The sequence below is a fragment of the Hyphomicrobium nitrativorans NL23 genome, assembly GCF_000503895.1.
Lineage (GTDB): Bacteria > Pseudomonadota > Alphaproteobacteria > Rhizobiales > Hyphomicrobiaceae > Hyphomicrobium_C > Hyphomicrobium_C nitrativorans.
In genome coordinates this window covers 1,956,176-2,013,846 of record NC_022997.1, presented here as the reverse complement: position 1 = coordinate 2,013,846, position 57,671 = coordinate 1,956,176, and the positions used below count along the sequence as shown (strand labels likewise).

Genomic DNA, 57,671 nt, shown 5'->3' with positions numbered 1-57,671 from the left:
CCGGCCGCGAGCAAGGGTGCGGTCGATGCCGATGACGATGCGGACGATTTCTGGTCGTTTCGCCCGGCGCCCCCCGCAAACCGTGAATCGGCGAGCCGGGAAGAGCTTCCGCCGTTCGTGACCGGCCGGCTCTCGGGCGCGGCAGGCGCGCCAGCGCCGCAACCGACAGCGCCCGCACACGCAGAGCGCCCCCCCGTCCCGCGCGAAGCCGACGTCGAGGTGATCCAGGACGCGATCAAACGCCTGCTCGAAGAGGTCAACGCGGCCGAGCAGATGGAGGCGGGCCATTCCTCTGGATCGGGAGCGCGTCCGGTGCCGGAAGCGAGCGTCGATCATGCCATCGAAGCGTTGCGCATGACGGCGGAGACGATGCGCACGGCCGCGTCCGGGCCGCGCGACGCGCCGCTCGGCGTCCCGGCACACGAGCAACAGGCACAACCGCCACCGCCGCCGTTGCCGCCTTTCGTACGGGGCGCCGCCCCAGGTCCGCGTCCCCAATCGGCTGCGGACGCGCGCGCCCGCCTGATGGCCGACGCCATCTCGGCCGGACGCATCGACGTGACGCTGGAGCCGATCCTCGGCCTCGAAGACCAGCAGACGCGCCATTACGAAGTCTGCGTCCGCCTGCGTGACAGCGACGGCAACGTGCTGGACGTCACGCCCGATGGGCCCGACCTGCGCGGCACGGGTCTGCTCCCGCTATTCGATGGCGTCCGCGTCACGCGCACCGCCGCCGTCGCGCGCCGCCTCGAAGAACGTGGCAAGGTCGGCTCCGTCTTTTCCGCGTTCAGCGGCGAATCCGTCGCCGACGAGCACTTCCTCGGCGAGTTGGCAGAGACGCTGCATCAGCGCGCAAGCCTCGCCACTCAGCTCGTGCTCTCGTTCACGCAGAGCGACGTGCGCGGCTTCTCCACGCCGGAGTGGGATTCGCTCGCCGATATGCGCGCGCTCGGCTTCCGCTTCGCACTCAGCCACATCACCGACCTCGACATGGACTTCGAGGCGCTGGCCGAGCAAGGCTTCGCCTTCGTCAAGCTCGATGCCTCGGTGTTCCTCGAAGGCCTGCCGGCCCCGAGCGGACGCCTGCCGTCGAGCGACGTGTGCCGCCACCTCGCGAGGCATGGCCTGACACTCGTCGTGGAGCACATCGACGACGACGACAAGCTCGCGCGCGTATTCGGGTTCGGCGTTCTCCTGGGCCAGGGCCAACTCTTCGGCGGACCGCGCCCCGTGCGCGCCGACGTCACCCGCAACCGCAACACGACGGCCGCTGCCTGATCTTAAACAGCAGGCTGAACCATTGAAGGAGGGACCCTCGGTCCCTCCTTTTTCATGATATCCAACCTGCCGCACCCACTCAGCGCCGTTCGATGCTACTCATGCGCCATGACAGAACCGACCGCCAAACCGACCCAACACCCCATCCCCATCCTCGCCTCGATCGATGACCTCGGGCCCCCGCGCGACGCGTGGCTGACGGACATCTGGGGTGTCATGCATAACGGCGTTGCGCCCTTTCGAGGCGCGAGCGACGCCTGCGTCCGGTTTCGCGAGGCGGGTGGCACCGTTTTGCTGCTCTCGAACGCGCCCCGCCCGCACACGAGCGTCGCAGAGCAACTCGACCGCATCGGCATCCCGCGCGCGGCCTGGGATGCGATCCTGACGTCGGGAGACGCGGCCCGCGCGCTCATCGGCACGTACGCGGGCCGGCCCGTCTTCCCGCTCGGCCCCGAGCGCGATGCGCCCGTGTACGACGGCCTCCCCGTCACGCTGTCGGACGCAACCGCAGCCGACGTCATCTCCTGCACCGGCCTGTTCGACGACGAGACCGAAACCCCTGACGACTACACGGCACTTCTCGCGGATTTCGCCGCGCGGAACGTACCGATGATCTGCGCCAATCCGGATCTCACCGTGGAGCGCGGCAACAGGATCGTCTACTGCGCAGGCGCCATCGCCGCCGAATACGAGAAGCTGGGCGGGCGCGTCTCGTATGCCGGCAAGCCGCACGGGCCCATCTACGATCTCGCCTTCGAAGCGCTCGCCAAGCTGCGCGCGAAGCCAGTCCCGCGCGACCGCATCCTCGCCATCGGCGACGGCATCCGCACCGACATCACCGGCGCAGCGCGCGCGGGCATCGCAAGCGTCTTCATCGCAAGCGGCATTCACGTCGCATCCGAGCTGACGAGCACAGGGCTCGACGAGCTGTTTCCCGATCCCGCGATCCGCCCGCTCGCGGCCATGAGCGCGCTCGCGTAACGACGCTCCTTCAATCCACCGTCAGCACGATCTTGCCGATGTGCTGGCTCGTTTCCATCCGTGCGTGAGCGGCGGCGGCCTCTCGCAACGGAAACGTGCTGTCGATCACAACGCGCACGTTCCCACTCGCCACGAGCGGCAGGACATGCGTTTCGATGGCGCGCGCAATCGCGCCCTTCACTTCCGTCGGCCGGATGCGCAGCGTCGAGCCCGTAAGCGTCAGCCGCTTCAGCATCACGCGCATCAGGTCGACCGTCACCTTCGAGCCCGACTGGAAACCGATGTAGACGAGCCGCCCGTCGTCGCCGAGCGAGCGGATGTTGCGATCCACGTAATCGCCGCCCACCATATCGAGAATGACATCGACGCCCCGCCCGGCCGTCTCCGCCTTCACGACCTCGACGAAATCTTCGTTCGTGTAGTTGACCGCCCGCAGCGCGCCGAGTTCGAGGCAGGCCTCGCACTTCTCTTGCGAACCCGCCGTCACGATCACTTTCGCGCCGAGCTGGGTCGCAAGCTGGATCGCCGTCACGCCGATGCCGCTCGATCCGCCATGGACCAGAAGCCATTCCCCGGCTTTGAGCGCGCCGCGCTCGAACACGTTGTGCCAGACGGTGAAGAACGTTTCGGGGATCGCCGCCGCTTCGGCATCGGACACACCCTCCGGGATGGGAAGCGTTGCCGCTTCCTCGGCGAGCGCGAACGTCGCGTAGCCGCCGCCATTCAAGAGCGCCATCACCCGGTCGCCGGCCTGAAAACGCGTCACACCCTCGCCTGCGGCCGCAACGGTACCCGCCACTTCCAGTCCCGGCAGCTCCGAATGCCCTTTCGGCGCGGGATAGAGCCCTTTGCGCTGGAGAACGTCCGGCCGGTTGACGCCGGCCGCGGCCACCCGGATCAGCACTTGCCCCGGCCCGGGCTCGGGCAAGGCGCGCTCTTCCGCGACGAGCACCTCGGGACCGCCTTTGCCTTGGATTGCAATGGCAGTCATCGTCTCGGGCAATGTCGGCATGCGTGGCTCCTCCGGCGGCTCGTTCCGTGCATAGGTGCCCGAGCGGACGCCTTGAGACAAGGCGTCGAAAGTGACACCTTACCGCCGGGGCGCAGAAACGCGCTCCCCTGGGAGAGAGCGCGATGGATTGGGACGAGGCGAGGCCGAAGACGACAAAATCCGCCAGCATCGGCGACAACCTGGAAACGTTGTCGGTCGCGGAGTTGGAGGAACGGATCGGCGCGTTTTCCGAAGAGATCGAACGCATCCGCGCGGAACTGACGCGCAAACGCGCACACGAGAGTGCGGCAGCGGCTCTTTTCAAAGCCCCGAAACCCTAGCACCCCGTCAAGTCGCAGCGCCATAACGGAAATTGGGCGGCACTTGCATCCGATTGACCGGAACGAAACCACCCGATAGATTCCGGCCAACGTTAGCAATATGGAGTGGCTTCGACGAATTCAGGTCGGCCACATATCAAGTGACCGAGCTACTGATCGTCCTGGCCCTGATCATCGTCAACGGCCTTTTTGCGCTTTCTGAACTTGCCATCGTATCCGCCCGCCAAACGCGGCTGAAAGCCATGGCAGCCGCCGGAAAAGCCGGCGCGGAAAAAGCCCTCGCGCTCGCCACCGACCCAGGCCGCTTCCTTTCCTCCGTTCAGATCGGCATCACCCTCGTCGGCATCATCAACGGCGTCTATTCGGGTGAAGCCTTCGGCTCGCGCGCTTATGCGGCGCTCCGCGAGGCGGGCTTTCAGGATGCGATTGCCGCCCCCTCGGATACGGCAGCGTCATCGCCATCATCACCTATCTGTCCGTCATTTTCGGCGAACTCGTCCCGAAAAATATGGCGCTCAAGCATTCGGAATCCATCGCATGCCTGGTCGCGCCGATCATGTCGGCGTTCTCCCGCATTGCGCGCCCGTTCGTCTGGCTGCTCGACACGTCCACTCGTCTCGTTTTCCGCCTGTTCCGCGTCTCCACCGTGAAGGAAAGCCAGATCACGGACGAGGAAATCGCCATGCTGATCGCCGAGGCTGAGGCCTCCGGCTTGCTCGAAACGCACGAGCGCGAAATGATTTCGGGCGTGATGCGCCTGGGCGACCGCACGGTCATCGATCTGATGACACCGCGCACCGATGTCGACTGGGTGGATGTCAACGCGAGCCAGGACGAGATCCGCAAGCTGCTCATTGACACGCCTCACTCTCTGGTGCCGGTCGGCGAAGGCTCGGTCGACACGCTGATCGGCGTCGTACAGGCGCGCGAACTCCTCGCCTCCGTGCTCTCTGGCGAAGTCCTCGACATTCGCCCTCTGATCCGCAAGGTGCCGATCATCCCCGAGACGATGCACGCCCTCGACGCGCTCGCGGTGCTGCGTGAAGCCGACGTGCCGATCGCACTGATCCATGACGAGTACGGCAATTTCGAGGGCCTGATTACGCCGACCGACACGCTGGAAGCCATCGTCGGCGCATTCAAGTCGGACGAGGACGATCCGGACGTGGTCACCCGCGAGGATGGCTCGCTGCTGCTCTCCGGCGCGATGCCGGCCGACGCCATGGCAGACCTGCTCGGCCTCACGCTTCCGACGAAGCGCGGCTACACGACGGTGGCGGGCTTCCTATTGGCTCAGCTTCAGCACATCCCCCGCACGGGCGAGTACATCGAAACGTCGGGCTGGCGTCTCGAAGTGATCGACCTCGACGGCCGACGCATCGACAAGGTGCTGGCAACGCACCGGACGTCGGCCGGCGACGAAAATTCTTCGAAGGCCGATTGAGCCGCGGAAAGCGTCGCCTCCCACGAGATGCATTTTATGAAGCTCCGAGACGAAGACGCTGTCTTCGCTCAACCAATCCGTCGTCAAACATCCCATTGCGGGACAACCGGACAACACGGCGCGGCCCTAGCGGTGAACGCGCAATCGATTCGGAATTCGCTAACCGTTAAGCGTTCGTTAGGAATTGAAGCCTAACGTTCTCCGCATCCAGACATGCTGGATCCCGGGTGGTGCCTAGCCACCCTGTTTGACGCCTCCCTGTTTGACTTCTGAGCCGCCGCAAGGCGGCTCATTTTTTTGGCGCGCCTTTTGCTGAGCAATGCACCGGATGTGGAAACCGCGCGCATCGACATCGCATCGTCTCTTTCTAGGCCATCTTGTTAACTCTGGCCTCTTAGGATCTGACGATGCTAAGGTGAGCGAAACGTAGGCGTATGTATCGAAGTGTGTCATGAGTAATGGATCTCACGTAGAAAGCCTGCTCGATAGAGCGGCTGTGACAGTCTCCTTCGGAGAACGGTTTCAGGCCTCCGAGCAGTTCGACCGGGTCTTTTCCCAAGGCATGGGGCTCGTAGAACGAGCCGCCGCTTATCTCGACGGCGAAGGACGCCGCGAGTCGAAGGGGCTCCCCGGTCCCGTCACCGTCCTTTACGCGACCGAAAGCATGCGCCTCACCACGCGCCTGCTCGAACTCGCCTCCTGGCTGCTGATCCGCCGGGCCCTCAAGGAGGGCGAGATCACGGCCGAGGAAGCCGAAACCAAGCGCGCCCGCGTCAAGCTTCAGACCTTGGGACGCCCGAACCACACACGTGGCTTCGATGACCTCCCGCAGGGGCTTCGCGACCTGATCGAAGCGAGCTTCACGCTGCACGACAGGATCGTCCAACTCGATAGGGCCATGCTTCCCGCAGCCGACGATGCAAGGCCGGCCGAGCACGCAAATCCGGTCGCCACCCAGATCAGCGCCCTCGAAAAGGCGTTCGGCTCAGGCATCCGGCGCGCTGCCGCGGGCTGACCCCGCAGCCCGCCGCGACAGAAGCCGGCCACCAGAACACAGAAAAAGGCCCGGCGCTGTCGCCGGGCCTTTTCTGTGTCTGCCGATGGCCAGCTTCCTCGCGCGAGAGACCGGGCCGAACCCAGGCTCGCCCGGAAGCGCGCGGGCTCTTAGAAGATGCCTTCGAACTTCTTCTTGAAGCGCGAGAGACGGCCGCCACGGTCCATCAGGCGCTGATCGCCGCCAGTCCAGGCCGGATGCGACGAAGGATCGATGTCGAGCTGAAGCTCGTCGCCTTCCTTGCCGTAGGTCGAATAGGTGACGAATTCCGTCCCATCGGTCATCTTGACCGTGATCTGGTGGTAGTCGGGATGCAGGTCAACGTCTCTCTTCATCGTCGTCGCTCTCAGTCGAGGGGCCAGCTGTCGGGAGGCAAATTTCGCAAGATGGCGCGTCCTGGCGGAAAGCGCGCCCCACGGCGGCGGATAACCCGGCGCGGTCGTCGGCCCCGAATTCTAGGATGGCCCGTTCTATAGTCGAGATAATCCTGCGGCACAAGCGTCGAAAACCCGCCCCTCAAAGTCGCGTTTTCTTGCCCAAAATCAAGCACCCACGAGGTGTCCCCGTTAACGGTGGAAGGGCCTGCGCCATCTGGCGCAGGTGGTCTCCGGACGTTGACGCGAGGGCCCTCCGTCGAGCATGGTCCCCTTCACGTAGCCGCCCCAAGAGCGGCCCGAGGAAATGCCTGAAGCGAAAGACCGAGATTTGAGCCTGACAGAACCCCTGCGGCCCGCGGCCGTTCCGGACGACGCTCCCGTGGCCAAGGACGCGGAGGCGAAGCGCCGCTCGTTGCGGCCGCTACGCGCGCTCAAACCCTACCTCATGCGCCATCCGGCTCGTCTCGCAGGGGCACTCGCAGCCCTCGTCGTCGCCGCCATGGCCATGCTCACGATCCCGATGGCGGTCCGTCGCATGATCGACCATGGCTTCGGCAGCGCCGACGGCGCCATGATCGATCAGTATTTCATGATGCTCATCATCATCGGCGTCGTGCTGGCAGGAGCAAGTGCGGTCCGCTTTTACCTCGTGACCTGGATCGGCGAGCGCGTCGTGGCCGACCTCCGCTCCGACGTCTTCGCCCACCTCGCCCACCTCGGTCCCGCGTTCTACGAGCGCACCCATTCGGGCGAGGTGATGAGCCGCCTCACGGCAGATACGACCCAGATCAAGGCCGCGGCCGGCACCGCCATCTCCCAGGCCGTGCGCAACACGATCATGCTCATCGGCGCGCTCGCGATGATGATCGTCACGAGCCCCGGCCTGTCGCTGATGGTGCTGATCGTCATTCCGTTGATCGTGCTTCCGCTGATCGGCTACGGGCGCGTGGTCCGCCGCCTGTCGCGGCGCGCCCAGGATACTCTCGCCGAAGCCTCGGCCTATGCCGCCGAAAACCTGTCTGCCGTGCGCACCATGCAGGCGTTCGGACATGAAAACGCCGTCGCCCGCCGTTTCGCCGACGCATCCGAACGCGCTTTCGAAGCCGCACGCGAGCGCATCTTCGCGCGCGCAGCCCTGACCGGCCTCATCATCATGCTGGCCGTTGCCGGCATCGTCGGCGTGCTGTGGTACGGCGCAGCCGGCGTCGTCGGGGGCGATATTTCGGTGGGCCGTCTCAGCCAGTTCGTGATCTACGCGCTGTTCGCCGCAGCGTCTCTCGGCAGTCTCTCGGAAGTGTGGGGCGAGACGACGCAAGCGGCGGGCGCAGCCGAGCGCATCGCCGAGTTCATGGACACGGAACCCGAGATCGTCTCGCCGCCGAACCCGGCAGCCCTCCCCTCGCCGCTCAAGGGCGAGATCGAGTTCCGCAACGTGCGGTTCGCCTATCCGAGCCGGCCGGATGTCTTTGCACTCGACGACGTGTCCTTCCGCGTCACCTCCGGCGAGCGTGTGGCCATCGTCGGCCCGTCGGGCTCCGGCAAGTCCACGATCCTGAGCCTCCTCCTGCGCTTCTACGACACCACGAGCGGCGAGATCCTTCTCGACCGCACGAACATCGCAACCCTCGCCCTCAAGGATCTGCGCAGCGCGACCGCGCTCGTCCCGCAGGATGTCGCTCTCTTTGCCGACACGATTGCCGAGAACATTCGCTACGGCACGCCCAACGCGACGCACGACGATGTCGTGCGGGCAGCCACCGCAGCGCAAGCGGACGCCTTCATCTGCGCGCTGCCCGACGGATATGAAACCCGCCTCGGAGAACGCGGCATCCAGCTCTCCGGCGGCCAGCGTCAACGCATCGCCATCGCCCGCGCGATTCTGAAAGACGCCCCCGTACTCCTGCTCGACGAAGCGACCAGCGCCCTCGATACGGAAAGCGAACAGGCCGTGCAGCGCGCACTCGAAAGCCTCGCGAAGGGCCGCACGACCATCGTCGTCGCGCACCGCCTCTCGACGGTGCAGAGCGCGGATCGCATTCTCGTGCTCGACGGCGGCCGCATCGTGGAAAGCGGCACCCACCGCGAGCTCACGCAAAAGAGCGGCCTCTACGCCCGCCTCTCCGAACTCCAGTTCGGCAACGAAGCCGCCGAATAGACCATGATCGCTTCAGGCCCTACCAGCCTGAAGCGTGAATCATCGGTCTAGCTCAAGAGACCATGATCGCTTCGGACCCTATCAGTCCGAAGCGTGATAGTCGGTCTGACTCAAGAGACCATAATCGCTTCGGACCCTAGCCGCTCCGATCGGCGCGCCGCCTACCCGGCACGGCGTGAATCGGCAGCGCGGAGAAAGTTCGAAGCGTGACGCATCGGTCTCGTCAAAAAGCTAGAGCGTGATTTCGATTCAATCAAAACCAATCACCCTCTAGCATCGCCCGAAAGCGTTACCATCCGCCTCCGGCAGCCGGCAGCGCGTCGTTGCCGAACGGAGCGCGTATAGCCTGCGGCGCACTGCCGTCAGCCCCCGCCGCCACGGATTGCTGCCCATAGCGCGCCAGCACCTCGCGCGCGCGCGGCATCACCGCATCCGCAATCGCGGCATGCCCCTCGGCCGTCGGATGGAAGGCGCCCGAATAGGTCGAGGCCAGCAGCACCTGGAACCACGAGAAGCTTTGCAGCTTCAGCACACGCTGCATCACCGATCCGGCCACGTGGAAGTTTCCGGTCATGAAGGCGTCGTTCGGCGTGCGGAACCAGCGTTGCCGCGCGGCGTAAGGCTCGAAGTGCGCCGGGTTGTAAGGAACCCACATGCCCCCTTGTCGGCGGGGCAACCTCAGATCGTCCGCAATCGAGCCGAGGCCGGTCGTGTGCCCGGCGCACAGGCCGCGACCGACGAACGCCTTCCGATGGTCGAAAACGAAGCTCCACGAATGATGGCGCGCGCTCTCGGCCATGATCTGATCGAGCTTGTCCGCAAGCCACGCGCTGCTCAACGCCGCCTTCTGCGTAATCGCGAAGTCGCTGAATACCTCCATGCCGGCGGAGCCGTCCGAGCACACGGCACCCGCATCATCCAGCATCGAGAACGGCGGATAGGCCGTAAGGATGACGCGGTCCGCTTCGTTCCACGGAATGTGCAGGATGCCGTGCAACGCGCGGTTCATCGCCTTATAGCGCGTGTCGAGACGCTCAAGCAGCGCCGCGCTTTCCTGATTGCCGTGCACCTGCCCGAACCAGCCGCCGAGCCTGCGCACGAGCGAGCTGTCGGAAAGCACCGCATTGGCCACGAGACGCGCGAAGCCCACATCGTTTCCGCCGAGCGACACCAGCAGCAGATCGATCTTGCGCGCTTTCTCGATCGGGCACTTGTGAAGAACCACGCCGCCCTGAAGCTCGGGGATCGAACCCTGGATGTGATAGGCCTCGGGCATATCGACGAGCGGCGCGTCGCGCTTCCCGCATTGCGCATCCGCCGCAGCCGCAACTTGCGAAAGATCGGGCGGATTGGGCACCCACTCGTTGCCCTTGTAGCGCAGGAAGAAGCCCCACACGATCTCTGCGCCCGAGCAGGCAAAGCCCGCGAACGTCACGGCCCGATGCGGGTCTTCGACCGCGAGCGCGAGCGCGGTGCGCAATTGATACGAATAGAGCGAACGATGGCACGCCTGATCGAGCCAACGCGCATTGTTCTCGACGAACACATCGTCGCCGACCTGCTTCCACGCACCGACGCGTGCCGGATACCCGCCAAGATCTCCCGCCTTGTCTCCGCCATAGGCAATGGTGCGTTCCGGCGAAAAGCGCACCGGCACGTCGGGGTTGCCCTCACCCGAGCCGAAGCTGTCGCCTAGCCCGACGACAAAGATGTCGGTGACGCGAACCTCGGTGGACGCGACCTCGACCCCGCCGACCGCCACGCTCACGTTGAGGCCCGCCGGGTAAGGTGCGGTGAACACGACCGGCTCGCCGCACGCCTTGGTGACGGTCACCTCGGCGGTATCGGCGCCTCCGAGCGGCGAGGCGATCCAGCGGCAATCGATGGCGGGCTCGGGCATGTTCTGAAGCCGCACTTCCACGTTGTGGCTTTTGGGATCGATGTAATCGCTCCCGTCGGGACAGATGTGCCGGTTCTTGCGGCTGGTCCAGCACACCTTCCGGACCATGCTCTCCGCCCATCCGGATTCGTGCCGGCGCGAAAGTGCACGCTCCGACGCAAGCACCGGCCCCGCACGCCGCTGCTCCGGCGTGAGCGCGAGATAGGTCGCGCGATGCACTTCCGTATCCTTGGGATCGACGAAGAAGCGGAACGGATTCTCGACCCGCCACGTGATGCCGACGCCGCTCATCGCCAAAAGTCCGTCGATGCCCATCGCATCGGGTTCGACCGGCGGCGGCACGAATTGCGGTGTCGCGGGCAACGGCATGTGCTGCGGCTCGACCGTCGACGGCGCACCCCACGGACGCTCGTCCTGCGGCGAACCCCATTGCGCCAGCGCCGGCGCGCACAGAGCGGCGCACCAGAAACAGATGGAAGCGAGCAGGCGAAAAATCATGCAGTGACCGATCCCTGTATCGCGCCCGAGCGCGGATATCAGATCCGCCCGCGCCATCGGGCGAACCACAGCCTGACGACACGCGACAGAGGCGAAATGTCCGCAAGTTCCAGAAGCGCGTCACGCCCGGGCCTGAGCGCGGCCTGCAAATAGGGCTCGACGAGGCAAAGCGGCAGAAACGCAGCCAACTCTCGGCCTTCGAGACGCACCTGGTCCCCGCGGAAGCGCGCGAGGTAGGCCCTTGCCTCTACGGCCAGAAGCGCCGAAAGCTCCCGGGCCGCCCCGCGCGCCACTCCCTCGTCCGCTCCGCGCGGATCGCGGGCCCTGCCCACGAACGCAGCCGGGAGCGGCAAACGACCAAGAGCAAGATGCTGTGGCAAGCTGAGGGCAAGCCGTGTAAAGGCCAGTGCCCGGCCCGCATTTCGGGAAAATTCCGATGTTTCGGAAGGAGCGGTGCCCACGATCAGCCCGTGCGCGATCCGAAATGCACCCCCCTCGGCCTCGTCGGCATAGGCGAGCAGGTCGTCCTCGTCGCGGATACCGTCTTCGTAGAGCTCCCGCGAACGCCCCTCGATGGGAAGCAGCAAGGTCTCCGTTGAAAGACCGCGCCGCGCCGCAAGCTCCCGCACGGCATCGGCCACGGGATGTCCGCTCGCAACGTCCGGCGCGGCTTGAAGCGCGTCTCGCCACCACTGAAAACGGATCTCGCCGATCGTCGCATCATGTGCGAGGAGCGGAATGCGTTGAAGCTCGCCGAGATAGGCCGCGAGCGTCACGAGATCGTCCTGCGTCTCCTTGGGCGCGAGCAGCGCGGCGAGATAGCGGTCGCGCTCGAAGTCCCGCGCCGTCTCGTAGATGGGGCGGACATCGCCGCCGACGGCGGTAAGCGGATCGGATGCACCCATGACGGGCCTCATTCCACGGCGATCAGCGCGGCCGCAATCGCACGGCCTTCGGCCAGCAGGATGTTGTAGGTGCGGGCCGCCGCGCCCGTATCCATGACATCAAGCCCGAGCCCCACCTCTTCGCACGCGATGCGGACATCGCGCGGCGCGCGCGCCAGCGTCGATCCGGTTCCGAGGATCACGAAGGAAAGATCCGACGCGAGATCGAGCAGCGGCTGCAAGGCCGCGCTGTCGAGCGCGCCGATGCTGGATGGCGCCCAACCCCAGATACCGGACGGAAGACAGAGAATGGAGCCGCGATGGCTCATGCCGCCGAAACGGAAGCCGCCGTTGCCATAGGCCTCGATGGGGACCTGCCGGGGGAGATAGGCGCGGGGGCGCATGACGTATTGCCCCCAGGCCTTCAGGACGTCTGCGCCGGCGCCTTCGCGGGCTCCTCGTCCATCGCGTCGCGCCGGATACCGAGATACTCGATAAGCGGCGACGAAATGAACACCGACGAATATGTGCCGATGAGCACCCCGAACAGCATGCAGAACACGAAGTTCCGGATGACTTCGCCGCCGAATATGATGAGCGAGAGCAGCACGATGACGGTCGTCACGCCCGTGAGCACGGTCCGCGACAGCGTCTCGTTGATCGACAGGTTGAGCAGCTCCGTCAGCGGCATCTTCTTATATTTGCGCATGTTCTCGCGAATGCGGTCGGCCACGACGATGGAATCGTTAATCGAGTAGCCGAGCATGGCGAGAAACGCCGCCACGATGCCGAGATCGAACTGAAGCTGAAACAGAGAGAACACGCCCGCCGTGATCAGCGCATCATGCCCAAGCCCCACAAGCACGCCGACGGAAAACTGCCACTCGAAGCGGAACCACACATAGGCCCAGATCGCGATACACGCGACGAACACGGCGATGAGGCCCGTCATCCGAAGCTCGCCCGAAACAGCCGGGCCGACAATCTCGACGCGACGAAGCTCGTAGCCTTCGCCGAGCGTATCGAGCACCTTTTTGGCCGCGACCTGCTGAGCTTCCTCTTCGCCCTCTTGCTGCTCCACGCGGATCAGCACATCGCCAGCCGTCCCGATATGCTGGATCTGAACGCTACCGAGGCCCAACGCCGTGAGCGACGAGCGCATGTCGCTGATATCCGCCTCCCCCGACTTCGCACGCACCTCGATCAACGAGCCGCCCTTGAAGTCCACACCAAGGTTGAACCCCTTGGTAAAGATGAGACCGAGCGAAATCACCATCAGCAGGATCGAGATGGCGAAGCAAAGCTCCTTGTACCTCATGATCGGAAGATTGAGGTGATGGGGAAAGATATCGTGACCCTTGAAATCCGGGACCAGGAACATTGTTGACCTTCCTTAGATCGGAATAGCGACTTGGCGCCCTTTGGCGGCCTTCGCGTTCTTGAGCCACATGGCGCACAGCAGACGCGTCACCGTCACCGCCGCGAACACCGACGTCAGAATGCCGAGCGACAGCGTAACGGCGAAGCCGCGGATTGGCCCCGAGCCGAGCCAGAACATGATCAGGCCCGCGACGAGTGTGGTGAGCTGGCTGTCGAGAATGGTGGTGAACGCGCGCCTGAAGCCCGTCTCGATGGCCATCACCTGCGTTTTGCCCGCGCGTATTTCTTCTCGAACACGTTCGTAGATGAGGACGTTCGCATCCACCGCCATCGCGATGGTCAGCACGAAGCCCGCGATGCCCGGAAGCGTGAGCGTCGCGCCCACCGCAGACATCAGGGCGGCAATGAGAACGCCGTGCACCAAAAGGCCGATCAGCGCATACACGCCGAATGTGCCGTAGATGTACACGGTGATGATCGCCATCGCGGTGAGCCCGACGACGGACGCACGCAGACCCGCATCGATACTGTCGGCGCCGAGCGACGGCCCGACGGTCCGCTCCTCGACGATCGTCAGCTTCGCAGGCAGCGCGCCCGAGCGCAGCTGAATGGCGAGGTTGTTGGCGCTGTCGACCGAGAAGTTGCCCGAGATCTGGCCCGAACCGCCGAGAATGGCCTCACGGATCACGGGTGCCGAGATCACCTTGTCGTCGAGCACGATGGCGAACGGCTCGCCCACGTGCGTCTTCGTAAAGTTGCCGAACTTACGCGCGCCCGACTGGTTGAAACGGAACGTGATGATCGGCGCATTCGTTTGGCTGTCGAAAGCGGGCTGCGAGTCGACGAGGTCGTCGCCCTGCACCACCGGCACCTCTTGCAGCACGTACGCCGACTGATATCCGGCGTCGTCCTCGCGCTCGCCCGACTGATAGATCTTGTACCCGACGGGCGGACGCGTCGTCTGCGCCTCCTCGGCGGTCACCGTCGGATGCACGGCGTGGAACGAGAGCTTGGCCGTCTGGCCGATCAAATCCTTGAGCTGCTGGGTATCGGAGAGGCCGGGATACTGAACCAGAATACGGTCCCGCCCCTGCTGCACGACTTCCGATTCCGCCGTGCCCATCGCGTTGACGCGCCGATTGATCGTCTCGATGGAAGCCGACGTGGCGTGGATCAGGCGCTCGCGCAATCCGAACGCCGTCGGCTGGAGGAGAATAACGCCAGGCTCGGCCCCGCGCCGCACTTCGATATCGTCGCCCGTCGTACCGAGAATCTGGTTGCCGATCGGCTGCACGAGCTTGCGCAGCGCTTCATAAGCTGCATCCGTATCCTCGGGCTTCACGAGACGAACCTGGAGAGCCTCGCCCGAGATGCCGATGGCGGAAAAGCCGATCTTCGCGTCCCGCAGCGAACGGCGGGCGTCCTCGCGCAGATTGGTCAGCCAGTCGTGACGGATATCCTTCTGGTCGATGGCCAGCAGAAGATGCGCGCCGCCCTGAAGGTCGAGCCCGAGCGGCATCGCCCGCGACGGCAGGAAGCCCGGCCACTTGGCGCGCGTCTCGGCCGAAAAGAAGTTGGGCAGCGCAAAGAGAAGCCCGAGGAAGCAGGTCAGCAAGATCAATACGATCTTCCAGCGCTCGAAATGCAGCATGGCTGAAGAGACCTCTCCCCTAAAACGTTGTCATGTTGAAAGCGGGCGCACAGCGCCCGCTCGCTCCGCTCAGCGGCTCATTTCGTGGTCACGGTATCCTTGACCGGCTCGCTCTTCGAGCGCACGTCGATCAGCGTGCTCTTGAGCACGCGCACCTTGAGCGCCTCGGCGAGATCGACCTCGATCTCATCTGAGTTTTCCGGCACTCGGGCCACTTTGCCGACGAAACCGCCGGACGTGACGACGGTATCGCCGCGGCGGACGCGGTCCACCATTTCACGATGTTGTTTCTGCCGCTGGCTCTGCGGGCGGATCACAAGGAAGTAGAAGATCAACACCATGAGCAGCATGGGGATCAGGAGCCCACTGAAGGGATCCACACCGCCCGCCGCCTGGGCATAGGCCGGAGAAATGAACATGTTTGGACAGGTCCTTGTCGGATCGTCTAAGCGAAACGCGGCCAGCTCTGCCGGAGGCACCCCCGCCAGTCTGTCCGCCCGAGATCGGCCGCGACTATAGTGTCCACCGCCCGCATTGCAAGCATGTCTCCCGTACCCGCTGGCGGCCCGGCAAGACGGGCCTCGCCCCAAACGTACGGCTCGCGCTATAGAGGCCGCGCACGCCGGGAAAGCATCGGAGTTTCTTCCCGGACAACACCGATCTCACGTCCCAGGTGTCCATCGAGGCACGGAAAATCAAGGCCCTCCAGATGACAAGCGACGACAGAGACCTTGCGAGCCGCCTCGACCGCATCGCAGCCGCCCTGGAACGGCTGGCGCCCCCGGCGCTTCGCCCCCAGCGCTTCGATGCGGCTGACGCGTTCGTCTGGCAGGCGGCCGCGCTCGGCTTTCAGCCCATCCCACACGTGAACCGCGTCCCCCTCGCCCTTCTCAAGGGCATCGACCACGCCGCGACCCAGCTCCTCGACAACACGCGCCGCTTCGCGGCTGGCCTGCCCGCGAACAACGCGCTGCTCTGGGGGGCGCGCGGCATGGGCAAGTCCAGCCTGGTCAAGGCCGCCCACGCCGACGTGCTCGCCGGCCTCTCGGAAGGCGCACCCCGCCTCAAGCTGATCGAAATCCATCGCGAGGACATCGCGACCCTTCCGGCCGCCCTCGCCACGATGCGCGACGCACCCCACCGCTTCATTGTGTTCTGCGACGATCTCTCGTTCGACTACGACGACACCAGCTACAAATCGCTCAAGGCGGTGCTGGAAGGCGGTATCGAGGGACGGCCTCAGAACGTGCTCTTCTATGCCACCTCGAACCGCCGCCACCTGATGCCGCGCGATATGGTGGACAACGAAAGCTCGACCGCCATCAATCCGTCGGAAGCCGTCGAAGAAAAAGTGTCTTTGTCGGACCGCTTCGGCCTCTGGCTCGGCTTTCACAACGCCTCGCAGGACGACTATCTCGCCATGGTCCGCGCCTACACAACGCACTTCGGCCTGGACATCGACCCTGCCGCGCTACGGCGCGAGGCGCTCGAATGGAGCATGACGCGCGGCGCGCGCTCCGGCCGCGTCGCCTGGCAGTTCACCCAAGACCTCGCCGGCCGCCTCGGCAAGCCGATGTCGATTTAAGCGAATAAGTAGACGCACGCACCGCTTCGGCTGCGCAGCAGCCCGGGAGCGTCTTGGCGGAGCCAAGCTTCGCATACCCCACCAACGCCCAGCACCGCAGGCGCTCAGGAGCAACGCGACCCGGCGCGAGCGCCGTCCCCGCGGAGGGCGCGAAAAGGCCGTAAGCGAAAACATATCCGGCTGCGCAGCAGCCCGGGAGCAACGCGACCCGGGGGTCATGGCGAAGCCATGCTCCGCATGGACTGCCCCGCCCCCGCGGAGCGCCAGCGCGGCGGAAGCCGCGCGGTACGGCGCGTGAGCGAAATCAGATTCTTTCCATGAACGGCGTCGGATCGACGGGCTTCTGGCCCTGCCTCAGCTCGAAGTGAAGCTGCGGCTGATCCACCTGACCCGTGCGGCCGACCTTCGCGATCACCTGCCCGCGGTTGATGCGGTCGCCGCGCTTGACGAGAATTTCGTCGGCGTGCGCGTAGGCGGTCACCCAGCCATTGTCGTGGCGGATCAGAACGAGGTTGCCGTAACCCTTGAGCTCGTCGCCCGCATACGCCACCACGCCGTTTTCAGCCGCGTGAATGTCCGTGCCCATCGGCGCCGAGAGATTCACGCCGTCGTTGTGCGTGCCGTCGGGACGCGGTCCGAAACCGCCGACCACTTTGCCCACCACAGGCCAGCGGAGCTTGCTCGAACCCGCCACGGACCCGGAGTGCTGCGGGGCCGAGGGCGAAACGGCATCGCTCGCCGAACCCGGCGTTTCCAGACGCGCAACGCGCTGCTGCTCGCCGTTCGCCGGCGGCGTGCTCGCTCCGTTAAGCAGGGTCGGCTGCTGCGCAGTGGAACCCGGCGGCATCGCGCGCTGGTCGCCGAGACGCACAGTCCCGGTTGGATTGCGCGCCTCTTGCGCGGGACGGTGCTCCTGCGTCTGCACCGGGCGCGTTTCGATGGTCGTCCGCGGCATCGGCTGTTGCGCGGCCGGAGCCTGATAGGCCGGAGGCGGCTGATACGCCGGCGGCACTTCGGCAACCTGCGTCGATGCCCCGGCCTCGCCCGGCACGCGCAGAACGGTGCCCGGCATCACGCGCCGCGAGTCCTGAATGCCGTTGTAACGTTCGAGATCGGCAAGGCTGATGCCGTTGCTCCGCGCGATCGCGTAAAGCGAGTCGCCCGGCTGCACGGTGTACGTGTCGCTCCAATCCGACGGCGCCTGAGCCGCAGGCGCGACGGACGCAGCGGCGACGCGCGGCGTCTCGTAGCCCGGCTGATGCTGCGGAGATGCACCGGAGCCGGACGGCAGCACGAGACGCTGGCCGGGCTGAAGGTTCGATGAGGTGAGCCCGTTCGCCCGCATCAGGTCGTTGACCGAGACGCCATGGCGGCGCGAGAGACCGTAGAGCGTATCGCCAGCGCGAACCTCGATGGAATCGCCTCCGCCCCGGCTGTCGTAGGAGGCCACGGGCGCGACATCGCGCGATCCGCCATATCCCGAAGGCGCGGGCGAACCGTAAGACGGCGACTGATAGCGGTTGGAACCGTAGTCCTGCTGGCTCGGATGCTGCGCGGGCCGGTGCCCATATCCCGATCCGTAGGAGTCCGACTGAGGCGAGAGCGCGCTGGTGGTGAACTGGCCATCCGGCGGCGGCAGGTCGGAGCGCGATACCTGCGAGGGGCGCTGCGACGGCCGGTCGTGAGCGGCCGTGCCGAATTCCGACGACGTGGATCGGCCGTTCATGCCCACAGACGGCGCGTAGCCGGACTGGACGCGCGCGCCGTCGGGGTTGCCGAGATCGAAGCGTGAAATATCCGCGCTGCACCCCGCCAACGCGGCCGCAGCGGCAACGGCGAGCACAGAACCTCCGCCGGACACGCCGAAGGATCGATGACATTTACGCAAAGACTTTAACATGCCACACACCCTAAATACCCACTTCAGGTAACCCTTAACTCGTTAACGGGTCCTTAACGCGCGCTGAACATTGCGACGCGATTCGTGTGGGGCGTGGTACGGCTGACAGCCGGCTCTGTCCGGACATTCCGGCCCCGGAGCCTTATCAGTACGCGTGGATTGTGCTGCGATGACGGAGAAATATCGGCGACTTGACGACCTTAAGGTTGCCTAGAGTGCTTCCGGAAAAGTGGGAACCGGGTCATGGCGAAGCCATGCGATGGCGGTGTCCGATAAGAAGCACGATAAAGCAAAAACTTAGAGCCATTCCGCGAGTTCACTAAAACCGGAATGGCTCTAAATTGCAGCGTCAGCCCGCATCCTTGAGACGCCCGGCGCCATCCAGCGCCAGCGTCTGGCCGAGCGCCTCGCGCGTCGCCTCGTGCGTGAGGTTGAGATAGAGCGGCGTCACGGAAATCATGCCGTCCGCAATGGCACGCAGGTCCGTCCCCTCCACGGGATCGGAGCGGCGATGCGAAAAGCCCACCCAGAAGTAGGGTGTGCCCCACGTGTCGCTGCGTTCTTCGATCTTGAGACCGCCCTGGTCGCGGCGGCCCTGGCGCGTCGCGGCAATGCCCCGGACATCGCCCGGCGCGAGATCGGGATAGTTCACGTTCATCAGCGTACCCGCCGGCCAGTCGTTCGCGAGCAATTGCTCGACGAGACGTGCGCCATACGTAAGCGGCGTCTTCCAATGCTGCTTGCCTTCCGGGTCGAACCCGATGGTGAGGCTCATGGCGATGGAGCGGATGCCGAGCAGCGTGCCTTCCATGGCCCCTGCGATGGTGCCGGAATAGGTCACGTCCTCGGCAAGGTTCGCGCCATGATTGACGCCTGAAAGCACGAGATCCGGAGCCCGATCCTTGAGCACGTGCTTCACGCCCATGATCACGCAATCGGCCGGCGTTCCGCGCACGGCGAAGGCCCGCTCGCCAACCTCGCGATAGCGCAGCGGCACTTGAAGCGTGAGCGCGTGCGAGGCCCCGCTCTGGTTCGTCTCGGGCGCCACGATCCACACGTCGTCCGAAAGCTGACGCGCGATCTGATGCAGCACGGAAAGCCCGTGCGCGCCCGCTCCATCGTCGTTGGTCACCAGAATGCGCATGTTCAGCCGTTACCCACTGTCATCCCGGACGCGAGGCGGCCGGAAGGCCTGCCGATCGAACCTGCCACCGTGTCCCGCCTCGCGATCCGGGACCCAGAGCCGTTCAAGTCTAACACACCCGTCAAGGCCGCTGGCGGCACGCCGCTTAGCCCACCGGCCGCTCGATCCGCGTGATGCCGCCCATATAAGGCTGCAACACCTCGGGGATTATGACGGACCCGTCGGCCTGCTGGTAATTTTCCAGCACGGCCACGAGCGTCCGCCCCACCGCAAGACCCGAGCCGTTCAGCGTGTGCACGAAGCGCACCTCTTTGCTCGCCTTGTCGCGATAGCGCGCGCCCATGCGCCGGGCCTGGAAATCGCCGCACACCGAGCACGACGAAATCTCGCGGTAGGCGTCCTGCCCCGGCAGCCACACCTCGATGTCGTAGGTCCGCTGCGACGCGAACCCCATGTCGCCCGTGCAGAGCATCACCGTGCGATAGGCGAGCCCGAGCCGGCGCAGCACCTCTTCCGCGCACGCCGTCATGCGCTCGTGCTCGTCGAGGCTCTGTTCCGGCGTGGTGATGGAGACGAGTTCCACTTTGGAAAACTGATGCTGGCGGATCATGCCGCGCGTATCGCGCCCCGCAGCCCCCGCTTCCGAGCGGAAGCACGGCGTCCATGCCGTGAGCCGCATCGGCAGCGCGTCCTCGTCCAGGATCTGCTCGCGCACCATGTTGGTGAGTGACACTTCGGCCGTGGGGATCAGCCAGTAACCGTTCTCCGTCTTAAAAAGATCCTCCGCGAACTTCGGCAGGTTGCCGGTACCGAACGCCGCATCGTCACGCACCAGCAGCGGCGGGTTCGTTTCCGAATAGCCGAACGTGTCGGTCTGGAGATCGAGCATGAAGCTCCCAAGCGCCCGTTCGAGCCGCGCGAGCGCACCCTTGAGATAGACGAACCGCGCGCCCGAAACCTTGCCCGCCGTCTCGAAGTCCATCAACCCCAGCGCTTCGCCGATCTCGAAATGCTGCTTCGCCGTGAAGTCGAACTTGGGCGGTGCGCCGACACGGCGCACTTCGACGTTCTCCGTTTCGTCCGCGCCGACGGGCACGTCCTCGCGCGGCGTGTTCGGGATCACCGAGAGCGCCTCTTCGAGCGCGTGGATAAGCTGACGCTCCTCCTCCTCGCCCGACTGGATGACCTCCTTCAGCTCGGCCACCTCCGCCATCAGCTTGCTGGCCAGCGCCTCGTCCTTCGCGCCCTTGGCCTTGCCAATCTCCTTGGACGCCGCGTTGCGGCGGCTCTGCGCGTCCTGCAACTTCGTGAGATGCCGGCGGCGCGCCTCGTCGAGTTCCAGGAGCTTCGCGCTCACCGGCTCCAGGCCGCGGTTCTTCAGGCCCTCGTCGAAGGCTCTAGCATTCTCTCGAATCCACTTGATGTCGAACACGTGGCCCGTCCTTGGCGTCGTTGGTTTTGCGAGGTCCCGAGAGCTAGACCATGATCATTTCAGGCCCTATCAGCCTGAAGTGTGAATCATAGGTCTCACCAAAGAGATAGAGCGTGATCTCGATTCAGTGAAGACTGATCACGCTCTATAAGGCGCGAGACGACAGAGGTCCAGGCGGCCGCACGTACTCGTTTCGTAGCCCGGTGCGTCAGGTGGTCTTGGCTGCCGCTTCGGCGGCCTCCTTGGCGGCCTGCTGCTTCTCGACCCAGGCCACCGAAACGATGGCGAGCTCGTAAAGCAGCGTCGTAGGCAGCGCCATGATGATCATGCTGATCGCGTCCGGCGGCGTCATCACGGCCGCAACCGCAAAGATGCCGACGATAGCAAAGCGCCGCCCGTTGCGCAGCATGTCGGACGTCACCACGCCGATGCGCGCAAGCAGCGTCAGCACGACCGGGAGCTGGAAGCAGATGCCGAACCCGAAGATCAGCGTCATGATCAGCGACAGGTATTCCGACACCTTCGGCATCAGCTCGATCGCCGCCGATCCCTCGCTCGCCGACTGCGCAAGCCCCATCGAGAAGCGGATCAGGATCGGCATCGCGATGAAGTAGACGACCATCGCGCCGAGGATGAAGAAGATCGGCGTCGCGATCAGATAGGGCCGGAACGCCGCGCGCTCGGTCTTGTAGAGACCGGGCGCAACGAATTTGTAGACCTGCGTCGCCACCACCGGAAACGACAGGAACGCCGCGCCGAACAGCGCGAGTTTCAGGTGCGTGAAGATCTGCTCCAGGAAGTGCGTCGCGATCAGCCGCACCTGGTGCTCCCCCGAAACCCAAACGTAGGGCCACACGAGCACGTCGTAGATCGTGCGCGCGATTGTGAAGCACAGCAGGAACATCACGAAAAACGCGGCAACCGAATAGATCAACCGTTGGCGCAGCTCGATCAGGTGATCGAGCAGCGGCGCCTTCGACGCTTCGATGTCGTCCTGGCCGGAGCTGGGAGTGCTATCCTGCATCAGCCGGACCCCTTCGGAGCGTCCGCCGGACGTTCGGCGTGAACGGGTTCGTCGGCAACGGGCGACGACGGCACTCCGAACTCGCGCTCGGGAATGACGGCGTCCGGCTGGCCCTCCGTCGGCTCCTCAGCAGCCGAAGCATCTGCGATGGCCTTGGCCTCGGCGGCCTTCGCTTCGGCTTTAGCAAGGCTCTCGGGCTTGGGCTGAACGCCGGTGTTGGCATTGAGATCCACGCGCATGGCCGCCTTCGCGCTATCGACGGAGCGCGTCGCATCGTCGAACGACTTCTTCACGCCGTCGCCGATGTCCCGTATTTCCTGCTTGATGCTGTCCATCTCGGCCTCACGCATGGCCTGCTCGAACACGGCCTTGAACTCGTTGGCGTGTTTGCGGATCACGCCGAGGTGGCGGCCAAGCGAGGAAAGAAAGCGCGGCAGTTCCTTCGGCCCCACGAGCAAAAGCGTGACGACGCCGAGGATAAGAATCTCGCTCCAACTGACTTCGAACATCTGATCGTCCAACCCGGAAAAAGCGAGCGCGGACCAGGCCCACAGCACGGCCACTGAGAGCACGCGTTCGCGGCCTTGGGCCGCGCAAGCACGCTCCAGCGAGCGGAACCGGCCTTAGCCCGCCTTCGACCTGTCGCGTTCGGCGGCTTCCTGCGCGGCGTTGTCGATCACCTTGGGATCGGCCGGAGACGGCGGCGATGCCTCCTCCTCGGCCAAACCCTTCTTGAAGCTCTTGATGCCACGCGCCACGTCGCCCATCAGGTCCGAAATCTTGTTACGGCCGAACAGGAGAACGACGACGAGCAGAAGGATCAAGAGATGGGTCGCACTCAACCCCATGGGAATACCTCCTCCAGTATCATTTCAGCATTCATCCGAGATGCCGAAAGACACTAGTCCTTTGTTTTGTCGTGCCTCTTATCCGAAAACAATTCCCGGGGCCGGAGGCACGCGCGCGGCGTAAGAGACCGCATGTTTCGCCGACGCACTATTGCAGAATTACCCCCCCGTCGCAAGCGCGCCTCGGCGGCGGAACCCTTGCTCCAATCCTTTGAGATTTAAGTGTCTTTACCGTTCGACGACGGAAAAACGATCACGTCGCTTGGGTCGATGCAAAGCCTCACCTCGCTCCCCCTTGCGACATCGTGGCCGACGCGTGTGCGGACATTCAGCGGCGCTTCGAACCCTTCGACGACGACTTCGAGCCGCATCGCGTCTCCGAGAAACCTCGCGTCGCGCACGCGCCCGGCAAGCCCCTGCGCCTCTCCCCCCCCGTTCGCCCGCACCGCCGTTAGCCCGACGGACCGCTCGCGGATGCAAAGCGTCGCCCGCTCGCCGTCCCCGAGCCCCGGCGCCGCCACCGGACCGAACGGCGTCGCGGCCCGTCCTGCCGCAACCTTCACGTCGATCTCGTTGATCTCGGAGAAAAGCCGCGCAACGAACAACTCCGCCGGGCGATGATAGAGGTCTTCAGCCCGTCCCACCTGAACCAGCCGCCCGGCGCGCATGACCGCGATCCGATCGCCGAGGCGCATCGCCTCTTCGGGGTCGTGCGTGACGATCATGGTCGTCGCGCGCGTCTCGCGAAGGAGCGCCAGCGTCTCCTGCTGCATGGACTCGCGGAGTTGGACGTCGAGCCCCGAGAACGGCTCGTCCATCAGCATCACCGCCGGGCGCGGAACGATGGCGCGGGCCAGCGCCACACGCTGCTGCTGCCCGCCCGACAGGATATGCGGATATTGCTCCGCATACCGCTCAAGCCCCACACGCGCGAGCACGGTCAGCGCCTCGCGCCGGGCTTCCGCCCGCGGCAGCGCCTTGAGGCCGAACGCCACGTTTTCGAGAATGGTGAGATGAGGAAAGAGCGCGAAATCCTGGAACATCAGGCCAACGCCGCGCGCCTCGGGTTGCACAAACCGCTCAGGCCCCGCGACCTCCCGCCCGTTGATCAGAACGCGGCCCCCATCCGGACGCTCGATCCCCGCCGCCACGCGCAGAAGCGTGGTCTTCCCGCAGCCGGAAGGGCCCAGCAGACACAACACCTCACCCGGCGCAATGTCGAGCGACAGCCCCGCGAGCGCAGCCCGCTCCCCATAGTTCTTCGAGACCTCTTCGAAGCGCAGTTCGGCGGCGAACGTCGCCCCGGCACGGACAGGGCCACCCTCCGAAAGCACGTTCGAAACCGCATCGTTCGAGGATTTATTGAAAAGCCAGTTCGCCACGTGCGTCTCGGTCGCCCAGCGTTGATCGTGCGGCGCCCCCTCACCCGCCTTTCTCGCTCCTTATGCCTCTCCCCGATGGGGAGAGGTCGCGAGCGCAGCGAGCGGGTGAGGGAGCGCCGCAATGTCGACAGTGCTAGTCCGGTTTAGCGTCGGGATCGTCGCCGGGCAAGTCGGGATCCTCCCCGGCCTCGACGTCGCTGGCCTCGTCGCCGTCACCGGGCACGGCGTCGTCATCCCCGTAGCCGTCGGCCTCGGCATCGGACGCCTCGTCCTCGGCCGAGCCTTCATCCTCCCCCGCTTCTTCGAGCGGCAATTCGTCCGGCATCAGCGCCGCAACGGAGGTCGGATCGGGAATGGCGAAGCCCGGCGGCAGATGCCCATCGAGCAGCCCCTGCGCCTTAAGGTCGGAGAGCCCCGGCAGATCCTTGACGCTGTCGAGACCGAAGTGGGCGAGGAAGCTGTCCGTCGTGCCATACGTCAGCGGCTTGCCCGGCGCGCGCCTGCGCCCGCGCGGCCGGATCCAGCCAGCCTCCATCAGAATATCGAGCGTACCGGCAGACGTCGTGACACCCCGGATCTCCTCGATCTCCGCGCGCGTCACCGGCTGATGGTAGGCGACGATGGACAGCGTTTCGAGTGCCGCCCGCGAAAGACGCCGCTCCTCGACCGCATAGCGTTCGAGCAGGTAGCCGAGATCCTCCGCCGTGCGCAGCACCCATTTTCCCGCCACCCGCACGAGGTTCACGCCGCGCGGCGCATAGGCGGCCTTGATCTCTGCCAGCACGTTCGCAATGCCGCTGCCATGGCGCAGATGTCCGGCGAGCCAAGTGTCGTCGAGCGGCACCGGAGACGCAAACAGCAGCGCCTCGACGATCCGCACATCTTCGATGTGAACCTCGCCCTCGACGGATGCCGAAGACGACCCGCTCTCATCCCCCTCCAGCTCTTCGCCCAGCGCACGCGCAAGCTCGATCGCTTCCTGCGCCTCGGGCGCATTCAGGGTCCCTTCGCTCGTCACCAGTCTCAGCCTCGGCGGAGCCATGCAGCCTTACCTTTCCCGTTGCGCCATCGAAACGGCTACGGCGCCACACCGCCATGCCGTCGGTCCAGCCGCTCCCACGCAGCGCCTGCTTCGCATTTGCGCATGTAAATCGCCTCGAACGGAGCATCCTGGCGAAGTTCGATCAAGCCTTCGCGCGCCATTTCGAGCGTGGCACCGAACGAACTTGCAAGCGCCGTCTTGTCCTCGTCTTCGGCCACCGTCTGCGGCGTAAGATAGGTCCTGAGGCACATTTCGAGCTGGACCCAGTCTCCGGCGCTGACCGTTTCGCCGACGAGCGTTTCGAGCTGTCGCCGCGCCTTCTCGATCGACCACACGCGGCGCGCTTTCACCACATGCACGACCTTGGCGGTGCGCCGCCGAAGCTCCGAATAGGCTTTGAGAAGATCGTAGATCTCGGCCGTCCACCGGACATCCGTGACCTTCGAGCGTTCTTCCGGCATCCCGCGCTGGAACACGTCCTGCCCGAGCCGCTTCTTCGTCATGAGGTCCGCGATGGCGCGGCGCATGGCTTCGAGCCGCATGAGCCGGAATGCTAGGCGTTGCGCCATCTCCTCGGCGGACGGCGTTTCGTCGTCGGTCGGCTCGCGCGGCAGGATCATCCGCGACTTCAAGAACGTCAGCCATGCCGCCATCACGAGATAGTCGGCCGCGATCTCTAGCTTGAGCCGTTGGGCTTCCGCGATATAGACGAGATATTGATCGACGAGCGCCATGATCGAGATCTGCGAGATGTCGATCTTGTGTGTGCGGGCGAGCGCAAGCAGCAGGTCGAGCGGACCCTCGAAACCCGCGACATCCACGATAAGCGCCTCCGACGCGGCGGGCTGAAGCTCGCCGTCGGGGCTTTCCCATCCCGGCGCCTCGTCCATCTCTCCAGCGTCTTCGATCATCGTGCTCTCGATAATCATGGGGTCCTGACATCATGGTTCAGCAGAGGCCCCGCAAGGCCCGTCCGCGCAGCCGAAAACGCGCGCCGCTAAAAACCTGGCCGGACCTTACACTGATTCAGGAGCCCGTCCTGTAGTTCCCAAGGCTCGCGCAAGCCCCGTTTGTGCTCGCCCCGAATCGTAAGGTTCTGAACGGGCAAAAATTTCGAGCGCGGCCCGGAACCGCCGCAGCGCATCGCCCGAAAGCGCGGGAACCGCCGCAGCCACGGCCTCCATCTCGGCAAAATCCCCGCTGCAATGGAGCGCCAGATCCGACCCCGCAGCCAGCACGGCTTCCGCCCGCGCGCCGAGAGGGCCCGTCAGCGCCTTCATACTCAGATCGTCGCTCATCAAGAGCCCGTCGAAACCGATGGCACCGCGGATCACCTCTTCGGTCACCCGGCGCGAGGTGCTGGCCGGCGCACCCCCGTCGACGGCCGTGAACACGACATGCGCCGTCATCGCCGCCGGCATGTCGGCCAAGGCCTTGAACGGCGCGAAGTCGGTCGCGTCGAGCACCTCGCGCGGCGCGTCCACGACGGGAAGCGCGAGATGGCTGTCGGCCGTCGCGCGGCCGTGACCGGGAATGTGCTTGATGACCGGCAGCACGCCGCCCGCCATGAACCCTTCCGCAACCGCGCGCCCGAGACGGGCGACCTGATCGGGCATCTGCCCGTACGCACGGTCGCCGATAATGTCGTGTGCGCCCGGCACCGGAACGTCGAGTACGGGCGCGCAATTGGTGTTGATGCCGAGCGCCTTGAGGTCGTCCGCGAGAAGACGCGCGGAGAGAAATGCAGCGTCCAGCGCTCCGTCCTCGTCGTTGCAATAGAGGCAGGCATAGGCATACGCGGGCGGAAGCGCACGCCCGAGCGGGGGACGCAGGCGCTGCACGCGCCCGCCCTCCTGATCGATCAGCACAAGAAAATCGTCGCCATGACCGGAGGCTTCCCGCGCGTCGCCCACAAGCCTGCGGATCTGCTCGGGCTCGACGCAGTTTCGCGCAAACAGAATAATCCCGGCCGGAGCCGCCGCCTTAATGAAACTTGCCTCGTCGGGCGTCAGCGTCGCGCCCGCAAGTCCGGTGATGAAGGCTGACGTCATAGCTAGGTTCCGGATTACGATCTTCGCATGGAGAGCCTACGCGTCGCCCGCGTGCCCGAACACCTACATTTACTGATCTGATGGTAGGAACGATAGCTCCTCACGATCGGGCGCGAAGCGCCCGGAGCGTCTTGGCGAAGCCAAGCTCCGCACGGACTGCCGCGGCCATCCACAAAGCACGACGCGCCGTGTTCGAAGCTTCCCTCAGCTTGTGTCAGAAAAACTCAATAAGCCGTGATCCAGCAGCCATTGTAGCCTTGGGCCTTGAGCTGATTGCAGACCGAGTTCGCCGAATCCCGCGATCCGGGCGGCCCCACCAGCAGACGATGATAGGTGCCCTTGGCGCCCAGATTGGCTTCCTGGATATCCGGCGTCTTGCTGCTGAGGATAGACCCGTACTTCTGCTGCATGTCCGCAAACTGCGTCAGCGCGTCGATGCGGCTGCTCGCAGACGCCGGCACCGAAGCCAGCACCGCGACATAGCCAGCTCCCGTCGAGCGCGGCGCGCTCGGAGCGGGCGACGGATCGGCCGCAGCCACCTTCTTCGGCGTGTCGGCCTTGGGAGCGGCTGGAGCCTTCGCGGGCGCCGCGTTCTGCTGCGCGGCCGGACGCTGCTCGCCAACCCCCGCCTTGCTGTTCGAACCCGTCACCATTTCCACCTGCGGCGGCGCTGCCGCAGCCGCGCGCCGATCCGGCGACGGCGGCCCGCCCGGCTGCGTCTGCCCTGCGGACGGCGACGCGCCGCCCGGTCCGGGAGGCCCGACCGAGACCGTCAATTCACCGTAAGCCCGGAACCGCGACGATGGCCTGCGTCTCCCTCTCGCTGGACGGCGGCTGGATTTGTCCGTCGCGCCCCACGGAAACGACGGGCACCTTGCGCACGCCGGAAGGATCGGCAGTCGCGGCCCCCTCGCCCAGACGGCCCATGATCTTGCTGTCCGCATGGTCGAACCGCTTGCCGCCCGGCTCCGACGGCTTGACCTTCGAGGGGCCTTCGGCACCCCGCACCAGCGGCGTCGGTTCGCCACCACCCGGCCCGAAGAGCCCCGAAACGCCGTAAACCAGCCCGCCGCCGAGCAAGACCGTGCATGCGACCAGCGTCGCGGCTTTCTTCCAGCCGGCACCCCGGCCACGGGGCTCGTCCTCGTACATAGCGTCGTCGTCGGCATAGCTCTGATCGAACGTGCCGTGCTGGCCCTGATAGTGCCCCTGAGCCAACTCGCCCTGCGGGTCGGCGTAAGCCTCCGTCCCCCAATGCGCGTGTTCGCCGTGGGCCCCCGCATCCCCGTAGGCGCCAGGGCCCTGATAATCGTTGGCATCGAGCGCAAGGCTGTGCCCGCCGTGCGCGTGGCCGTCGTCGTGCTCCGCAGCACCCCATTGATCCGCGTAAGCCTGCGGCTGATGGTGAGCCTCGGCGCGGCCGAACGGACCGCCCGGCTGCGCCGGGGCGGCATAGCCGGCATACGCCGGAGACGACGATGGCGGGGCGGACGAGGGCTGCGCATACCCCTGTCCTTGCAGGCCGCCGTATCCGCCGTTCGTCTGCGGCGGTGTCGCGTTTGCGAACGGCGGCGAATATCCGCCCGGCTGGCCCTGCGGCGCGTAACTTTCGCCCGGAGGCGCGAAGGGATCGTAGGCCGCGAGATGCGAGGGCGCCTGATGGGCACTCGGCGCTTGCGAAGCCGGCGCCTGCCGCGGGGGCGCGTATCCCTGCGTCGCGGGCTGCGGCGCAGAATAGCCCTGAAGCCCGTAGGGATCGGCCGCGTGAGCCTGCGACGGCTGAGGAGACATGCCGTAGCCGTCTGGCCGGAGAGCCGCGAACGGATCCTGCGCAGCACCCGCATCCTGCTCGGCATAACCGAGATCGGGATAGCCCTGCTGAGCGGGCCGATGCTGATGCGGAGCGGGTTGCACGGGCGGCTGCCGGAAGCCGGCAGCAGGCTGCGGCCAGCCCGAAAGTTCTGGCTCGGCATGGGCCTGAGGCTGCCCATGCCCCGGATGAGGCTGGCCCAGGTGAGGCTGGTGCGGATGCGCGGCCCCGGCCGGCCGGCCCTGAGCGGGCGGCGCCTGGGCGTGGGGCAAAGGATTGTTGTACCGTGTCATCGCTCGGAACCCCCGTCGCACATCCCCGACATCCGATCCAGTGGCGCGCTCGATCCAGCGACGCGATGTCAGCGTCCTGGGCGTCCCGCCTCGATCCACCGGGCAACCGATCCGCGATTTTCGCGGCGGTGGCACTGCGATGGTCGCGCGCTCCGGTCAGATCGCGATCTTCGCAGGAACCGAAAGCCTCGGGGTCGGGCCTTCGAATCAAGACTCTAGCGCATCGCCTCTGGTGCTCCGACACCGAGCACCGCAAGGCCTGAGGATAACACGAGCTGCAAAGACGCAACGAGCGCACACCGGGCCGCGGTCAAAGCGCGATCATCCTGCTGGATAACGCGCAATTGTGGCAAATCATTGCCACGTGTCCAATGCGAATGAAAAGCGGAAGCCAAATCATAGAGATAGAACGCCACCCGATGAGGCTCGTGGGCGCGCGCGGCGCCTGCGATCAGGCTCGGATAGTGCGCGCACCGACGGATGAGATCGAGTTCTCCGGGATCTGTCAGCAGCGCGAGATCCGCACCCGCGACACTCCCGGGCGTCGTATCGAGCCCTGAGAACGCCTCGCGCGCATTCCGCAACACCGAGGCGGCCCGCGCGTGCGCGTACTGAACATAGAACACCGGATTGTCTTTCGACTGCTCGGTGACTTTCGCGAAGTCGAAGTCGAGCTGTTCGAGTTCCTTCCGGTAGAGCATCATGAAGCGCACGGCGTCCGAACCCACCTCGTCCACCACGTCGCGTAGCGTAACGAACGTGCCCGCCCGCTTCGACATCTTGTACGGCTCGCCGTTCTTGTAGAGCTTGACGAGGTTGACGACCTTGATGTCGAGATCGGCAGATCCCCCCGTCGTGTGCCAATGCTTGAGCTTGCCCTTGGCATCGCGCTCGACAGTGCCGCCCGTCAACGCCGCAACGGTCGCCAGCATCCGCGGGATGTAGCCGATGTGGTCCGCACCGAACACGTTGATCATGTGACGGTAACCGCGGTTCAGCTTGTCGTAGTGATATGCGACATCGCCCGCGAAATACGTGTAGCTGCCGTCCGCCTTCATCAGCGCCCGGTCGGCTTCGTCCCCGTACTCCGTGGAGCGGAACAGCGTCTGCTCGCGATCCTCCCACTCCTCGTCGTCATGGCCTTTCGGCTTTTCGAGGCGCCCTTCGTAGATCAGCCCGCGCGCACGCAGATCGGCAATGGCCGCCGAAACCTTGTCCGCCTCGCCCTTCGTGAGCGAGGCTTCGGAGAAGAACACATCGTGCTTGATATTCAGCGCCGCGAGGTCGTTCTTGATCATCGGCATGATCCGATCGATCGCGAACGTCCGCACGAGCGGAAGCCACCGCTCCTCGGGAACGTTGATCAGCGACGGGCCATGTTCTTTCGCGAGCGCCTCACCCACAGGCTTCAGGTAGTCGCCGGGATAGAGCCCTTCGGGGATTTCGCCAATCGCCTCGCCCAGCGCCTCGCGATACCGGAGGAACACGGAGCGCGCGAGCACGTCCACCTGCCCGCCGGCGTCGTTGATATAATATTCGCGCGTCACGTCGTAGCCCGCGAACGCCAGCAGGTTGGCCAGTGCATCGCCGAATACGGCGCCGCGGCAATGGCCGACGTGCATCGGTCCCGTGGGATTGGCCGAGACGTACTCCACGTTCGTCCGCGCACGCTTGCCCACATCGGATGCGCCATAGCGCGTGCCCCGCGAAAGAATGGCACGCACGACGCCGTGCCAGAAATCCGCGCGAAGCCGGAGATTGAGGAAGCCCGGTCCCGCCACCTCGGCCGAGACGACATCCGCATCCGCCTGAAGCTCCGCCGCAAGCGCGTCAGCGATGTCGCGCGGCTTCTTCCCGGCAGCCTTGGCCAGCACCATCGCCGCATTGCAGGCGAGGTCGCCGTGCGCCGGATCGCGGGGCTGTTCGACCGCCACGTTGGCGAAATCCAACCCCTGCGGCAGCACGTTCTTCTTTTGAAGCCCGGCGAGCGCGTCGAGAACCTTGGCCTCGACTTCCGCGAACACGTCCATGGAATAGCGTCCTCGAACCTGACGGCAGCCCCGCTACCTAGAGGTGGTAGCAGGCTAAGACAGCCGCCTTTCTGCTGGCAAACGATCGGCCCGGCTAACGCAATTCCGGCGCGGCGTCAAACAGGCGGGCATGTTCGGCGATGGCGTAACGGTCGGTCATCCCGGCCACGAAATCCGCGATCACACGCGCCCGCGCCCGGTCGGCGAGCCCGGCCTGGGCCGCGCGCCAGCCGCCGGGAAGCGCACCTTCGTCGGCCAGATAACGCGCGAACAGCCGCGCCACCACCGCTTCGGCCTCCTCCATGACCCCCATGACGCGCCGGCTCCGGTAGACCCGCTCCATGAGGAACGCCTTAAGCGAGGCGAGATCCCCGGCCACACGCTCCGAAAACGCAACCGTCACCTGGGGCGCCGCCATGACGTCGGTCGGCGTCGCAGGGTCGAGCGCAGCGAGCCGGCGGCGGCTCTCCTGCACCACATCGTGGATCAAACGCGTGATCATGCGCCGCGTCACTTCGTAGGTGAGGCGGCTCCCATCCAAGTGTGCGCCTTGCGGCAAAGAGCGGACGATCTCTCCCACGAACGGAACATCTGCGAGAGCGGCAAGCGAAAGCAGGTTCGCCCTCAGACCGTCGTCGATATCATGGCTGACGTAGGCGATATCGTCCGCGAGCGCCGCCGCCTGCGCTTCGCCCGACGCCCAGCGCTCCGCTTCCAGGCTCTGCCATCCGTCTTCGAGACGGCGCACCACCTTCAGCACCGGATCGCGCTCGTCCGCGAGCGGCCCGTTGTGCTTCGCGAGACCTTCGAGCGTCTCCCACGTGAGATTGAGTCCGTCGAAATCGAGATACTTGCGTTCGAGCGCCGTCACCACGCGCAGGCTCTGCGCATTGTGATCGAACCCGCCGAACGCCGCCATGATCCGGTCGAGCGCGCGCTCCCCCGCATGCCCGAACGGCGGATGCCCGAGATCGTGTGCGAGCGCGAGGGCCTCCGCGAGATCCTCGTCGAGCCGTAGTTGACGCGAGATCGTCCGCGCGATCTGCGCCACTTCGAGGCTGTGTGTCAGCCGCGTGCGGTAATGATCGCCCTCATGAAAGACGAACACCTGCGTCTTGTGAATCAGGCGGCGAAACGCCGTGGAATGCAGGATACGGTCGCGATCCCGCTGGAAGGGGCTGCGGCTCGGGCAATCCGGCTCCGGAAAACGCCGCCCGCGTGACGGCACGGCGCTGGCCGCATAGCGCGCAGGGCGCCGCTGCCCGGGGGCAAGCGACGCGCCGAAGTCAGCCGTGTCCGTCATTTTGACCAGTCCCGTCGAGTCGTCGCTCATGCCCCGAGACGTAGGGCCTTGAAGCCGGCCGCCGCAAGCCATTTGACTTGGATCAAGCGATCCCTATCTTCATGCCGAGACGCGACGCACCCGAGGCACCCTGATTTCGGTTGAAACACCGTCTCCCGCGCCTCCTGAGGACCGCTAGATGACCGAGACTGCCACCTTTCCCGTGACGCTGACAGCAAGCGCCGCCCGCCGCATCGCCGAGATCGTGGCCGGCGAGCCCGCAGGCACCCTGCTGCGCGTTTCCGTGGAGGGCGGCGGCTGCTCGGGCTTTCAATATAATTTCGACCTCGTGGACGGCGCATCGGGAGACGATGCCGTCATCGAGCGCGACGGGGCGAAGGTCTTGATCGATCCCGTCTCGATGGCCTATCTCGCAGGCTCCGAAATCGACTTCGTCGACGACCTGATCGGCGCGGCCTTCAAAATTCAGAACCCGAACGCGACGGCCTCCTGCGGTTGCGGCACCAGCTTCTCCCTCTGACCTCCCGCGCTCCCTCATAGGGCGGGAGCGCTCCGGACGCCCATGCTCATCACCACCTGGAACATCAACGGCATCCGGGCGCGCATCGAGGGCGCGGTCGCCTACGTGCGCGAAGCCAAGCCCGACGTGCTGTGCCTGCAGGAGATCAAGTGCCAGGACGAGGGCTTCCCGCGCGAAGCCTTCACCGACCTCGGCTATACGGTCGAGACGCACGGCCAGAAAGGCTTCAACGGTGTCGCACTGCTCTCGCTTCACCCGCTCGAAGACGTAACGCGCGGCCTCCCCGGAGACGAGGCCGACGTGCAGTCGCGCTTCATCGAGGCGACCGTCACCGCGGGCACGCTGTCCGTCCGCGTCGCCTCGCTCTACCTGCCGAACGGCAACCCGCTCGGCACCGAGAAGTTTGGCTACAAGCTCGGCTGGATGGCGCGGCTCGAAGCCCACGCGCGCGCTCTGCTGGCGACCGAAATGCCCGTTGTCCTCGCCGGCGATTACAACGTCATTCCCGAACCCGAGGACGCAAGCCGCCCGGCGGCGTGGACCAACGATGCGCTGTTTCAGCCAGAAAGCCGCGGCGCATTCCGCGCCATCGAAAACCTCGGCTATCTCGACGCCGTCCGCGCCTGCCATCCGGAGCCGGGCATCTATACGTTCTGGGACTATCAGGCCGGCGCCTGGCAGAAGGACGACGGCATCCGCATCGATCATCACCTTTTGTCGCCCCAGGCCGTGGACCGCCTTTCGGGCGCGGGCATCGACCGCTTCACGCGGGGCTGGGAGAAACCGTCCGATCACGTGCCGGTGTGGGTCGCGCTCACATAAATTCGCGGACAGTTCGCGGACAAACTCCACAAACGAAAACGCGCGCCGCAAGACCGCAGCGCGCGTTTCGAAATTTGTCGTCGGCTGTTGGCTTCAGCGAACCTGACCGGGCGCTGTCACATCGCGCAGCCGCGCAGCATCGCCTCCGACCGAACCGTAGCTGAATGTCGGCTGCTGGGCATCAGGCGGCGGCAGCCGGTCCGTCGTCGTCACCGCATGCCCGGCATTGCCCGCAATGCCCGATCGGTTGGGAGAGAGGAAATCGACCGCCTCGCCGTTTTTACACGTGCGGATGGGCGCAGCGGTGAGCTGGGCCAGCCCGCTGTGGTCGCGCAGCTTCGCGGGCTTGCGGCCGTAACGATTGCCCCACTGCGCGACGATACCCGTCGCCTGACTGCGCGTTCCCTCGGCCGCACCGCAGAAGATGTTCTGATAGATGTCCTCGATCCACATCGCGTCCTGCGACGGCGCATTGCGCACCGCAATCGCGATCAAGGCCAAGGCACGCGCCGGATCGGGTTCGACATGCTTTCCGCGCCAGAGAAGATCGGCGAAGAAGGCCTGCGCGCCCGCGTGTCCGTTCTGGCTCAGAATGGAGAGCCAATGCCGCCCGAGAGGAATGTTGGCCTCGACGCCCTCGCCCGTAAGCTGCAGCTTGGCGAGTTCGAACTGCGCGTCCTCGTCGTTGTACGTCGTCGAGGCATTACTGAAATAGAAGACGGCCCGCGCAGGATCCGGCGCAAGCCCGATCTCCGGAAGACCCTTCAGCCAATACCCGGCCAGCGCCGTCAGCGCCTTGCCGATGTACGGCGCGCGGGGATCGAGATCGGGATCCGCTTCGAGATGATCGTCGACGATCTTCTCGAACAGCGCATACGCCTTGGCGTGGTCGGTATAAGCGCCCGTATTGTCCTGGTAGATCCTTGCCAGGTAGTACGTCGCCATGAACTCGCTCGATGCCGCCGCATATTCGAGCGCCGGAACCGCCATTTCGTAATAGCCGCCCTGGTAGGCGCTGACGCCCTGCCGAAGCGCCTCGCGCGGCGAGCTGAACGACGTCGACTGCGCATGCGCCGCCAACGGCCCGCAAGCCATCACGATCAAACCGAGTAGAAGCCTAGATGTCCGCATAGCAGTGAACTTCCGCCTTCCCGCCTGCGTGGGTGACGGCGCCATACCGGGCCGGCCCCACCTGATCCGCAAATTTTCTTATTGCCCCGCTCTGGTACGCGTTCGGCGGGGCTTTCCAGGTCTTGCGGCGGCGCTCCAGTTCGGCTTCGTCGACTTCGAGGTCGAGCGTGCCGGTTACGGCATCCATCGCAATCATATCGCCATCCTGGATGAGCCCGATGGGCCCGCCCACGGCGGCTTCCGGTCCAACGTGGCCGACGCAGAACCCGCGCGTCGCGCCTGAGAAACGTCCGTCGGTGATGAGCGCGACCTTGTCGCCCGCGCCCTGCCCGTAGAGCGCCGCGGTCGTCGCCAGCATCTCGCGCATGCCGGGGCCGCCCTTGGGGCCCTCGTAGCGGATCACCAGCACCTCGCCGTCCTTGTATTCGCGCGCTTCGACGGCGTGGAACGCATCTTCTTCGCAATCGAAGCAGCGGGCAGGACCGCGGAACTTCAGGTTTTGGAGACCGGCCACCTTGACGATCGCACCGTCCGGCGCGAGCGTGCCCTTGAGGCCCACGACACCGCCCGTCGGCGTGATCGGGTTGGAAACCGGATAGATCACCTTCTGCTCGGTGTTGAACGTCACCGACGCAAGGTTCTCCGCCATCGTTTTGCCGGTGACGGTCAGGCAATCGCCGTGCAGGATGCCCCCTTCGAGCAGCGCTTTCAGGATCTGCGGCACGCCGCCGATCTCGTGCACGTCCGACGCCACGTACTTTCCGCCGGGCTTGAGATCCGCGATGTAGGGCGTCTTCTTGAAAATCTCGGCAACGTCGAACAGGTCGAAATCGATCCCGCACTCGTGCGCCATCGCCGGCAGATGCAGCGCGCCGTTGGTGGAGCCGCCCGTTGCCGCAACGACGATCGCCGCGTTCTCGAACGCTTTACGCGTGCAGATGTCGCGCGGACGGATGCCGAGCGCGATGAGCTTCATCACGGCTTCTCCGCTCGCACGCGCATAGGCGTCGCGGCTTTCGTAGGGCGCAGGCGTTCCCGCCGATCCGGGCAGCGCAAGGCCGATGGCCTCCGAAACGCACGCCATGGTGTTTGCGGTGAACTGCGCGCCGCACGCGCCCGCGCTCGGACACGCCACGCATTCGAGCTCGTGCAGATCGTCATCCGACATATCGCCGACCGAATGCTTGCCGACGCCTTCGAAGACGTCCTGCACGGTCACGTCATGACCCTTGAACTTGCCCGGCAGGATCGAGCCGCCGTACATGAACACCGAAGGCACGTTGAGGCGCAGCATGGCCATCATCGTGCCGGGCAGGCTCTTGTCGCAGCCCGCGACGCCAACCAGCGCATCGTAGCTGTGGCCGCGCATGGTGAGCTCGATGGAATCCGCAATCACCTCGCGCGAAACGAGCGACGACTTCATACCCTGGTGACCCATGGCGATGCCGTCGGTCACGGTGATGGTGCAGAACTCGCGCGGCGTACCGCCCGCTTCCTTGACGCCGGCCTTGACCGACTGCGCCTGGCGCTGAAGCGCGATGTTGCAGGGTGCCGCTTCGTTCCAGCACGACACGACGCCGACGAACGGACGATGGATCTCTTCTTCCGTGAGACCCATGGCATAATAGTAGGACCGATGAGGCGCGCGCGACGGGCCTTCCGTGACATGCCGGCTGGGCAACTTCGATTTGTCGAACGTCTTCGCGTCCATCAGTGCATTCCGTTTCTTCTTAAACGCTCTCGACGCGGCCACGCATCAAAGCGCAGCACCGCTCAAGAGCGGGTCCCCCAAGTGATTTCAATAAAGGTCGCTTCCGAAAGGACCGGCCGTTTGCCCCGCAAAAGAGGGTGATCGCCGGCTCCGAACCTGAAGCCCCCGCAGCTTCCCGTTCATTCCTACTTTTCGTTGCGCTTTCTTTGTGGCTCAAACGAGGCATCAGATGGGAATTTCGTTGCCGCAAGGCAACATCGGTTAAGTGCCGCGTCCGTTTTCCGGACGATTGCGAAGGCGTGGCTTTGAGAACACAGTTAATGCTTGACCCTCCGGAGAGCCTATATGGCTAGCACCCGATCCCGGCCGATGATGGGCCGTGATAAGACTGTTCCGAGGCCCGGAAAAATGCGCAGACCGGAGCGTTTGGTCGCGCCGCCACAATTAGCCCCTCCGCCAAACCGTTGATGCACAATCGCTTTCTTCGCACACGATGGCGCAGATTTCTTCGAGCACGTCATATCTTGGCCCGAACGCGGCCCAAATCATTGGTTTATATGGAGAAAGCGACACGCCGGACCGGGGCCGGGAGAACCGATGAAATCGTCTGGGATAGCGGCCATCGCCGCCTTCTTTCTCGCAGCGGGCTACATCGCCTCCCCGTTCGTCGGGGCGTGGTTCCTTCGTGAGGCCATCCGCAACGGCGACACCGCATACTTGGCCGAAAGGATCGAATGGCAGACGGTCCGTGAGACACTGCGCGGCTCGCTCATGGAGTTCGCGACTGGTCCCGTGCCCGTCGCGAGTGGCGATACCGCGGTCACACAGCGCGGCCTCTGGCAACGCATCAAAGCAGGTCTCGGGCGGCGCGCCATCGACGGCATGGTTGATGCCTACATCACGCCCGAAGGCCTGCCCCAGCTCTTCAACGTGCGCCAGTTCTATCGGGAGAGCGTCTCGGGCCAAGCTGCGGCCGACGCGGCCCTCCCCTGGCCCGAGCGGGCGCGCCTGTTTTGGTCGCGCGTCAAGCGTGCGGAATTCCATTCGCCGACCGAATTCGAGATCGAAATGGCCGACCGAAACGATCCGACGCGCCATTACGTCGGCCTGATGAAGCTGCGCGGCCTGAGCTGGAAGCTCACCGAACTGCGCGTCCGGAAAATCCGCGAGGCGTCACTCACCTCAATGGCTAAATGGACGTGAGCGAATACGGCTGCGCCAGCAGCCCGGGAGCAACGCGACCCGGCGCAAGTGCGCCGGCCGAACAGGCCCGTGAGCGCAAAACCTACTCGATCCGCTTCAGCGCCGCCTTGAGCCGCTTGATCCGTTCGTCGCCCTCGACGACCCGCTCGCGGTTAAGCTCCACCACATGCGCCGGCGACTTCGCGACGTTCGCTTCGTTCGCGAGCCAGTTGGACGCCTTGGTGCGGTCGCCCTCGGCGCGCTCGATTTCCTTCGCAAGACGCTTGCGTTCCGCCTGCATGTCGATGACGCCTTCCAGCGGTAGCGCGGCCGTCGCCCCGTCGATCACGATCAGCGCCGCACCCTTCGGGATCGCATCCCCAAACGAGATGCTTTCGAGACGCGCAAGCCGGCTGATCGTCTCCTCGTGACGGCGCGCACGCGCAACCGTCGCCTCGCTCGCGCCCGAGATGATCAGCGGAATTTTTGCCCCCGCCGGAACGTTCATTTCCGTCCGCACCGAACGCACCTCGGAAACGAGTTCGACGATCCAGCCGATCTCGGCGTCCGCCTCCGCGCTCGCGAGGCCGGAAAGACGCGGCCATTCGGAGAGACACAGCAGCGACTGCCGCCGCTCGCCATGCTCCACCATGTGCGCCCACAGCTCTTCCGTGATGAAGGGCATGAAGGGGTGCAGAAGCTTCAAGCACTGGTCGAGCGCCCATGCCGCGCAGTTGCGCGTCTCGGCCTTCGCTTCCTCGTCGTCGCCCGCGAGGATCGGCTTGATCAGCTCCAGATACCAGTCGCAGTAGACGCCCCACACGAATTCGTAGATCGCGCCCGCGGCTTCGTTGAAACGGTAGCCTTCGAGGCCCTGCGTCACGGCGTTGGCGGCGCGCTCCGTCTCGCCCACGATCCAGCGGTTGAGCGTGTGCGTCACCCCATGCGGATCGAAATCGAACTGGCGCACGCACTCGTTCATCTCGCTGAAACGCGCCGCGTTCCAGAGCTTGGTCGCGAAGTTGCGGTAGCCCTCGACACGCGCCGGCGCGAGCTTGATGTCGCGTCCCTGCGCGGCCATGGCGGCCAGCGTGAAGCGCAGCGCATCCGCGCCGTACTTATCGGCGAGTTGCAGGGGATCGATCACGTTCCCCTTCGACTTCGACATCTTCTGCCCGCGCTCGTCGCGCACGAGGGCATGGATGTAGACGTCGTGGAACGGCACCTCCTTCATGAAGTGCAGCCCCATCATCATCATGCGGGCGACCCAGAAGAAGATGATGTCGAAGCCGGTGACAAGCACGCTCGTCGGATAGTAGCGCGCAACTTCGGCGGTCTCGTCCGGCCAGCCGAGCGTCGAGAACGGCCACAGCGCCGACGAAAACCACGTGTCCAGCACGTCCTCGTCGCGCGTGAGCGTCAACGGAACGTTCGACCCCGCATAATGCGTCTCGGCGAGTGCGCGTGCCTCCGCCTCGTCGGCGGCCACGAACACATGCCCGTCGGGTCCGTACCACGCCGGGATCTGATGCCCCCACCAGAGCTGGCGCGAAATGCACCAAGGCTGGATGTTGCGCATCCATTCGAAGTAGGTCTTCTCCCAGTTCTGCGGAACGAACTTCGTCTTGCCGGACTCGACGGCCGCAATGGCCGGCTTCGCGAGTTCCTCGGCGTTCACGTACCATTGGTCCGTAAGCCACGGCTCGATGACGACGTTCGAACGGTCGCCGTGCGGCACCGTATGCGTCGTCGGCTCGATCATCGCGAGCAAACCGAGAGCCGCGAGATCGGCAACGATCTTCTCGCGCGCCTCGAAACGGTCGAGCCCGCAATAGGCAGCCGGCACGTCCTCGTTGAGCTTCCCGAACGCGTCGAGCACGTTGATCTTCGCGAGATCGTGCCGCTTGCCCACCTCGAAGTCGTTGAAGTCGTGCGCGGGCGTGATCTTCACCGCACCCGTCCCCTTCTCGGGATCGGAATACTCGTCCGCAACGATCGGAATCTCGCGCCCGACAAGCGGCAGCTTGATCTTGGCACCGGCCGCGACGAGCGCCGCATAGCGCGTATCATCGGGATGCACGGCAACGCCGCTGTCGCCCAGCATTGTCTCGGGACGCGTCGTCGCCACGACGATGTAGCCGCGCGTCTCGAACGCGGTGGGCTTCCCCTCCTCGTCGAACGCAATCGGATGCTCGTACGTCTTCCCGTCCGCCAGCGGGTAGCGGAAGTGATACATGTGCCCCGAAGGATCTTTCTTGAGCGCCTTCGCCAGCGCCGCCGCATCGAACGGCGCCTCCAGGTCTCCATCGGCCCACGTGAGCGATCCCTTGACCTCGACCTGCACGACTTCGAGATCCGAAATCGCCGTCTGGAACTTCGGGTCCCAGTTGACGAGGCGCTTGTCCTTGTAGATCAGCCCGTCGCGATAGAGCTGCACGAACACTTTGACGACGGCGCGCGAAAGCCCCTCGTCCATCGTGAAGCGCTCGCGGCTCCAGTCGCACGACGCGCCGAGCCGCCGGAGCTGATTGAGGATGGTGGAGCCGCTCTCGTCCTTCCAGCGCCACACCTCATCGAGAAACGCGGCACGGCCCAGACTGCGACGGTCGCCCTTGCCCTCGGACGCGAGTTGGCGCTCCACCACCATCTGCGTCGCGATGCCCGCGTGATCCGTTCCCGGCTGCCACAGCACGTCGCGGCCCCGCATCCGCTCGAAACGCACCAGCACGTCCTGCAACGTATTGTTGAGCGCGTGCCCCATATGGAGCGAGCCGGTCACGTTGGGCGGCGGGATGACGATCGAATAGGGCTCGGCGCCCTCACGCTCCGGGCGCCCGGCGCGGAAGGCCTCGGCCTTGTCCCATTGATCGGTGATGCGCGGCTCGATCTCGGCGGGCTGATAGGTCTTGTCGAGCATGGGAAGAGCGAGCCTTTACAGGAAAAAGAAAGGGGAGCAGGCGTCCTACGAACCCGCTCGCCGCCTGTCAATCGGCGGGACCGGGCCGCCAGCACGGGATACAAGGTTGCGCGGGACAGGAGAATTGAAGAGCGTCGGTAAAGGGAGAGCGGCGCCTCACGAGCCCGGCGGCTTGGTGCCGCCGCCGGAGCCGAGCGTTCGCTGCATCTCGGAGCGGAGCGCCTTCTCCATGATGCGCGGCATGTTCTCCGCCACCCACTTCTGCAGCATGGGGCGCAGCATATCCGCCACCACATCCTCAAGCGTACGTCCTGGCGCGGCATCCGCTTCGGAAACCAATTGCGTCGCCACAGGCGCCGTTGCCGGTGGAGCAGCCGGAAGCGGCGATGCAGCCGCCTGAGCGCTAGCGCTCGACGCACGCGCGCGATCCTGAAGCGCCGCCGCGCCGACGCCGTCGGGCATATCCGATTTGGCCGTAGATGCCGCAAGCCCCTGCGCAAGCGCACCGAGCGCATCCGCCGCCGCATCCTTGCCCGCCGCATCCGCAGCAACGGGAGCAGCGTCGGGCTTTGCGCCGAATGACGTCTTCGCTGGCTCCGGCGCAGCCGGATTCGGAACGACGGGCGACGCAGCCGTCGAAAGCGAGGGAGACGGAGGCGCGCGGCCGAGAGACGTATGAGGCTCCGACTGATCGAGCTGAGGCAGACGAAGCGAAAATCCGTTCGTGCCCACATGCGCCGCGGCACCGCTGCCGACACGCGGCGGCGCACCGAACGCGCTGTCGGGCGTCGGCTGGCCACGTCCCGCCACATCGCTGGGCACGACGGAGCCGAAATCCGGAAAGCGCGTTGCCGGGTCGGCCGTCGAAACCCGATCGGCAGCGCTGGCGTTCGCGCTGCTGGAGCTGGAGAGGGCCGGTGCTGGCGATGGTTCCTTAGCCGCAAGCAACGGGTTGGGCGCGGCAGTCTTGGCGAGATCGTCGCTCCGGACCGGCGGCAACACCGGCTCCGGCCGCTCCGGCGGAAAAAAACCCTTCCGGTTCGTCAGCGGTGGAAAGCCAAACGTCTGGGGACGTGGCGCAGGGGCGCTCTCCGCAAAACCACGACCGAAAGGTGCAGGCGCGGCGGGCGGCGCCGATGCAGCGGCATCGGGCGAAGGAGACGACGGAGCATTCGCCGCAGCCGCCGGTTCCACGGGACCGTTCGTCACGGATGGCGGCGTCGCACCGTGTCCCCCCGGCTCTGGCGCCAACCGGGTCTCGGGCTTTGGCGTCGCGCTCGCGGCGTTCGCCGCATCCGGCTCGTCGAGAAGATCGGCAAGATCTTGATCGAACGGCAGCAGACGCTTCGTCCCGTTCGGTCCCGCAACTCTCGCCCCCCCGGCAGAGAGGCCGTTGCCGAACGTCCCGTTCAACCGATCCTGAAGCGAGGGAGGTGTTTCCAGCGGCGGCGGGGCAGCGTGACCCGGGACCACGGGCGGCGAAGCCTCCGGCACAGGGTCGAGAGCGGACTGCGCCGGAGCGTCAGGCTCCTCGGAAACGTTCTGGCGGATCGACGCCAGGATTTCGTCGATACTGAGCTCGCCCGGCTTGTCCGGTCTATTCATACCCCACCTGTCCAGCCGATAGGAGCGCGCGCCGCCTCATGCGAGAGCCTCGCACGAGGATGGACACGCGCCATTCCGCGTAACTAGGGAACACGTACCGCCGATCCCCCCCGGCATCAACGCATCCGGCGGATTTATGCGTGCTCTCCACCGGGACATATGCTCGGCCCGGCTTGCGACGTTTTCGAGGCAGCCCCGCATTTTGGGCAACGGGAACGCCTGCGGCACGCGTTCTATAGCTTTTTCAGCGGCTTGACACTTTCCGCGATCTCGATATGGAGCGCCTTTTCCACCATGCGTGGCATATTGTCGGCCAGCCACTGACGAAGCATCGGCCGCAAGAGATCCGCCGTCGTGTCTTCGATGGAGCCGACACCCTCCATCGTCTCAGCAGGCACGGCCGAGGCGGGCAGCGGAGGCGGCGGCATCGCCACCACCTGCGGTGCGGGCATGTCCTCCAGAACCTCCTCGACATAGGCCATCACCGGCGGCATCGCCTCCGGCTCGAACGAAGCGACAGGCGGCGCGAAGGCGACAGGAGTTACCGGAAGCGAAGGCTCGGCCACAGCCGCCGGGGCAGGCGTGGAAACTGGGCTCGGCGCCGCCGACATCTTCATGAAGTGCGTGTCCTTGAACGACGCCATCACCCGCTTGGGCTGCTCGGCGCCGGCACCCGCTCCATGGACCGGAGCGGCTGGTTCCGCCGCAGGGGCCGCGACAACCTCAGCGGCCTGCCCGTTCTTATGCCCATTGACATGAGCGGAACCATTCATCGAGGCCGCGTCCTCGACGCGATAAGCCTCGGTACGGACCGGCTGAAGCGAACTCAAGCCTTGATAGGGCTGATGGACGTCCGGCTGTTTGCCGCCGTTCACGCCAGAACCGTTGCTGTGACCGTGATCCTCGCCGTTGCTCGCCCCCTCGACCGGCGTCGTCGTCGCGTTGCGGATCGCATCCGTCAAGCGGCCAAGCAGCGGAGCCGGACGGTCCGGCGCGGGCAGCGAAGACGAACGGAAAATCGCGGGTAGATCGAAATCGCCGGCGTCGTCGAGGACGCCGTCACCTTTAAGTACGATAGGCTGGCTGCCGCGGAAATCTCCGTAAGCCTGGTTTGCGGGCTCCTCGGCGATGATCCTGCGGATCGACGCGAGGATCTCCTCCATGCTCGGCTGGCCGTTCTTCTCTGTCATGTTCATGACGCCACTCCCTACGCACACCACGACACACGGCACCGACCCGCAAAGGCACCGCCCCCGACTTAGTGGACGCCGCAGACAGCGACGCCAGAGCCTCGTACGCAGCACGCGACGAGGAGCACGTTCAGCTCACGCTTGCGAGGAGCAACTAAGCGCCCCAGCCGACGCAGCATTCCCGCTCATGCAAAGTTGTGTGTGGGACTCCCACCGAAGGTGACGCTAAGCACCATAGTGGGCGACGATGTGGCAAAGCCACATGACAACAAAAATCGACGAGCAGATTTTTCTGAGCTAGCGCAGGCGGGCGGGGAGGCTCAAGCGATTTATTTTACGCCTGCCGCCCAATCGGACTCGCCGGACAACTCTTCCGTGCGTCCGTCGGAGTGGGTAATCGAGGTACCCCAAGGCTTACGGCGCACTTCTTGATAATGCGCTTCAGGATCGTAGGCGACCGAAGTAAAGCCGAGATTTATTGCGTCCAGGCGGCCCAGCGCGGAGAGAACGGCGTAGCTCGACACCACCACGTTGCGGCGCGTAGACACGAGCTGCACCTGCGAGTTCAAAAGTTCGACCTCGGCGTTAAGCACGTCGAGAAGTGTGCGCTGACCGACGCGCTCTTCCTCGCGAACCCCCGTCAGAGCGGTGGTATTGGCCTGCACCTGTGACTGATCGGATTCCACCTGCGCCCGCGCCGCGAGAAGCTGCGACCACGTGGCCACCACTTCCGCTTCGGCCTCGCTCCGCGCCTGCTCGATTTCCTGCAAACGGCTGACGTGAATGTGCTTCTGCTGACGGACGCGCGCATAGACCTCGCCGCCTTCGTAGATCGGCACCGTCAGGCGGCCCGTCACGGCGGCGGTTTCGGATTCGCGCGTGATGGGCGAGGTATCGAACCGATCCTGATAGAACGCTTCGAGCTGCACCGTCGGAAGCAACTCGCCACGAATCCTATCGACGCCGAACCGCGCAGCCTGTTCGAGGTAGAGCGCACCCACCACGACGGGATTTTCATGCGTTCCGATATCGATCGCTTCCTGGAGCGAGCCCGGAATGGCGTGCTGGTATCCGTTGGGCTCCACCAGATTGTTCGGCGCATGACCGATGACGCGCTCGTAGGATCCGCGGCTCGTCTGAAGATTCGCCTTCGCGAGATCGAGCGCGGAGACGGAACCTGCGCGACGAGCCTGTGCTTGCGCCACGTCGGTGCGTGTCACCTCGCCCACCCCGAAGCGATCTTCGGTCGCGCGCAGCTCGCGCGTCAGGACGTTGACGTTGTTCTCGCGCAGCCGGACGATGGCCTGGTCGCGCACGACGTCCATGAAAGCCGTGACCGCCTCAAGCAGGACGAACTGCTCGACGCCACGAAGCGTCTCACGCGCGGCACGCACGTTCGCTTCCGACTCGTTGACCGCGTTGATGACACGGAAACCGCTAAAAATGGGCTGCACGAAATCGACCCCATACCCCTTCGGGCTGAAGTCGTTGTGCGTGCTTCCCGGAACGCCGACCGTACGGGTGCGGTTATGCTGCCAGTTGATGTCGGCGCTGCCGGTGATCCTTGGCCGGAAGCCGGACCGCGCGCGGGTCACCTCTTCGTCCGTGGCTCTCAAGCGGGCCCGCTCGGCATCGAGACGTGGATTATACTGGTAGGCCGAGGCAAGTGCCTCGTTCAGCGTTTCCGCACGCGCGGCATAGACCGGATACAGCCCAACGCCTGTCACGGCCACAAGAGCAGCAAGAGCCCTCAGCCGAAAACTCGGTTTGACTTTCACTAATGTCATTCCAAGACCTGCCTAGACGGCTCCACTCCAACAAGGCCCGTCGCAAATGCCGGCTGCCAAGTGGCGGACGCTCCCCCCAAAAATTTCTCAACAGTTAACGATTCTAGAGGAGGCATCCGATTCGAAGAAGGACAAGACAAGCCGCACCGGGCACATGCCGGCGTGTGCGTGGCAGCATTCCCACACACATCGAGCTGGGAGCAGCGAGACGGGACGGCAGCCGCCGCCCGCGTCGCTTAAGCAAGCTACTGAAATGCAAGAAAAACATCGACAAGCCGCAACGGACGCTCCGCCCGCTGCGCACTGCAAGATTAGGAAGGAGACCAGCCTCTGCAAGGGGCCAGCCTCGAAATATCAGAAGACGAATGCAGGCGCCCGCTCAAAGCCCGGCAAAACCTCGCTATTGGCGTCGAACACGTCTTGCGTGCCGAACACACTTCCATCGCGCCGCCACACCGTCGCCCGCCCGGCGCCGTGACGCGACAGGATCGCCACCAACCGGCCGCCGTCCTTGAGTTGATCGAGCAGCCCTGGCGGAACCGTCTCGACGGCGCCTTCGATCACGATCGCATCGTAGGGCCCGCCCTCGGACCAGCCGGCCACAAGATCGCCGGTCACGACCTCGATCCCTTCCGCACCGATTTTGGCCAGGGTCTCGCGAGCGAGCGCGGCGAGGGCGGCGTCGCTCTCAAGCGCCACGACACGGCCGCCGAGCCGAGCCAGAATGGCCGACGAATAGCCGGTCGCGGCCCCGATATCGAGGACGGCAGCGGTCGGTTCGATCTGCGCCGCCTGAACGAGCTTCGCGAAGGTCCTGGGCTCCAGCATCGTGCGCGGCGCTCCGCCCGAGGACGAACCGAGCGCAACGGGGCCGTCCATGTAGGCCACCGGGCGGGACGCCTCCGGCACGAAAGCCTCGCGCGGGATGTCCGCCATTGCGCGGATGATGCGACGATCGGTGACGTCGCTCGGCCGCACCTGCGATTCGACCATATTCCTGCGCGGTACGGCGTAATCCATGTTGGTCCTCCGAGGCGGGCGCCAGAAATCTCACCGCGCCGATCCTATCGGGCACGATCGAGCCGAACATATGCGAAGTTGCAGCCCGCGGCCACAGCGCGCGACGCCGCGCCTGTTCTATCCCCTGGGCCAAAGCGCCCAACAAACCGCAAACGCCGCCGCGCTCCAGACGACCGCCACGACCACGATCCCGAGCCGGCTGCGGGGCCGGTCGGCCAGTGTCTCCGCCTCGGCTCTGAACTCGGCCATCAGCACGGGATCGATGAGGCGCGCGATCGAGACCACGGCGAGCGGCAGGAGGATCAGTTCGTCGAGCAGCCCCAGCACGGGGATGAAGTCGGGAATGAGATCGATGGGTGAGAGGACATAGGCTGCAACCAGCACCGCGAGCGCCTTGACCACCCAGGACACACGCGGATCGCGGGCCGCCAGATAGAGCGCCACGCCATCGCGTTTGGCGCGCCGGGCCGCAGCCTCCAGCTTGTCCCGCCACGGCCGGGCCGCACGCATCCTCCATTTCCCGTTCCCGATAGCCCGCTCCTCCGCTCCGGATAAACCCTGAGCTTGTCCTAGCCTTTGTCTATATGATAGATGCGTGCGGCGCCGAGACGGGAAGATCTTCGGATCGCGTCCTTCGAACGCGCAACCGGACATGAAAAGGAGCCCACCACCTCCTTTTGCCGACGTCCATCGAGAGGCCACGTGGCGGAGTGGTGACGCAGCGGACTGCAAATCCGTATACGCCGGTTCGATTCCGGCCGTGGCCTCCAAAATTTCCAAGTACGCCCATCATGTTGAGAGCCGAGCCGTGGCCTGTGCGCGCGGCACGCCCGCGCGACAATTCTTGGGACAGCCTCCCAAGGAACAGCTTTCGCTCAGGCTCCAATCCGCTAATCTTTCGGCCAATGACGAGATGAGAGCCACCGGCCTGCCGGCAAGGCTGCCAATCGGGGGAACGGGCCCAAATGCTAACGGATACCGCCGCGATGATCGAGAAGGTCAAGCGCGACCCAGAATTCTACCCTGTCGTAAAGCGGCGCACGCGCCTCGCCTGGGTTCTCTCGGCCGTGACATTGGCCGTCTATTTCGGCTTCATCCTGCTCGTGGCCTTCGCCCCCGGCCTCCTTGCCCGTCCCATCGGAGACGGCACCATGACCGTCGGCATCGCGGCAGGCGTCGGCACCATCGTCCTGGCGGTAGCGCTCACCGGCTTCTACGCCCACCGCGCCAACAGCGACTTCGACGCCAGGATCGACAGCATCGTCGCGAGGGCCGCCTCGTGAACATCCCTGCCGTCGTCATGTTCCTGATTTTCGTGGCCGTCACGCTCGTCATCACCCGCTGGGCCGCGAGCCGTGTCCGCTCCGCATCCGACTTCTACACCGCGGGCGGCGGTATCACCGGCACCCAGAACGGCCTCGCCATCGCCGGCGACTACATGTCGGCCGCATCCTTCCTCGGCATCTCCGGTCTCGTCTTCGCGTCCGGCTTCGACGGTCTCATCTACTCCGTGGGCTGGCTAGTCGGCTGGCCGATCGTGCTGTTCCTGATCGCCGAGCGCTTGCGCAACCTCGGCCGTTACACCTTCGCCGACGTCGTGGCCTATCGCCTCGAAGCGGGACCCATCCGCACGCTCTCCGCCATCGGCACACTGACGGTCGTCGCGTTCTACCTGATCGCCCAGATGGTCGGCGCCGGCAAGCTGATCGAGCTGCTGTTCGGCCTTCCCTATCTTTACGCCGTGATAGCTGTCGGCGCGCTGATGGTGACCTACGTCGCGACGGGCGGCATGGTGGCGACGACGTGGGTGCAGATCATCAAGGCTTGCCTGCTGCTCGGCGGCGCGACGTTCATGGCGGTCATGGTGCTCGCCAACTTCGGCTTTTCGCCCAACGCGATGTTTCGCGCGGCAACCGACATCCACCCCGACGGCCTCGCCATCCTCTCGCCGGGCAAGCTCGTGTCCGATCCGATCTCGGCGATCTCGCTCGGGCTCGCGCTGATGTTCGGCACGGCGGGCCTGCCCCACATCCTCATGCGCTTCTTCACCGTGAAAGACGCCAAGGCAGCCCGCAAATCCGTCTTCTACGCAACTGGACTGATCGGCTATTTCTACATTCTCACCTTCATCATCGGCTTCGGCGCCATCACACTTCTGATGAGCGACCCCGCCTATTTCCGCGCTGGCGCGGACGGCACCTTCGACCCGCTGGCCACCATGATCGGCGGCACGAACATGGCGGCCGTCCATCTTTCGCACGCCATCGGCGGCTCGCTCTTCCTGGGCTTTATCTCCGCTGTCGCCTTCGCGACCATCCTGGCCGTGGTCGCGGGCCTGACGCTCGCCGGCGCGTCCGCCATCAGTCACGATCTCTACGCCAGCATCTTCGCCAAGGGCCGCAGCACGGAAGCGACCGAAGTGCGCATTTCGCGCATCTCTGCGGTCGTCATCGGCATCGTCGCGATTTTCCTCGGCTACGTGTTCGAAAACCAGAACGTGGCGTTCATGGTCGGCCTGGCGTTCGCAATCGCCGCAAGCTGCAATTTTCCGGTGCTCCTGATGAGCATCGTCTGGAGCGGGACGACGACACGCGGCGCGGTCGTCGGCGGCTTCCTGGGCCTCGTATCGGCCGTGACGATGGTGCTCTTGAGCCCGGCCGTATGGGTCAACACCTTCGGCTTCCCGAAAGCGCTCTTCCCCTACGACAGCCCGGCCCTGTTCTCGATGACGATCGCCTTCCTCGGCATTTACATCGTCTCGAAGCTCGACGGGAGCGCCCGCGCCGCAAAGGAGCGCGCCGCCTTCGAGGATCAGTTCATCCGCTCGGAGACCGGCATCGGCATCGGCGCCGCGTCGTCTCACTAGGTTCCAAATCCAATCAGGATGCCGTCACGATTGAGACGAGATGGGCCGAGGGCGAGGAGAAGCGCGAAGAGCGATGCTTGCGCATCGGTCGAGCGCTTCATGCCGGCGGCGTGCTTCCAGCGCGTCGCAAGATCCTGCAAATCATGAGGTGCGCTGCAACCTCGCTCCTGCCAGCCGCACAAAACCCCTCGCGTCGGGAGGCCATCCTGATTGGATTTGGGGCCTAGGCCAAAGATCTCGGCCGCGGCAATATGAGGGGCACGCGCACCAAGCCCGTGAAACGGCACCTTCCCACGGGATGACCCGCTTCGCCGCAGACTTTTTTCGCCTACCCTCTGGCCCCCGGCGCAACCATCTGCTATGAGCCCGGCTCTCTGACGCGTTCAGAGACATTCCGCGGTAGCTCAGTGGTAGAGCATCCGACTGTTAATCGGACGGTCGTAGGTTCGAATCCTACCCGCGGAGCCAAGCTAGATTATTACATAAGAAACAATAATTTATGCCGCCACGTTTGGAGTTGAAGCAGCGGGAGCAAATGTGCTCCGGGTGCTCCGCCCCAGATGCTCCTCCGGCGTCTCAAAACGGCGATGTCCAACACGAAACCGGCCCTCCACCAGCGATCTTAGCTGCTGAGGCGTAGCGCCGAGCGCGCAGGCACACCGCTTGGACATGACAGGCTGCGTGCAGCAAACGACAGCACGACGAAAAAGTGCCGCCGATCCTGTCGCCGGCACCTCCGATCTCATGCGCTTAGACTTGGCTTTGTAAGCCAGGGGTCAACCTCTGCCGCCACGCGCCTCCCGCGCCGCGGCCACCATGTTTCTCAACGCAGGCAGCACCTCTTACCACCGCCGCGTCTTCAAACCGCAATCGGGGTTGACCCAGATCTGATCCGGCGCCAGATGTTCGCGCGCCTTGCCGAGAAGCGCCGACATATCCTGCGTATGCGGGCACCGCGGCGAATGGATGTCGTAGACGCCGGGTCCGATTTCGTTCGGATACTTGAAACCGGAGAAGCTCTCCAGGAGCTCCATATCCGACCGCGACGTCTCGATCGAAATCACGTCGGCATCGAGCGCCGCAATCGACGGCATGATGTCGTTGAACTCGCAATAGCACATATGCGTGTGGATCTGCGTTTCTGTGCCGGCACCGGCGGCAGCCAGCCGGAAACAATCCACCGCCCACGCGAGATAGGCCTCCCAATCGGCGTGCCGGAGCGGAAGCCCCTCGCGCAGCGCCGGCTCGTCGATCTGGATGATCGGGATCCCGGCACGTTCGAGATCGGACACCTCGTCGCGGATGGCGAGCGCGATCTGCTTGCACGTCTCGGAACGCGGCTGGTCGTCACGGACGAACGACCACTGCAGGATCGTCACGGGTCCTGTGAGCATACCCTTCATCGGTTTCTCGGTCAGCGACTGCGCGTAGCTCGACCATGCCACCGTCATCGGATGCGGGCGCGAGACGTCGCCGAAAATGATCGGCGGCTTGACGTAGCGCGAGCCGTAAGACTGCACCCAGCCGTTCTGCGTGAAGGCGAAGCCCGCAAGTTGCTCCCCGAAATACTCGACCATATCGTTGCGCTCGAACTCGCCGTGAACGAGCACGTCGAGCCCGATCTCCTCCTGCCGACGCACCGCGTCCTCGGTCGCGGTCATAAGGAACGCGTCGTAAGACGGCGCATCCATCTCTCCCCGCTTGAAGGCGGCACGCGCCTTGCGCACCGCTTCCGTCTGCGGGAACGAGCCGATCGTCGTCGTAGGAAACGCCGGAAGATCCAGACGCGCACGCTGTTGGGCCTGCCGCGTGTTGAACGGCGCACCGCGGTCGAGATCCTTTTCCGTCACGGCGCCGACGCGCGCCTTCACCGCAGGATTGTTGATCCGCGCCGATGCCGCACGCGAGGCAACGGCCTCGGCACTATCCGCAAAAGCCTGCGCGGCCGCATCTTTGCACTTGGTTGCCGCCGTCTTAAGTGCGGCAACCTCGGTCAACTTCTGGCGCGCATAAGCAAGCCACGACTTGAGCTCCGCGTCGAGCTTCTGCTCGGTATTGAGGTCAACCGGCGTATGGATGAGCGAGCATGAGGGCGCAATCTGCACGCCGCCCTTGCCGCGTGCCGCAACCGCCGTCTCGACCGTCGCAAAAGCCGTCTCAAGATCCGCCCGCCAGATATTGCGCCCATCGATCACGCCAAGAGACAGCAAACGCTCCCACGGCCAATCCTTGAGCACGTCTTCCAGTTGCCCTGGCGCCCGGACGAGATCGACGTGCAGCCCGTCCACCGGAAGCGAACGCACAACGTCGAGATTGCTGCCAAGCTTATCGAAATACGCCGCAATCAGGATCTTGACGCCGCACGAGGACAGCGCCGCATAAGCGGCTTCGAACGCGGCTTTCTGGCTGTCTTTAAGGTCGAGAGCCAGGATCGGCTCGTCGATCTGCACCCAGTCCGCTCCCGCCGCCGCGAGCGACGCCAGCACCTCCGCGTAAACCGGAAGCAATGCATCGAGAAGGGTCAAGGGATCGAGGTTCGCGTCTTTCGCCTTGCCGAGCGACAGGAACGTCACCGGCCCGATCAGAACCGGCCGGGTGTGAATGCCGAGCGCCTTCGCTTCGTTGAACTCGTCGAGCGCCTTGGTGGACACAAGACGGAACGCCTGTCCCTCATGGAACTCCGGCACGATGTAGTGATAGTTCGTGTCGAACCACTTCGTCATTTCCATTGCGGGCGCGGCATCCGAGCCGCGCGCCATGGCAAAGTACGTGTCAAAATCGATGGACGCCGCCTCGTCGGCGGAAAGCTCCGCCACGTCCGCCATCACGGCATATGCGCTTGCCGTCTGATGCGTGGCCACAACCCGAACGCCCTCCTGCGAAGTCCTAAAGCGCGGCGGCACCGCGCCCACCATCGCCACCGCATCGAGCATCTGATCGTAGAACGAGAAATCGTTCGAAGGGATAACGTCGATGCCAGCCTCTTTCTGAAGCCGCCAATGGCGCGCACGCAGCTCCGCGCCCGCTTTACGCAGCGCCGTATAATCGATCTCGCCTTTCCAATAGGCTTCCGTGGCTTTCTTGAGCTCTCGCTTGATGCCGATGCGCGGAAAGCCGAGATTGGCAGCCTGGATCATGTCCGATACCCTTTCTTGAAATCTAGCTCTTGTCCGGCAGCTGGACGATTGGCGTGGGCCGGCCGTCGCCATCCACCGCCACCATCTCGAAGCGCCCCTGCATGGCGAGCTTGCGATCCTGCTTGCCGATCGTTTCGGCAATGACCTCCACCTTCACCGTCATCGAGCTTCGCCCCACGCGCTCGACACGCGCGCAAAGCTCGACGAGTTGGCCGACAGCCACCGGCAAGTGAAAGTCCACCTTGTCCGACGAGGCCATGACGACGCTCGTCCCTGCCCGCCGCGCGGCCGCAATGGCCGCCGCCTTGCTCATCAGGTTCAAGGCGGTGCCCCCGAACAGGGTGCCGTAGTGATTGGCCTGTTCGGGAAACACGATTTCGACGAAGCGCGTCTCTGAGAGATCGCAAGCGGTCATGGCCTACTCCCGCTCATTCTCGCGCGGTGTCTCCGCAATGCGGACGATCGGGATCATCTGATCCCCCCACTGCCCGCGCCCGTTGTGAAAGCGCGAGCCGCGCATCAGCTCGATCGTCACACCCGCTTCGACCGCCGTGGCGATCTGCTGGTTGAGGCGATGCAAGGTATCCGCGACCTTGCGGATCAGCGTGTCCGCATCGACCTTCCTCGGCCCGTTGAACGGCTCCGAAATCGCGATGACATCTGCGGACCGCATGGGAGCATCTCCGGAATCTGAGCTATCGGCTCGGGGCATGTTTTGCCTCCTATTCGGCAGCGGGCTGAAACTGGGCCGTCTCTGTAGACTCCGACATCGCCGTCGTTGACGAAGCCCCGCCGCTGATCGCAAGCGACACGGCGTCGAAGTATCCCGTGCCGACCTCACGCTGGTGGCGCGTTGCGGTATAGCCGTTGCCCTCGGCCGCGAACTCGGCCTGCTGCAGCTCCGAGTACGCCGCCATGCCACGGTCGCGGTAGCCACGCGCCAGCTCGAACATGCCGTAGTTGAGCTGATGGAACCCGGCGAGCGTCACGAACTGGAATTTGTAGCCCATCGCCCCGATCTCTTTCTGGAAGCGCGCGATCGAGGCTTCGTCGAGCTTGGACTTCCAGTTGAACGACGGCGAGCAGTTGTAGGCGAGCATTTTGCCAGGGAACTCGCGATGGATGGCCTCCGCGAAGCGCGCGGCATCCTTGAGGTTCGGCGTCGACGTCTCCCACCAGAGAAGATCGGCGTAGGGCGCGTAGGCAAGACCGCGCGCGATGCACGCATCCACGCCGCTCTTGAGCGCATAGAACCCTTCCGGCGTCCGCTCGCCGGGGACGATGAACTCGCGGTCGCGCACGTCGATGTCCGAGGTGATGAGCTTGGCCGACTCCGCATCCGTCCGCGCCACGATCACCGTCGGCACGCCCATGATGTCGGCCGCGAGCCGCGCGGCCACGAGGTTGCGGATGTGGGCCGCCATCGGAATCAGCACCTTGCCGCCGAGATGCCCGCACTTCTTTTCGGACGCGAGCTGGTCTTCGAAGTGCACGCCTGCAACGCCCGCCTCGATGTAGGCCTTCATGATCTCGAACGAGTTGAGCGGACCGCCGAAGCCGGCTTCCGCGTCGGCAACGATCGGCGCCAACCACGTCTCGACGCTCTTCTTGCCTTCGGCGTGCTCGATCTGGTCGGCGCGCTGCAGTGTGCGGTTGATGCGCCGCGCAAGCTCGGGGCCCGCGTTCGCCGGATAGAGGCTCTGGTCCGGATACATCGCGGATGCCGTGTTGGCGTCGGCCGCCACCTGCCACCCCGAGAGGTAGATCGCCTTGAGGCCCGCGCGCACCATCTGCATGGCCTGGTTGCCGGTCACAGACCCCAGCGCGTGCACATAGGGCTCCGAGCCCAGAAGCTTCCAGAGACGGTTCGCGCCATGCTCGGCAACCGTCTGCCGCACCGGCATCGAGCCGCGCAGCCGCAGCACGTCCGCCGCCGTGTAGGGACGCTGGATGCCGTCGAAGCGGCCCGGCGCCGCGTTTGGGATAAGATCGTCGAAGGTGGTCTTCTTGGTCATTGCGCGTCCCTGCTTGCCAAACTCGAATATTCGCATTATCCGCAAAGAGAGATCCCGATAAACTCCTGAAAACGCGGAGTTTTGCAAACCGGGCACTGCAAATTTGCGAATTTTGCGAATGAGGCCACGAATGCGAAAAGCCTTCATGGGGGTGCGCCTGAGGCGTCTCAGGGAAGAGCGGGGCCTGACCCAGGTCGCCCTCGCGCGCGCGCTCGATCTCTCGGCGAGCTACCTCAACCAGCTCGAAAAAAACCAGCGCCCGCTGACGGTCCCCATCCTGCTCAAGATCAACGCGGTGTTCGGTGTCGACGTGCAGCTCTTCTCCGAGGACGAGGAAGCGCGCCTCATCGCGGATTTGCGCGACGTGATGGCCGATCCCGGCCTCGACGAAGAGATCGCCCTCACCGAACTCCGGGAGATCGCCTCCAACATGCCCGCCGTCGGACGCGCGATCGTGAAGCAGCATCGCCGCCTGCGTCAGGCCTCCGAGCGCGCGGATGCGCTGGCGATGCGCCTCGGCGTAGGCACGGAGGAACACGAACCCGCACAACTCATGCCCTTTGAGCAGGTGCGCGATTATTTCTACGCCCATCACAACTATTTCGCTGAGCTGGACGAAGCAGCCGAGAAACTGTTCGCCGCTGCGCGCCTCACCGTCGGAGATTGCGCCGCAGGCTTGAAGCGTTATTTGAGCGACCGGCTGCGCATCCAGGTCGTGATCGAAGCACCGAACGAACAGACGCATGCGCAGCGCAGCTTCGAAGCACCCGCGCGCGTGCTGCGGCTCTCATCCACCCTCATGCCGGGGCAGCTCGCGTTCGAGATGGCCACGCAGCTTGCGTATCTCGAAATGGGCGACACCATCGACAAGCTGGCGAGAGACGCGGCATCCGGCAGCGAGGAGACCTACCGGCTCGCCCGCATAGGATTGGCCAATCACTTTGCGGGCGCGTTGATCATGCCCTATGGGCGCTTCTTCGAAGCAGCCGAACGGCTGCGCTACGACATCGAGCTACTGCGTCAGCGCTTTGGCGTCGGCTTCGAGACCATCTGCCATCGTCTGAGCACGCTCCAGCGCCCGAATGCGCGCGGCGTGCCGTTCTTCTTCGTGCGCGTCGACCGCGCGGGCAACATCTCGAAGCGCCAGTCCGCCACCGATTTTCACTTCTCGCGCGTCGGCGGCTCGTGCCCGCTTTGGAACGTCTACGAAGCGTTCTCCGTCCCGGGCCGCATCCTCACCCAGCTCGCCACAATGCCGGACGGGCGCACATACCTCTGGATCGCACGCACCGTATCGCGCGGGCACGGCGGCTACGGCGCTCCATCGAAAACGTTCGCCATCGGCCTCGGCTGCGATATGAGCCACGCGAACAGGCTCGTGTATGCGAAGGGCCTCGACCTCAAGGATCAATCCGCGGCGGTTCCGATCGGCGCCGGCTGCAAAATCTGCGAGCGGCCCGCCTGCCCGCAACGCGCCTTCCCCGCCATCGGACGGCGCACCGCCATCGACGAAAACGAGCGGCGCTTCACCCCATATCCGGTCGCATGACACAGCAACGAAAGGGCGAACGATGACAGTCAGCACTTGCGATCTCTCCGACAAGCACGGCGAGCACGCGCGCATCCCCGCGCCGGTGTTCCATAACTTCGGGGCGCGCCGCGCGTTCCACGGACGCGCCGTCACGGTGAAATGCTTCGAGGACAATTCTCGCGTGAAAGAAGTGCTCGCGACACCCGGCAACGGCCGCGTTCTTGTCGTGGACGGAGGCGGCAGCACGCGCTGCGCGCTGCTCGGCGACATGATCGCGAAAGATGCAGTCGCAAACGGCTGGAGCGGCATCGTCGTGTTCGGATGCGTGCGCGATACGGCCGTTCTCGAAGGCCTCGACATCGGCATCAAGGCGCTTGGCACCAACCCGAGACGTTCGACACGCCGCGGCGAAGGAACCCTCCACATTCCCGTCGACTTCGCCGGAATTCAAGTGAAGGAAGACGACATCGTCGCCGCCGACTGCGACGGCATCGTCGTCATCGCCGCGAAACACGCGACGGAAATCGGGTAAGACGCAGGGCTCCCGCCGCATCCCGGTTTGCTGTCAACGGCATTCCGTCGACTGTCACCGATAAACACAACATCTATACACAGCCGCGCCGTAAACACGCGTTTCACGCAACATCTTGCGGCACCCGCCTTGCGGCACCCTCAGAATCAGACGCTATTGAAAGCGTCATAGGTCGCCGGGCGGAACCGCTCGGCGCTAAGAGGGAACCCGGTGCGCTCGGCTTTCTGCGAAGGCGAGCAATCCCGGGGCTGCCCCCGCAACTGTAAGCAGCGAGTTGCCTGTCGAGAGCGGCCACTGGTGCATGGCACCGGGAAGGCCAGACAGGCGACACTGACCTGCGAGCCAGGAGACCTGCCTGTGACGAGATTAATTCGTCCTCGGGCGGGGTGTCCCGGTGGGTGGTATTCTGACGCCTCTGCATGCGCGGAGGCACGGATGCGCGTCCCCATTCGGCCCAAGCCCCCTTTTTCCTTTAAGGGGTTTGCCGATGTCCATCGCAATAGAAGCCAGAAGCTCCAGCGCCGCATCCGTCTCGGGCGGCAGCGCCAAGACGCCGGCCACCGCGCCAGCGCTGCAAGTCATCCGGCGCAACGGCTCCGTCACGCCGTTCGATCCGACAAAAATCACCATCGCATTGACGAAAGCGTTTCTCGCCGTCGAGGGAAACCGCGCCGCCGCCTCGCGCCGCGTGCACGAGATCGTCGAAGATCTCGCCGCCCAAATCGTCTCCGCACTCACGCGTCAGGGCGACCACGGCCGCACATTCCACATCGAAGACATCCAGGATCAGGTCGAACTCGTCCTGATGCGCGGCGAGCATCACAAAGTCGCACGCGCCTACGTCCTTTACCGCGAAGCCCGCGCCCAGGAACGCGCCGCAGCCACCGCTGAGGTCGAACATTCGGAACAGCCCGCCCTCAACGTCAA

The 57,671-nt window shown here is 65.0% G+C and carries 49 protein-coding genes, 2 tRNA genes, 1 pseudogene and 1 riboswitch (2 of these 53 running past the window's edge); of the genes and pseudogenes, 18 read left to right on the top strand and 34 right to left on the bottom strand.

Annotation, left to right across the window (positions count from 1 at the left end):
- Positions 1 to 1,278, top strand: the 3' portion of a protein-coding gene (locus W911_RS09355; protein ID WP_023787297.1) for an EAL domain-containing protein. 435 nt of this gene lie to the left of the window's left edge; the window shows 1,278 of its 1,713 coding nt (coding positions 436–1,713); its start codon lies off the left edge, out of view; its stop codon occupies positions 1,276 to 1,278.
- A gap of 108 nt (positions 1,279 to 1,386) precedes the next feature.
- Complete coding sequence (locus W911_RS09350; protein ID WP_023787296.1) at positions 1,387 to 2,259, top strand: TIGR01459 family HAD-type hydrolase; 873 nt, start codon at positions 1,387 to 1,389, stop codon at positions 2,257 to 2,259.
- A gap of 10 nt (positions 2,260 to 2,269) precedes the next feature.
- On the opposite strand, the gene W911_RS09345 is transcribed toward W911_RS09350, so the two are convergent.
- Complete coding sequence (locus W911_RS09345; protein ID WP_023787295.1) at positions 2,270 to 3,271, bottom strand: NAD(P)H-quinone oxidoreductase; 1,002 nt, start codon at positions 3,269 to 3,271, stop codon at positions 2,270 to 2,272.
- A gap of 122 nt (positions 3,272 to 3,393) precedes the next feature.
- Here W911_RS09345 and W911_RS09340 point away from each other — a divergent pair, with 122 nt between their 5' ends.
- From W911_RS09340 to rcdA, 4 genes and pseudogenes are all read left to right on the top strand, one after another.
- Positions 3,394 to 3,591 (top strand): DUF1192 domain-containing protein, encoded by a 198-nt coding sequence (locus tag W911_RS09340; protein WP_023787294.1) that lies wholly within the window; start codon positions 3,394 to 3,396, stop codon positions 3,589 to 3,591.
- A 140-nt stretch (positions 3,592 to 3,731) separates the two neighbouring features.
- Positions 3,732 to 3,914: pseudogene (locus W911_RS18950) on the top strand (CNNM domain-containing protein); the annotation flags it as partial.
- 131 nt (positions 3,915 to 4,045) lie between these two features.
- Positions 4,046 to 5,035 carry a hemolysin family protein gene (locus W911_RS09335; protein WP_341872111.1) on the top strand — a complete coding sequence of 330 codons (990 nt, stop codon included), beginning with the start codon at positions 4,046 to 4,048 and terminating at the stop codon, positions 5,033 to 5,035.
- A 451-nt stretch (positions 5,036 to 5,486) separates the two neighbouring features.
- Positions 5,487 to 6,050, top strand: coding sequence for a protease adaptor protein RcdA (gene rcdA, locus W911_RS09330; protein ID WP_023787293.1), 564 nt, complete (start codon positions 5,487 to 5,489; stop codon positions 6,048 to 6,050).
- 149 nt (positions 6,051 to 6,199) lie between these two features.
- Here the strand turns inward: rcdA and rpmE are convergent, their stop codons facing one another.
- Positions 6,200 to 6,424, bottom strand: coding sequence for a 50S ribosomal protein L31 (gene rpmE / locus W911_RS09325; RefSeq protein WP_023787292.1), 225 nt, complete (start codon positions 6,422 to 6,424; stop codon positions 6,200 to 6,202).
- A 346-nt stretch (positions 6,425 to 6,770) separates the two neighbouring features.
- Here rpmE and W911_RS09320 point away from each other — a divergent pair, with 346 nt between their 5' ends.
- Positions 6,771 to 8,621: an ABC transporter transmembrane domain-containing protein gene (locus W911_RS09320; RefSeq protein WP_023787291.1), complete on the top strand. Its 1,851-nt coding sequence runs from the start codon at positions 6,771 to 6,773 to the stop codon at positions 8,619 to 8,621.
- A gap of 289 nt (positions 8,622 to 8,910) precedes the next feature.
- On the opposite strand, the gene W911_RS09315 is transcribed toward W911_RS09320, so the two are convergent.
- From W911_RS09315 to yajC, 6 genes are all read right to left on the bottom strand, one after another.
- Positions 8,911 to 11,019, bottom strand: coding sequence for an SGNH/GDSL hydrolase family protein (locus W911_RS09315; protein ID WP_174394675.1), 2,109 nt, complete (start codon positions 11,017 to 11,019; stop codon positions 8,911 to 8,913).
- A gap of 38 nt (positions 11,020 to 11,057) precedes the next feature.
- On the bottom strand, positions 11,058 to 11,924 hold the full coding sequence (locus W911_RS09310; protein ID WP_023787289.1) for a phytoene/squalene synthase family protein: 867 nt from the start codon (positions 11,922 to 11,924) through the stop codon (positions 11,058 to 11,060).
- 8 nt (positions 11,925 to 11,932) lie between these two features.
- Entirely contained in the window at positions 11,933 to 12,307 is a 375-nt protein-coding gene (locus W911_RS09305) for an Mth938-like domain-containing protein (RefSeq protein ID WP_023787288.1), read from the bottom strand.
- A gap of 20 nt (positions 12,308 to 12,327) precedes the next feature.
- Positions 12,328 to 13,284 (bottom strand): protein translocase subunit SecF, encoded by a 957-nt coding sequence (gene secF, locus W911_RS09300; RefSeq protein WP_041316445.1) that lies wholly within the window; start codon positions 13,282 to 13,284, stop codon positions 12,328 to 12,330.
- Between the two features lie 12 nt (positions 13,285 to 13,296).
- Positions 13,297 to 14,934 carry a protein translocase subunit SecD gene (secD, locus tag W911_RS09295; protein WP_041316443.1) on the bottom strand — a complete coding sequence of 546 codons (1,638 nt, stop codon included), beginning with the start codon at positions 14,932 to 14,934 and terminating at the stop codon, positions 13,297 to 13,299.
- Positions 14,935 to 15,011: 77 nt separating this feature from the next.
- On the bottom strand, positions 15,012 to 15,353 hold the full coding sequence (gene yajC, locus W911_RS09290) for a preprotein translocase subunit YajC (protein ID WP_023787287.1): 342 nt from the start codon (positions 15,351 to 15,353) through the stop codon (positions 15,012 to 15,014).
- Between the two features lie 290 nt (positions 15,354 to 15,643).
- Between yajC and W911_RS09285 the strand changes: the two genes are divergently transcribed.
- Positions 15,644 to 16,519 (top strand): ATP-binding protein, encoded by an 876-nt coding sequence (locus W911_RS09285; RefSeq protein WP_023787286.1) that lies wholly within the window; start codon positions 15,644 to 15,646, stop codon positions 16,517 to 16,519.
- Between the two features lie 304 nt (positions 16,520 to 16,823).
- Here the strand turns inward: W911_RS09285 and W911_RS09280 are convergent, their stop codons facing one another.
- The 14 genes from W911_RS09280 to W911_RS09215 form a co-directional block, all read right to left on the bottom strand.
- Entirely contained in the window at positions 16,824 to 18,362 is a 1,539-nt protein-coding gene (locus tag W911_RS09280; protein ID WP_051388539.1) for a M23 family metallopeptidase, read from the bottom strand.
- Between the two features lie 406 nt (positions 18,363 to 18,768).
- The gene (surE, locus tag W911_RS09275) at positions 18,769 to 19,563 is read right to left on the bottom strand and encodes a 5'/3'-nucleotidase SurE (protein ID WP_023787284.1); all 795 of its coding nucleotides are present in this window, start codon (positions 19,561 to 19,563) and stop codon (positions 18,769 to 18,771) included.
- Positions 19,564 to 19,708: 145 nt separating this feature from the next.
- Positions 19,709 to 20,995 (bottom strand): serine--tRNA ligase, encoded by a 1,287-nt coding sequence (gene serS, locus W911_RS09270; protein WP_023787283.1) that lies wholly within the window; start codon positions 20,993 to 20,995, stop codon positions 19,709 to 19,711.
- Between the two features lie 208 nt (positions 20,996 to 21,203).
- On the bottom strand, positions 21,204 to 22,019 hold the full coding sequence (gene tatC / locus W911_RS09265) for a twin-arginine translocase subunit TatC (protein ID WP_023787282.1): 816 nt from the start codon (positions 22,017 to 22,019) through the stop codon (positions 21,204 to 21,206).
- Positions 22,019 to 22,528: a Sec-independent protein translocase subunit TatA/TatB gene (locus tag W911_RS09260; RefSeq protein ID WP_081717843.1), complete on the bottom strand. Its 510-nt coding sequence runs from the start codon at positions 22,526 to 22,528 to the stop codon at positions 22,019 to 22,021. Before W911_RS09260 ends, tatC begins: the two co-directional genes overlap by 1 nt.
- 114 nt (positions 22,529 to 22,642) lie before the next feature.
- Positions 22,643 to 22,867 carry a twin-arginine translocase TatA/TatE family subunit gene (locus W911_RS09255; RefSeq protein WP_023787280.1) on the bottom strand — a complete coding sequence of 75 codons (225 nt, stop codon included), beginning with the start codon at positions 22,865 to 22,867 and terminating at the stop codon, positions 22,643 to 22,645.
- Between the two features lie 218 nt (positions 22,868 to 23,085).
- Positions 23,086 to 24,249 (bottom strand): ABC transporter ATP-binding protein, encoded by a 1,164-nt coding sequence (locus W911_RS09250; protein WP_023787279.1) that lies wholly within the window; start codon positions 24,247 to 24,249, stop codon positions 23,086 to 23,088.
- A gap of 133 nt (positions 24,250 to 24,382) precedes the next feature.
- Positions 24,383 to 25,291, bottom strand: a complete 909-nt coding sequence (scpB, locus tag W911_RS09245; RefSeq protein WP_023787278.1) for an SMC-Scp complex subunit ScpB — start codon at positions 25,289 to 25,291, stop codon at positions 24,383 to 24,385.
- Between the two features lie 35 nt (positions 25,292 to 25,326).
- Entirely contained in the window at positions 25,327 to 26,202 is an 876-nt protein-coding gene (locus W911_RS09240) for a segregation and condensation protein A (RefSeq protein ID WP_041318210.1), read from the bottom strand.
- Between the two features lie 105 nt (positions 26,203 to 26,307).
- Positions 26,308 to 27,342 carry a beta-N-acetylhexosaminidase gene (gene nagZ, locus W911_RS09235; RefSeq protein WP_023787276.1) on the bottom strand — a complete coding sequence of 345 codons (1,035 nt, stop codon included), beginning with the start codon at positions 27,340 to 27,342 and terminating at the stop codon, positions 26,308 to 26,310.
- A gap of 224 nt (positions 27,343 to 27,566) precedes the next feature.
- Positions 27,567 to 28,118: an SPOR domain-containing protein gene (locus tag W911_RS18165; RefSeq protein WP_023787275.1), complete on the bottom strand. Its 552-nt coding sequence runs from the start codon at positions 28,116 to 28,118 to the stop codon at positions 27,567 to 27,569.
- Between the two features lies 1 nt (position 28,119).
- A complete protein-coding gene (locus W911_RS18365) occupies positions 28,120 to 29,445 on the bottom strand; it encodes a hypothetical protein (protein WP_023787274.1) in 1,326 nt (441 codons plus the stop codon).
- Between the two features lie 215 nt (positions 29,446 to 29,660).
- The gene (argS, locus tag W911_RS09220; protein WP_023787273.1) at positions 29,661 to 31,475 is read right to left on the bottom strand and encodes an arginine--tRNA ligase; all 1,815 of its coding nucleotides are present in this window, start codon (positions 31,473 to 31,475) and stop codon (positions 29,661 to 29,663) included.
- Positions 31,476 to 31,569: 94 nt separating this feature from the next.
- Positions 31,570 to 32,778 carry a deoxyguanosinetriphosphate triphosphohydrolase gene (locus W911_RS09215; protein ID WP_041318207.1) on the bottom strand — a complete coding sequence of 403 codons (1,209 nt, stop codon included), beginning with the start codon at positions 32,776 to 32,778 and terminating at the stop codon, positions 31,570 to 31,572.
- A gap of 178 nt (positions 32,779 to 32,956) precedes the next feature.
- Between W911_RS09215 and erpA the strand changes: the two genes are divergently transcribed.
- Both erpA and xth read left to right on the top strand, forming a co-directional pair.
- Positions 32,957 to 33,298 carry an iron-sulfur cluster insertion protein ErpA gene (gene erpA, locus W911_RS09210; protein ID WP_023787271.1) on the top strand — a complete coding sequence of 114 codons (342 nt, stop codon included), beginning with the start codon at positions 32,957 to 32,959 and terminating at the stop codon, positions 33,296 to 33,298.
- 42 nt (positions 33,299 to 33,340) lie between these two features.
- Positions 33,341 to 34,120: an exodeoxyribonuclease III gene (xth, locus tag W911_RS09205; RefSeq protein WP_023787270.1), complete on the top strand. Its 780-nt coding sequence runs from the start codon at positions 33,341 to 33,343 to the stop codon at positions 34,118 to 34,120.
- A gap of 93 nt (positions 34,121 to 34,213) precedes the next feature.
- Here xth and W911_RS09200 read toward each other — a convergent pair whose 3' ends face one another.
- On the bottom strand, positions 34,214 to 35,251 hold the full coding sequence (locus W911_RS09200) for a tetratricopeptide repeat protein (protein WP_023787269.1): 1,038 nt from the start codon (positions 35,249 to 35,251) through the stop codon (positions 34,214 to 34,216).
- Positions 35,238 to 36,962 carry a dihydroxy-acid dehydratase gene (gene ilvD, locus W911_RS09195; protein ID WP_023787268.1) on the bottom strand — a complete coding sequence of 575 codons (1,725 nt, stop codon included), beginning with the start codon at positions 36,960 to 36,962 and terminating at the stop codon, positions 35,238 to 35,240. Before ilvD ends, W911_RS09200 begins: the two co-directional genes overlap by 14 nt.
- 597 nt (positions 36,963 to 37,559) lie before the next feature.
- Here ilvD and W911_RS09190 point away from each other — a divergent pair.
- Entirely contained in the window at positions 37,560 to 38,165 is a 606-nt protein-coding gene (locus W911_RS09190; RefSeq protein ID WP_023787267.1) for a DUF2939 domain-containing protein, read from the top strand.
- Between the two features lie 82 nt (positions 38,166 to 38,247).
- Here W911_RS09190 and W911_RS09185 read toward each other — a convergent pair whose 3' ends face one another.
- From W911_RS09185 to W911_RS09160, 6 genes are all read right to left on the bottom strand, one after another.
- On the bottom strand, positions 38,248 to 41,061 hold the full coding sequence (locus W911_RS09185) for a valine--tRNA ligase (RefSeq protein WP_023787266.1): 2,814 nt from the start codon (positions 41,059 to 41,061) through the stop codon (positions 38,248 to 38,250).
- A gap of 156 nt (positions 41,062 to 41,217) precedes the next feature.
- Positions 41,218 to 42,666, bottom strand: a complete 1,449-nt coding sequence (locus W911_RS09180; protein ID WP_023787265.1) for a DUF2497 domain-containing protein — start codon at positions 42,664 to 42,666, stop codon at positions 41,218 to 41,220.
- 233 nt (positions 42,667 to 42,899) lie between these two features.
- The gene (locus W911_RS18740; protein ID WP_023787264.1) at positions 42,900 to 43,862 is read right to left on the bottom strand and encodes a DUF2497 domain-containing protein; all 963 of its coding nucleotides are present in this window, start codon (positions 43,860 to 43,862) and stop codon (positions 42,900 to 42,902) included.
- A 323-nt stretch (positions 43,863 to 44,185) separates the two neighbouring features.
- The gene (locus W911_RS09170) at positions 44,186 to 45,643 is read right to left on the bottom strand and encodes a TolC family outer membrane protein (protein ID WP_051388537.1); all 1,458 of its coding nucleotides are present in this window, start codon (positions 45,641 to 45,643) and stop codon (positions 44,186 to 44,188) included.
- 354 nt (positions 45,644 to 45,997) lie between these two features.
- Entirely contained in the window at positions 45,998 to 46,663 is a 666-nt protein-coding gene (locus tag W911_RS09165; protein ID WP_041316440.1) for a protein-L-isoaspartate O-methyltransferase family protein, read from the bottom strand.
- Positions 46,664 to 46,780: 117 nt separating this feature from the next.
- Entirely contained in the window at positions 46,781 to 47,173 is a 393-nt protein-coding gene (locus tag W911_RS09160) for a YkvA family protein (protein WP_023787261.1), read from the bottom strand.
- Between the two features lie 186 nt (positions 47,174 to 47,359).
- Between W911_RS09160 and W911_RS09155 the strand changes: the two genes are divergently transcribed.
- From W911_RS09155 to W911_RS09140, 4 genes are all read left to right on the top strand, one after another.
- Positions 47,360 to 47,433 (top strand) — tRNA-Cys (locus tag W911_RS09155).
- A gap of 195 nt (positions 47,434 to 47,628) precedes the next feature.
- Positions 47,629 to 47,946: a DUF485 domain-containing protein gene (locus tag W911_RS18735; RefSeq protein WP_023787260.1), complete on the top strand. Its 318-nt coding sequence runs from the start codon at positions 47,629 to 47,631 to the stop codon at positions 47,944 to 47,946.
- Between the two features lie 17 nt (positions 47,947 to 47,963).
- Positions 47,964 to 49,529, top strand: a complete 1,566-nt coding sequence (locus tag W911_RS09145; protein WP_244438663.1) for a cation acetate symporter — start codon at positions 47,964 to 47,966, stop codon at positions 49,527 to 49,529.
- 393 nt (positions 49,530 to 49,922) lie between these two features.
- A tRNA-Asn gene (locus W911_RS09140) sits at positions 49,923 to 49,997 on the top strand.
- A 374-nt stretch (positions 49,998 to 50,371) separates the two neighbouring features.
- On the opposite strand, the gene metE is transcribed toward W911_RS09140, so the two are convergent.
- From metE to aceA, 4 genes are read right to left on the bottom strand one after another with little or no spacing between them, the layout of a single operon-like run.
- Positions 50,372 to 52,666: a 5-methyltetrahydropteroyltriglutamate--homocysteine S-methyltransferase gene (gene metE / locus W911_RS09135; protein WP_051388536.1), complete on the bottom strand. Its 2,295-nt coding sequence runs from the start codon at positions 52,664 to 52,666 to the stop codon at positions 50,372 to 50,374.
- Between the two features lie 22 nt (positions 52,667 to 52,688).
- Positions 52,689 to 53,081, bottom strand: coding sequence for an acyl-CoA thioesterase (locus tag W911_RS09130; protein WP_023787257.1), 393 nt, complete (start codon positions 53,079 to 53,081; stop codon positions 52,689 to 52,691).
- A 3-nt stretch (positions 53,082 to 53,084) separates the two neighbouring features.
- Positions 53,085 to 53,339, bottom strand: a complete 255-nt coding sequence (locus W911_RS09125; protein ID WP_023787256.1) for a hypothetical protein — start codon at positions 53,337 to 53,339, stop codon at positions 53,085 to 53,087.
- 49 nt (positions 53,340 to 53,388) lie between these two features.
- Entirely contained in the window at positions 53,389 to 54,681 is a 1,293-nt protein-coding gene (gene aceA, locus W911_RS09120) for an isocitrate lyase (RefSeq protein ID WP_023787255.1), read from the bottom strand.
- A gap of 130 nt (positions 54,682 to 54,811) precedes the next feature.
- Here aceA and W911_RS09115 point away from each other — a divergent pair, with 130 nt between their 5' ends.
- The 3 genes from W911_RS09115 to W911_RS09105 form a co-directional block, all read left to right on the top strand.
- Positions 54,812 to 56,230, top strand: a complete 1,419-nt coding sequence (locus tag W911_RS09115; protein ID WP_041316438.1) for a short-chain fatty acyl-CoA regulator family protein — start codon at positions 54,812 to 54,814, stop codon at positions 56,228 to 56,230.
- A gap of 22 nt (positions 56,231 to 56,252) precedes the next feature.
- Complete coding sequence (gene rraA / locus W911_RS09110) at positions 56,253 to 56,744, top strand: ribonuclease E activity regulator RraA (RefSeq protein WP_023787253.1); 492 nt, start codon at positions 56,253 to 56,255, stop codon at positions 56,742 to 56,744.
- A gap of 152 nt (positions 56,745 to 56,896) precedes the next feature.
- A riboswitch (cobalamin riboswitch) is annotated at positions 56,897 to 57,117 on the top strand.
- Positions 57,118 to 57,231: 114 nt separating this feature from the next.
- Positions 57,232 to 57,671: the 5' portion of a ribonucleoside-diphosphate reductase subunit alpha gene (locus W911_RS09105; RefSeq protein ID WP_023787252.1), read on the top strand. The gene runs 2,434 nt beyond the window's last position; the window shows 440 of its 2,874 coding nt (coding positions 1–440); the start codon lies at positions 57,232 to 57,234; the stop codon falls past the right edge of the window.

Bases quoted from the DNA above. Each gene is read 5' to 3' on its own strand.
- W911_RS09170 (WP_051388537.1), bottom strand. From the start codon at position 45,643: ATGACATTAGTGAAAGTCAAACCGAGTTTTCGGCTGAGGGCTCTTGCT.
- W911_RS18735 (WP_023787260.1), top strand. From the start codon at position 47,629: ATGCTAACGGATACCGCCGCGATGATCGAGAAGGTCAAGCGCGACCCA.
- scpB (WP_023787278.1), bottom strand. From the start codon at position 25,291: ATGGCTCCGCCGAGGCTGAGACTGGTGACGAGCGAAGGGACCCTGAAT.
- W911_RS09285 (WP_023787286.1), top strand. From the start codon at position 15,644: ATGACAAGCGACGACAGAGACCTTGCGAGCCGCCTCGACCGCATCGCA.
- W911_RS09125 (WP_023787256.1), bottom strand. From the start codon at position 53,339: ATGCGGTCCGCAGATGTCATCGCGATTTCGGAGCCGTTCAACGGGCCG.
- W911_RS09190 (WP_023787267.1), top strand. From the start codon at position 37,560: ATGAAATCGTCTGGGATAGCGGCCATCGCCGCCTTCTTTCTCGCAGCG.
- W911_RS09130 (WP_023787257.1), bottom strand. From the start codon at position 53,081: ATGACCGCTTGCGATCTCTCAGAGACGCGCTTCGTCGAAATCGTGTTT.
- W911_RS18740 (WP_023787264.1), bottom strand. From the start codon at position 43,862: ATGAACATGACAGAGAAGAACGGCCAGCCGAGCATGGAGGAGATCCTC.
- W911_RS09310 (WP_023787289.1), bottom strand. From the start codon at position 11,924: ATGGGTGCATCCGATCCGCTTACCGCCGTCGGCGGCGATGTCCGCCCC.
- W911_RS09255 (WP_023787280.1), bottom strand. From the start codon at position 22,867: ATGGGGTTGAGTGCGACCCATCTCTTGATCCTTCTGCTCGTCGTCGTT.
- W911_RS09180 (WP_023787265.1), bottom strand. From the start codon at position 42,666: ATGAATAGACCGGACAAGCCGGGCGAGCTCAGTATCGACGAAATCCTG.
- W911_RS09260 (WP_081717843.1), bottom strand. From the start codon at position 22,528: ATGTTCGAAGTCAGTTGGAGCGAGATTCTTATCCTCGGCGTCGTCACG.
- nagZ (WP_023787276.1), bottom strand. From the start codon at position 27,342: ATGACGTCAGCCTTCATCACCGGACTTGCGGGCGCGACGCTGACGCCC.
- W911_RS18365 (WP_023787274.1), bottom strand. From the start codon at position 29,445: ATGACACGGTACAACAATCCTTTGCCCCACGCCCAGGCGCCGCCCGCT.
- W911_RS09200 (WP_023787269.1), bottom strand. From the start codon at position 35,251: ATGCGGACATCTAGGCTTCTACTCGGTTTGATCGTGATGGCTTGCGGG.
- W911_RS09215 (WP_041318207.1), bottom strand. From the start codon at position 32,778: ATGACGGACACGGCTGACTTCGGCGCGTCGCTTGCCCCCGGGCAGCGG.
- rpmE (WP_023787292.1), bottom strand. From the start codon at position 6,424: ATGAAGAGAGACGTTGACCTGCATCCCGACTACCACCAGATCACGGTC.
- yajC (WP_023787287.1), bottom strand. From the start codon at position 15,353: ATGTTCATTTCTCCGGCCTATGCCCAGGCGGCGGGCGGTGTGGATCCC.
- W911_RS09115 (WP_041316438.1), top strand. From the start codon at position 54,812: ATGCGAAAAGCCTTCATGGGGGTGCGCCTGAGGCGTCTCAGGGAAGAG.
- xth (WP_023787270.1), top strand. From the start codon at position 33,341: ATGCTCATCACCACCTGGAACATCAACGGCATCCGGGCGCGCATCGAG.
- rraA (WP_023787253.1), top strand. From the start codon at position 56,253: ATGACAGTCAGCACTTGCGATCTCTCCGACAAGCACGGCGAGCACGCG.
- W911_RS09305 (WP_023787288.1), bottom strand. From the start codon at position 12,307: ATGCGCCCCCGCGCCTATCTCCCCCGGCAGGTCCCCATCGAGGCCTAT.
- W911_RS09350 (WP_023787296.1), top strand. From the start codon at position 1,387: ATGACAGAACCGACCGCCAAACCGACCCAACACCCCATCCCCATCCTC.
- W911_RS09315 (WP_174394675.1), bottom strand. From the start codon at position 11,019: ATGATTTTTCGCCTGCTCGCTTCCATCTGTTTCTGGTGCGCCGCTCTG.
- metE (WP_051388536.1), bottom strand. From the start codon at position 52,666: ATGATCCAGGCTGCCAATCTCGGCTTTCCGCGCATCGGCATCAAGCGA.
- W911_RS09165 (WP_041316440.1), bottom strand. From the start codon at position 46,663: ATGGATTACGCCGTACCGCGCAGGAATATGGTCGAATCGCAGGTGCGG.
- W911_RS09185 (WP_023787266.1), bottom strand. From the start codon at position 41,061: ATGCTCGACAAGACCTATCAGCCCGCCGAGATCGAGCCGCGCATCACC.
- W911_RS09340 (WP_023787294.1), top strand. From the start codon at position 3,394: ATGGATTGGGACGAGGCGAGGCCGAAGACGACAAAATCCGCCAGCATC.
- W911_RS09240 (WP_041318210.1), bottom strand. From the start codon at position 26,202: ATGATCGAAGACGCTGGAGAGATGGACGAGGCGCCGGGATGGGAAAGC.
- argS (WP_023787273.1), bottom strand. From the start codon at position 31,475: ATGGACGTGTTCGCGGAAGTCGAGGCCAAGGTTCTCGACGCGCTCGCC.
- W911_RS09145 (WP_244438663.1), top strand. From the start codon at position 47,964: ATGTTCCTGATTTTCGTGGCCGTCACGCTCGTCATCACCCGCTGGGCC.
- surE (WP_023787284.1), bottom strand. From the start codon at position 19,563: ATGCGCATTCTGGTGACCAACGACGATGGAGCGGGCGCGCACGGGCTT.
- rcdA (WP_023787293.1), top strand. From the start codon at position 5,487: ATGAGTAATGGATCTCACGTAGAAAGCCTGCTCGATAGAGCGGCTGTG.
- secF (WP_041316445.1), bottom strand. From the start codon at position 13,284: ATGTTCCTGGTCCCGGATTTCAAGGGTCACGATATCTTTCCCCATCAC.
- erpA (WP_023787271.1), top strand. From the start codon at position 32,957: ATGACCGAGACTGCCACCTTTCCCGTGACGCTGACAGCAAGCGCCGCC.
- W911_RS09320 (WP_023787291.1), top strand. From the start codon at position 6,771: ATGCCTGAAGCGAAAGACCGAGATTTGAGCCTGACAGAACCCCTGCGG.
- aceA (WP_023787255.1), bottom strand. From the start codon at position 54,681: ATGACCAAGAAGACCACCTTCGACGATCTTATCCCAAACGCGGCGCCG.
- W911_RS09160 (WP_023787261.1), bottom strand. From the start codon at position 47,173: ATGCGTGCGGCCCGGCCGTGGCGGGACAAGCTGGAGGCTGCGGCCCGG.
- W911_RS09345 (WP_023787295.1), bottom strand. From the start codon at position 3,271: ATGCCGACATTGCCCGAGACGATGACTGCCATTGCAATCCAAGGCAAA.
- tatC (WP_023787282.1), bottom strand. From the start codon at position 22,019: ATGCAGGATAGCACTCCCAGCTCCGGCCAGGACGACATCGAAGCGTCG.
- secD (WP_041316443.1), bottom strand. From the start codon at position 14,934: ATGCTGCATTTCGAGCGCTGGAAGATCGTATTGATCTTGCTGACCTGC.
- ilvD (WP_023787268.1), bottom strand. From the start codon at position 36,962: ATGGACGCGAAGACGTTCGACAAATCGAAGTTGCCCAGCCGGCATGTC.